The 57,671-nt window shown below is 56.1% G+C and carries 50 protein-coding genes and 2 pseudogenes (1 of these 52 running past the window's edge); 30 read left to right on the top strand and 22 right to left on the bottom strand.

Going from position 1 to position 57,671, the window contains the following annotated elements; all coding sequences use genetic code 11:
• Positions 1 to 14: 14 nt before the first annotated feature.
• Together ABLV30_RS27780 and ABLV30_RS27785 are read right to left on the bottom strand one after the other, a co-directional pair.
• Positions 15 to 485: a hypothetical protein gene (locus tag ABLV30_RS27780; protein WP_348865708.1), complete on the bottom strand. Its 471-nt coding sequence runs from the start codon at positions 483 to 485 to the stop codon at positions 15 to 17.
• Between the two features lie 598 nt (positions 486 to 1,083).
• The gene (locus ABLV30_RS27785) at positions 1,084 to 1,743 is read right to left on the bottom strand and encodes a TetR/AcrR family transcriptional regulator (protein WP_041165301.1); all 660 of its coding nucleotides are present in this window, start codon (positions 1,741 to 1,743) and stop codon (positions 1,084 to 1,086) included.
• A gap of 119 nt (positions 1,744 to 1,862) precedes the next feature.
• Here ABLV30_RS27785 and ABLV30_RS27790 point away from each other — a divergent pair, with 119 nt between their 5' ends.
• The 3 genes from ABLV30_RS27790 (at position 1,863) to ABLV30_RS27800 (ending at position 4,526) form a co-directional block, all read left to right on the top strand.
• Entirely contained in the window at positions 1,863 to 2,756 is an 894-nt protein-coding gene (locus ABLV30_RS27790) for an NAD(P)/FAD-dependent oxidoreductase (protein ID WP_265800721.1), read from the top strand.
• A 333-nt stretch (positions 2,757 to 3,089) separates the two neighbouring features.
• Entirely contained in the window at positions 3,090 to 3,290 is a 201-nt protein-coding gene (locus ABLV30_RS27795) for a hypothetical protein (RefSeq protein WP_014228073.1), read from the top strand.
• Between the two features lie 9 nt (positions 3,291 to 3,299).
• A complete protein-coding gene (locus ABLV30_RS27800; RefSeq protein ID WP_265800723.1) occupies positions 3,300 to 4,526 on the top strand; it encodes an MFS transporter in 1,227 nt (408 codons plus the stop codon).
• Between the two features lie 226 nt (positions 4,527 to 4,752).
• Here the strand turns inward: ABLV30_RS27800 and hutG are convergent, their stop codons facing one another.
• The 4 genes from hutG to hutU are packed head-to-tail and all read right to left on the bottom strand — an operon-like array spanning position 4,753 to position 9,898.
• Entirely contained in the window at positions 4,753 to 5,562 is an 810-nt protein-coding gene (hutG, locus tag ABLV30_RS27805) for an N-formylglutamate deformylase (RefSeq protein ID WP_148851641.1), read from the bottom strand.
• On the bottom strand, positions 5,555 to 6,763 hold the full coding sequence (hutI, locus tag ABLV30_RS27810; protein WP_103815315.1) for an imidazolonepropionase: 1,209 nt from the start codon (positions 6,761 to 6,763) through the stop codon (positions 5,555 to 5,557). Before hutI ends, hutG begins: the two co-directional genes overlap by 8 nt.
• Positions 6,764 to 6,774: 11 nt before the next feature.
• Positions 6,775 to 8,169, bottom strand: a complete 1,395-nt coding sequence (locus ABLV30_RS27815) for a cytosine permease (RefSeq protein WP_025107235.1) — start codon at positions 8,167 to 8,169, stop codon at positions 6,775 to 6,777.
• A 52-nt stretch (positions 8,170 to 8,221) separates the two neighbouring features.
• Positions 8,222 to 9,898, bottom strand: coding sequence for a urocanate hydratase (gene hutU / locus ABLV30_RS27820; RefSeq protein WP_064378319.1), 1,677 nt, complete (start codon positions 9,896 to 9,898; stop codon positions 8,222 to 8,224).
• A gap of 507 nt (positions 9,899 to 10,405) precedes the next feature.
• Here hutU and ABLV30_RS27825 point away from each other — a divergent pair.
• From ABLV30_RS27825 to ABLV30_RS27845, 5 genes are read left to right on the top strand one after another with little or no spacing between them, the layout of a single operon-like run.
• Positions 10,406 to 11,503 carry an ATP-binding cassette domain-containing protein gene (locus ABLV30_RS27825; RefSeq protein WP_047724362.1) on the top strand — a complete coding sequence of 366 codons (1,098 nt, stop codon included), beginning with the start codon at positions 10,406 to 10,408 and terminating at the stop codon, positions 11,501 to 11,503.
• Positions 11,500 to 12,144: an ABC transporter permease subunit gene (locus tag ABLV30_RS27830; RefSeq protein ID WP_032748114.1), complete on the top strand. Its 645-nt coding sequence runs from the start codon at positions 11,500 to 11,502 to the stop codon at positions 12,142 to 12,144. Before ABLV30_RS27825 ends, ABLV30_RS27830 begins: the two co-directional genes overlap by 4 nt.
• A 2-nt stretch (positions 12,145 to 12,146) precedes the next feature.
• Positions 12,147 to 12,827, top strand: a complete 681-nt coding sequence (locus tag ABLV30_RS27835; RefSeq protein ID WP_014228066.1) for an ABC transporter permease — start codon at positions 12,147 to 12,149, stop codon at positions 12,825 to 12,827.
• Positions 12,828 to 12,857: 30 nt separating this feature from the next.
• Positions 12,858 to 13,733 carry an ABC transporter substrate-binding protein gene (locus ABLV30_RS27840; RefSeq protein ID WP_004848020.1) on the top strand — a complete coding sequence of 292 codons (876 nt, stop codon included), beginning with the start codon at positions 12,858 to 12,860 and terminating at the stop codon, positions 13,731 to 13,733.
• A gap of 10 nt (positions 13,734 to 13,743) precedes the next feature.
• Positions 13,744 to 15,276 carry an aromatic amino acid ammonia-lyase gene (locus ABLV30_RS27845; protein WP_163586120.1) on the top strand — a complete coding sequence of 511 codons (1,533 nt, stop codon included), beginning with the start codon at positions 13,744 to 13,746 and terminating at the stop codon, positions 15,274 to 15,276.
• Between the two features lie 33 nt (positions 15,277 to 15,309).
• Here the strand turns inward: ABLV30_RS27845 and ABLV30_RS27850 are convergent, their stop codons facing one another.
• Entirely contained in the window at positions 15,310 to 15,867 is a 558-nt protein-coding gene (locus ABLV30_RS27850) for a HutD family protein (RefSeq protein WP_032748106.1), read from the bottom strand.
• The gene (hutC, locus tag ABLV30_RS27855; protein ID WP_004848014.1) at positions 15,864 to 16,625 is read right to left on the bottom strand and encodes a histidine utilization repressor; all 762 of its coding nucleotides are present in this window, start codon (positions 16,623 to 16,625) and stop codon (positions 15,864 to 15,866) included. Before hutC ends, ABLV30_RS27850 begins: the two co-directional genes overlap by 4 nt.
• 102 nt (positions 16,626 to 16,727) lie before the next feature.
• On the opposite strand from hutC, the gene ABLV30_RS27860 reads away from it, so the two are divergent.
• The gene (locus ABLV30_RS27860; RefSeq protein WP_014228062.1) at positions 16,728 to 18,095 is read left to right on the top strand and encodes a formimidoylglutamate deiminase; all 1,368 of its coding nucleotides are present in this window, start codon (positions 16,728 to 16,730) and stop codon (positions 18,093 to 18,095) included.
• 74 nt (positions 18,096 to 18,169) lie between these two features.
• Here ABLV30_RS27860 and ABLV30_RS27865 read toward each other — a convergent pair whose 3' ends face one another.
• The 4 genes from ABLV30_RS27865 to ABLV30_RS27880 form a co-directional block, all read right to left on the bottom strand.
• A complete protein-coding gene (locus tag ABLV30_RS27865; RefSeq protein ID WP_004848008.1) occupies positions 18,170 to 19,459 on the bottom strand; it encodes an anaerobic C4-dicarboxylate transporter family protein in 1,290 nt (429 codons plus the stop codon).
• Between the two features lie 116 nt (positions 19,460 to 19,575).
• On the bottom strand, positions 19,576 to 20,424 hold the full coding sequence (locus ABLV30_RS27870; protein ID WP_102803745.1) for a fumarylacetoacetate hydrolase family protein: 849 nt from the start codon (positions 20,422 to 20,424) through the stop codon (positions 19,576 to 19,578).
• Between the two features lie 142 nt (positions 20,425 to 20,566).
• Complete coding sequence (locus ABLV30_RS27875; RefSeq protein ID WP_004848004.1) at positions 20,567 to 21,496, bottom strand: dihydrodipicolinate synthase family protein; 930 nt, start codon at positions 21,494 to 21,496, stop codon at positions 20,567 to 20,569.
• 252 nt (positions 21,497 to 21,748) lie between these two features.
• Positions 21,749 to 22,780: a LacI family DNA-binding transcriptional regulator gene (locus tag ABLV30_RS27880; RefSeq protein WP_025107245.1), complete on the bottom strand. Its 1,032-nt coding sequence runs from the start codon at positions 22,778 to 22,780 to the stop codon at positions 21,749 to 21,751.
• 437 nt (positions 22,781 to 23,217) lie between these two features.
• Between ABLV30_RS27880 and ABLV30_RS27885 the strand changes: the two genes are divergently transcribed.
• Both ABLV30_RS27885 and ABLV30_RS27890 read left to right on the top strand, forming a co-directional pair.
• The gene (locus ABLV30_RS27885; RefSeq protein WP_014228060.1) at positions 23,218 to 24,615 is read left to right on the top strand and encodes an MFS transporter; all 1,398 of its coding nucleotides are present in this window, start codon (positions 23,218 to 23,220) and stop codon (positions 24,613 to 24,615) included.
• Positions 24,616 to 24,736: 121 nt separating this feature from the next.
• Positions 24,737 to 26,077, top strand: coding sequence for a carbohydrate porin (locus tag ABLV30_RS27890; protein ID WP_163586119.1), 1,341 nt, complete (start codon positions 24,737 to 24,739; stop codon positions 26,075 to 26,077).
• Positions 26,078 to 26,201: 124 nt separating this feature from the next.
• Here the strand turns inward: ABLV30_RS27890 and ABLV30_RS27895 are convergent, their stop codons facing one another.
• The 4 genes and pseudogenes from ABLV30_RS27895 to ABLV30_RS27910 form a co-directional block, all read right to left on the bottom strand.
• A complete protein-coding gene (locus ABLV30_RS27895) occupies positions 26,202 to 26,948 on the bottom strand; it encodes a class I SAM-dependent methyltransferase (RefSeq protein WP_224322392.1) in 747 nt (248 codons plus the stop codon).
• 351 nt (positions 26,949 to 27,299) lie between these two features.
• Positions 27,300 to 27,836: pseudogene (locus tag ABLV30_RS27900) on the bottom strand (class I SAM-dependent methyltransferase); the annotation flags it as partial.
• An 11-nt stretch (positions 27,837 to 27,847) separates the two neighbouring features.
• Positions 27,848 to 28,399, bottom strand: coding sequence for an N-acetyltransferase (locus ABLV30_RS27905; RefSeq protein WP_064378312.1), 552 nt, complete (start codon positions 28,397 to 28,399; stop codon positions 27,848 to 27,850).
• Between the two features lie 10 nt (positions 28,400 to 28,409).
• On the bottom strand, positions 28,410 to 28,667 hold the full coding sequence (locus tag ABLV30_RS27910; RefSeq protein ID WP_004110819.1) for a YjhX family toxin: 258 nt from the start codon (positions 28,665 to 28,667) through the stop codon (positions 28,410 to 28,412).
• Positions 28,668 to 29,342: 675 nt separating this feature from the next.
• Here ABLV30_RS27910 and uxuA point away from each other — a divergent pair.
• The 5 genes from uxuA (at position 29,343) to foxA (ending at position 36,366) form a co-directional block, all read left to right on the top strand.
• Positions 29,343 to 30,527: a mannonate dehydratase gene (uxuA, locus tag ABLV30_RS27915; RefSeq protein ID WP_014228054.1), complete on the top strand. Its 1,185-nt coding sequence runs from the start codon at positions 29,343 to 29,345 to the stop codon at positions 30,525 to 30,527.
• Between the two features lie 73 nt (positions 30,528 to 30,600).
• Positions 30,601 to 32,076, top strand: coding sequence for a fructuronate reductase (locus ABLV30_RS27920; RefSeq protein ID WP_128696736.1), 1,476 nt, complete (start codon positions 30,601 to 30,603; stop codon positions 32,074 to 32,076).
• Positions 32,077 to 32,214: 138 nt separating this feature from the next.
• Positions 32,215 to 32,991 (top strand): Uxu operon transcriptional regulator, encoded by a 777-nt coding sequence (gene uxuR, locus ABLV30_RS27925; RefSeq protein WP_004847986.1) that lies wholly within the window; start codon positions 32,215 to 32,217, stop codon positions 32,989 to 32,991.
• Positions 32,992 to 33,143: 152 nt separating this feature from the next.
• Positions 33,144 to 34,136: an AraC family transcriptional regulator gene (locus tag ABLV30_RS27930; RefSeq protein WP_014228052.1), complete on the top strand. Its 993-nt coding sequence runs from the start codon at positions 33,144 to 33,146 to the stop codon at positions 34,134 to 34,136.
• A gap of 121 nt (positions 34,137 to 34,257) precedes the next feature.
• On the top strand, positions 34,258 to 36,366 hold the full coding sequence (gene foxA / locus ABLV30_RS27935; protein ID WP_088168441.1) for a ferrioxamine B receptor FoxA: 2,109 nt from the start codon (positions 34,258 to 34,260) through the stop codon (positions 36,364 to 36,366).
• 42 nt (positions 36,367 to 36,408) lie between these two features.
• Here the strand turns inward: foxA and ABLV30_RS27940 are convergent, their stop codons facing one another.
• Entirely contained in the window at positions 36,409 to 36,660 is a 252-nt protein-coding gene (locus ABLV30_RS27940; RefSeq protein WP_025107253.1) for a zinc ribbon domain-containing protein, read from the bottom strand.
• Between the two features lie 225 nt (positions 36,661 to 36,885).
• Here ABLV30_RS27940 and gabD point away from each other — a divergent pair, with 225 nt between their 5' ends.
• The 13 genes and pseudogenes from gabD to ABLV30_RS28005 all read left to right on the top strand — a co-directional run bounded on the left by gabD (position 36,886) and on the right by ABLV30_RS28005 (position 52,251).
• The gene (gene gabD, locus ABLV30_RS27945) at positions 36,886 to 38,334 is read left to right on the top strand and encodes an NADP-dependent succinate-semialdehyde dehydrogenase (protein ID WP_014228049.1); all 1,449 of its coding nucleotides are present in this window, start codon (positions 36,886 to 36,888) and stop codon (positions 38,332 to 38,334) included.
• A 340-nt stretch (positions 38,335 to 38,674) separates the two neighbouring features.
• Positions 38,675 to 40,077, top strand: a pseudogene (locus ABLV30_RS27950) (undecaprenyl-phosphate glucose phosphotransferase).
• The gene (locus ABLV30_RS27955) at positions 40,067 to 41,353 is read left to right on the top strand and encodes an outer membrane beta-barrel protein (protein WP_049070941.1); all 1,287 of its coding nucleotides are present in this window, start codon (positions 40,067 to 40,069) and stop codon (positions 41,351 to 41,353) included. The pseudogene ABLV30_RS27950 and the gene ABLV30_RS27955 overlap by 11 nt, the downstream one beginning before the upstream one ends.
• Positions 41,350 to 41,904 carry a polysaccharide biosynthesis/export family protein gene (locus tag ABLV30_RS27960; RefSeq protein ID WP_004847971.1) on the top strand — a complete coding sequence of 185 codons (555 nt, stop codon included), beginning with the start codon at positions 41,350 to 41,352 and terminating at the stop codon, positions 41,902 to 41,904. Before ABLV30_RS27955 ends, ABLV30_RS27960 begins: the two co-directional genes overlap by 4 nt.
• 1 nt (position 41,905) lies before the next feature.
• Positions 41,906 to 43,993, top strand: coding sequence for a polysaccharide biosynthesis tyrosine autokinase (locus ABLV30_RS27965; protein ID WP_265800737.1), 2,088 nt, complete (start codon positions 41,906 to 41,908; stop codon positions 43,991 to 43,993).
• A gap of 5 nt (positions 43,994 to 43,998) precedes the next feature.
• Positions 43,999 to 45,216 carry a capsular biosynthesis protein gene (locus ABLV30_RS27970; protein WP_049084241.1) on the top strand — a complete coding sequence of 406 codons (1,218 nt, stop codon included), beginning with the start codon at positions 43,999 to 44,001 and terminating at the stop codon, positions 45,214 to 45,216.
• Positions 45,207 to 46,589, top strand: a complete 1,383-nt coding sequence (locus tag ABLV30_RS27975) for a hypothetical protein (RefSeq protein ID WP_014837479.1) — start codon at positions 45,207 to 45,209, stop codon at positions 46,587 to 46,589. Before ABLV30_RS27970 ends, ABLV30_RS27975 begins: the two co-directional genes overlap by 10 nt.
• The gene (locus ABLV30_RS27980) at positions 46,582 to 47,607 is read left to right on the top strand and encodes a glycosyltransferase (RefSeq protein ID WP_064378308.1); all 1,026 of its coding nucleotides are present in this window, start codon (positions 46,582 to 46,584) and stop codon (positions 47,605 to 47,607) included. The genes ABLV30_RS27975 and ABLV30_RS27980 overlap by 8 nt, the downstream gene beginning before the upstream one ends.
• A complete protein-coding gene (locus ABLV30_RS27985) occupies positions 47,588 to 48,802 on the top strand; it encodes a glycosyltransferase family 4 protein (protein WP_064378307.1) in 1,215 nt (404 codons plus the stop codon). The genes ABLV30_RS27980 and ABLV30_RS27985 overlap by 20 nt, the downstream gene beginning before the upstream one ends.
• Positions 48,799 to 49,914, top strand: a complete 1,116-nt coding sequence (locus tag ABLV30_RS27990) for a glycosyltransferase family 4 protein (protein ID WP_265800740.1) — start codon at positions 48,799 to 48,801, stop codon at positions 49,912 to 49,914. The genes ABLV30_RS27985 and ABLV30_RS27990 overlap by 4 nt, the downstream gene beginning before the upstream one ends.
• Complete coding sequence (locus ABLV30_RS27995; RefSeq protein WP_014228040.1) at positions 49,911 to 50,321, top strand: hypothetical protein; 411 nt, start codon at positions 49,911 to 49,913, stop codon at positions 50,319 to 50,321. The genes ABLV30_RS27990 and ABLV30_RS27995 overlap by 4 nt, the downstream gene beginning before the upstream one ends.
• 2 nt (positions 50,322 to 50,323) lie before the next feature.
• Entirely contained in the window at positions 50,324 to 51,742 is a 1,419-nt protein-coding gene (locus tag ABLV30_RS28000; RefSeq protein ID WP_265800742.1) for a DUF4832 domain-containing protein, read from the top strand.
• Positions 51,743 to 51,744: 2 nt separating this feature from the next.
• On the top strand, positions 51,745 to 52,251 hold the full coding sequence (locus tag ABLV30_RS28005) for a serine acetyltransferase (RefSeq protein WP_014228038.1): 507 nt from the start codon (positions 51,745 to 51,747) through the stop codon (positions 52,249 to 52,251).
• An 82-nt stretch (positions 52,252 to 52,333) separates the two neighbouring features.
• Here ABLV30_RS28005 and crl read toward each other — a convergent pair whose 3' ends face one another.
• The 3 genes from crl to gpt all read right to left on the bottom strand — a co-directional run bounded on the left by crl (position 52,334) and on the right by gpt (position 54,599).
• Complete coding sequence (crl, locus tag ABLV30_RS28010) at positions 52,334 to 52,732, bottom strand: sigma factor-binding protein Crl (RefSeq protein ID WP_004847949.1); 399 nt, start codon at positions 52,730 to 52,732, stop codon at positions 52,334 to 52,336.
• 57 nt (positions 52,733 to 52,789) lie between these two features.
• Positions 52,790 to 54,034 (bottom strand): esterase FrsA, encoded by a 1,245-nt coding sequence (frsA, locus tag ABLV30_RS28015; protein WP_004129202.1) that lies wholly within the window; start codon positions 54,032 to 54,034, stop codon positions 52,790 to 52,792.
• Positions 54,035 to 54,140: 106 nt separating this feature from the next.
• A complete protein-coding gene (gene gpt / locus ABLV30_RS28020; protein WP_004129200.1) occupies positions 54,141 to 54,599 on the bottom strand; it encodes a xanthine phosphoribosyltransferase in 459 nt (152 codons plus the stop codon).
• 258 nt (positions 54,600 to 54,857) lie between these two features.
• Here gpt and pepD point away from each other — a divergent pair, with 258 nt between their 5' ends.
• Positions 54,858 to 56,315, top strand: a complete 1,458-nt coding sequence (gene pepD, locus ABLV30_RS28025) for a cytosol nonspecific dipeptidase (protein WP_025107264.1) — start codon at positions 54,858 to 54,860, stop codon at positions 56,313 to 56,315.
• 102 nt (positions 56,316 to 56,417) lie between these two features.
• Here pepD and ABLV30_RS28030 read toward each other — a convergent pair whose 3' ends face one another.
• Positions 56,418 to 56,882: a GNAT family N-acetyltransferase gene (locus ABLV30_RS28030; protein WP_025107265.1), complete on the bottom strand. Its 465-nt coding sequence runs from the start codon at positions 56,880 to 56,882 to the stop codon at positions 56,418 to 56,420.
• A gap of 2 nt (positions 56,883 to 56,884) precedes the next feature.
• Positions 56,885 to 57,671: the 3' portion of a DNA polymerase IV gene (gene dinB, locus ABLV30_RS28035; protein WP_025107266.1), read on the bottom strand. It continues 269 nt past the right edge of the window; 787 of the gene's 1,056 nt are visible here — the last part of the coding sequence; its start codon lies beyond the right edge, outside the window — the gene reads right to left on this strand; its stop codon occupies positions 56,885 to 56,887.

The following is a 57,671-nucleotide window of genomic DNA, read 5'->3' on the forward strand; positions in this document are numbered from 1 at the left end:
CTCTTTAAGCCATCTTAAATGACTCTGAGGTGTCTGTTAAACCCGTGGCGATTCAAAGTGCCGCCATGTTCCCCTATCAGCCAATCAACAGTATCACCTGTAAGTCGATTGATAGTCACATTTGACACTAATCCCCAAGATTTTTGATCCCTGGAACCTTCAATCTTGTACTCTATCTTCTTATCAGTGATTGTTGGGCGAACCACTCGAAACCATGTATCGTCACGTCCTTGAGGAATTCCATCTATATCGACTATGACAGCCTCAGTGAGCCAACTGGTGCTTTGCTCATTACCAACGCACTCATCCCCTTCATCTACTCGAATATCAAAGCACAGTTTATCTTTAGATAGATAGGGAGAGGGCCGGAGGCCCATCGCTGATGGGTCATTAGGATCTTGTGGCTTACATACGATTAAAGACGGCTCTGAGCCTATCACAGGGAGACTTACTAATAGGGCCAAGGCAAAGATTTTGTTTTTCATAATGTCAACTTTCCATGTCACAGTGAAACTGCAGTTAAGGATCTACATTCCAAATTTGCTGTTGAGTATACCCCTAACTAAATGGCTGAAAAACGAACAAATGTCGACAGCAGAAAAATTAATGGGGGTATATTTGGGGGTATGTGGAAAATTTAATATTAAAAAAATCGCATTAAATCAGTAGCTTGAGTGTTTTCGTTTTGTTCCTATTATCGCACCAGTTAAATCAAATAGTTACATAAACCACTATCCTTAAATCCTCTCTGGGGTTACACCGGGGTTGCTTTTACCCTGAGGTCGACACAGTCAAACTCACTGTTCTTATCGCTGAGATAGAGCATCACAACTGCCATACACAGTTCAGGATAGAAACCCCCACGATGAGTTTTAAAAACACATTAGCTTCGATATGAAGTGTCTTTTGGCATGCATACGCTTTTTCCATCTTCAGCCTTAAAAAGTTTCGCATTTATATCAATAGCTTACTCAAAATTCTTTGGATCTCCCCTTCTCTCCCACGCCCCATCCGGCCATTGATGAGAAAGATGAAGTAGGCGTCACATTGCGACCAGAACGCAAGCTGGAATACCAGGCAAGATCACGGCCGCGATAGCGCCCCCGGAGTGCCACCGTGCGCGGCGATGAACATGGCGACGGCCGAGCGACAATAAGCTTCGATTTCGTCGTCGTCCTCTGCTCTGGCCTCATCAAAGCGCGCGATCATCAGAAGGTCGGAGCCTTTGAAAAGCGCGGCAAACAAACGAGCGGACTGGTGAGGATCGGGCACGTTCAGAAGCGCCTTTGCGTGCAGCTGGCGCAAAAAAGCCTCGACCTGGGTGATGACATGAGCAGGGCCGGCTTCGTAATGGAGCTTGCTTAACGACGCCTGATTCTTCTTATCGGCCGTAACCATGGCTTCGACGCCGCGAACGTCCGATCTCAACAGCGTGCGAAGCAGTAATGACCCCACCGCCATCAGCTGCTCTTCGACCGAACCCTCAACGCCTTCCAGAAGGACCTGCGGTGCAAACGACTGACTGCAGCCGGCCACGATGGCCGCACTGAACAGCGCCTCTTTATTCTCGAAGTGCCGATATATGCTGAGCTTGGATATCTTCGCTCGCTGGGCGACCTTATCCAGGGTCGTCGCCTGAAATCCCAATTCCAAAAAGAGTTCGGACGCGGCGTCAACGATGGTTTGGCCAAGCGCCTCGTTGACGGGCCGGCCCCGCCTGGTCTGGCTGTTTTTATGGGTCACGAAATATAGTCCTTGACAGTATCCTAATTCTATAATTAGGATACCAACAAGTATCACAAATATGCAAGGCGCGCCACACCCAACCATCTTCCCGCATCCAAAACACGGAGCCCATCACCATGAATGACGTTATCATCATCGGCGGCAGCTTTGCCGGCCTTGCCGCCGCCCTGCAGCTTGGACGCGCCCGTCGCAAAGTCACGGTCCTCGACACTGATCGGCCACGCAATCGCTTTGCCGGCTATTCGCATGGTGTGCTCGGCCACGACCACAAGCCGCCGCAGGACATCCTGGTCGAGGCACGTCAGCAGCTGGCGCGCTATCCAACGATCGAGCTGGTCAATGCGCGGGCCGAAAGCGTATCCGGCACCATCGACGATTTCTACGTCGTCACTGACGATAACGAAAGCCTGAGGGCGCGCCGCCTGATCCTGAGCTATGGCATCACTGACCAGATGCCTGATATTCCTGGCTTTGCTGAAGGCTGGGGGACGTCCATCATACCTTGCCCCTACTGCGACGGCTTTGAAGTCGCCGACCAGCATTGGGGCCTCATCTGGTCTGGCCCGCAGTCGCACAATCAGGTCAGGCTCTTCCATGACTGGACCGACAGGTTGACGGTCTTTACCGATGGTCACGACATCGCACCCGAAATCCGAACCGACCTCGTCCGCCGAAACAAAGCCGTCGTTGAAGGCAAGATCGTGGAAATTTTCGGTAATGAAGGCCATAAGTCCACCGTCCGACTCGATAACGGCCCCGCTGTCGCGGTCGATATCCTCTTCGCACATCCCCGTACCTGGCCATCCGCAAGTTTGCATAAGTCCCTAGGTCTCGCCACGGTTGATACGCCAACCGGCCTCGTACTCAAGACCAATGAGCGCCGCGAAACCAGCAAGCCAGGCATCTACGCCGCTGGCGACCTCGCCAACCCGGGAATGCCCTCGGTCACTACGGCAACATGGCAAGGCGCGATGGCGGGTATCTTCGCCCAGCAATCGATGCTCACTTGAGTGCAAACACATCGATCGCCCCAGTTCAATTTCATAACAGACAGGAGTCCCCCGTGGCCGCCATAAAACCATTCAAACCTTTAGACGAGAAGATCGGTAGCTGAATCAGCGAACTCCTGCGCCCCCTTCTTTTTTAAATGTCAAAAAAGCAGCGCAAGATAATTTATCTGGTTTAGTTTTAACAATATCTCTATGCAATTACATTTATTGCACCAGGGCTGATACATTTGCTCCCCGTCGGTGCAAGAACCCCGGAAAAAGCGGGCTAAATCCTTTTTTAAATGGCACCATTCTTGCTTTATCTCTTTTTCACACAATGGAGAGGTAATAAATATGGAATCGGTATTAAGTCATTTTACGGCCAGTCATGACGAATATTATACTGATGAAACGGTTTCAACCTTTGGCATATTGCAGACTCTCCCTGAACACATTCCGTCAAAAGAAAACCATATTGTCCCTGACGAAATAATTCAGAAATGGGTAAGCGCGAAATATGATGCTTTATTACCGGGCCTGGGGGAATTCCTGTAGGAGGAGACCATGCGATATATACCTGGCAGGATCCCTGTGATACTAGCGGTCAGTAATCTGTTTTTTACCTGTGCCGTGTCTGTTGATCTGACTATTGCCACCCTGGTGGGCTATCAGCTGGCGCCATCTGATCAACTGGCGACGGTTCCGTTTGCTCTTATCACGGTCGCCGGCGCGTTCTCGAGTCTGTTTGCGGCCGGCATGATTGGTCGGGGAAACGAAAAACTCGCGTTTATTCTGGGCTCTTTATGCGGTACCGCGGGCGGATTTTTGTCTTTTCTCGCTGTGCAGAACGGCAGTTTTTTACTTTTTTGTACCGGCTGCTTTCTCGTAGGTGTCTATCAGGCTTTCAGCCAGTACTATCGACTGGTTGCTGCCGATCACTCCCCACCGGAAGTGAAGGGGCAGTCAATCTCCCTGGTCATGATTGGCGGCGTTGTGGCCGCTATCCTGGGGCCGTTGCTGACGATTGTTGCACGGGATATCCCCGGTCTCCCTCGCTTTGCCGGTGTTTATCTCGTTGTGGCGGGACTGGGGATTCTGTCCGCGCTTAACCTGGCTCTGTTCCTCGATCGTTCAAAAAGAGACGTCCCCTCCCCGGACACCCGGGCGATCCCGGGAGTATCGCCAACCAGTCGGGAATTAATGAAACGTCCAGATTATCGTACGGCCTGGTTTCACCTGGTTATTGGCTCCTTCGTTATGCTTTTTCTGATGACGGCGGCCCCCCTCTCCGTTACGCACCACCACTCGATGAATGATGGTGCACTGGTCATTCAGCTGCATCTGCTGGGGATGTATGTCCCTTCACTGTTTACCGGCCTCCTGATACGAAAACTGGGGCTTACCGTTCTGCTGTACGCAGGAATTGCGCTCAACATATCCGCTGTCGCGATAAATCTGACCGGGGAAACGATGCTGGCATACAGCTTAAGTCTGCTTCTGGTCGGGGTCGGATGGAACTTTATGTTTGTTGGCGGCTCGACGCTGCTCAGTCTGTCCTACCGTGATAATGAGCGAAAAAAAGCGCAGGGCCTGGCCGAAACCAGCCGCTTTGTTTTCTCCGCGATAGCCACATCCGGAGCGGGCGTGATGCTGGCCTTGCTGGGCTGGAAGCTGCTGGGTCTGATGATGATACCGGTTTTACTGGTCTGTCTGGTTTCCACCTGGCAGTACAGCCAGGCGATGAGGAAAGCAAGTGTGACCGCCTCAGATCCTGCAGAAGACGGTTCATGAATCCCGCTCAGTCCTGGTATGTGTGAAAAGCCCCTTTCCGCAAGGAAGGGGGGCAGTTCAGAAAGACGGGGATATAAGGGGGTTCCGCTAACGGCCCGCATTCCCCCACTCTTCAGAAGAAGTCAGGCAGGCGGTAAGCCGTTGCTTTATTTTACCTTTTCTATCGCCTTCGGCTGTTTTACAGACTTTTTGGGTGCCTGTGTTTTCAGCTTTTCAATATACGAGTTCACATTCCGGGCTCGCCGTACTGCTCTCGTCCCCACTGCAACGCAGTATTAATCAACCTCTCCAGCAGTTGTTGCGCCTGCTGCCCTTTCTCCGGAAGATAAGCAAAGCTCTCCTCATCCATATAGCAGCACTGGGCCATTTCTAGCTGAACAGCATGAATATGGTTGGCGGGATCGCCATAGTGACGGGTGATATATCCGCCCTTAAAGCGGCCATTGAGTATCCGGCTATACTGCGGGAACGCATTGCAGCTTGCCAGCAGCGCCTGGCTAAGCTGCGTCGAACAGCTGGCGCCGTCCGCCGTACCAAAGTTCAGATCCGGCAGTCGCCCTTCAAACAAGCGCGGCACCACGGATTTGATCGAGTGCGCATCCCACAACAGCGCATAGCCAAATTTCTCACGCAGGCGTGTCAGTTCAGCGGCAAGCGCCTGGTGATAAGGCTGCCAGACCTGTTTTAGTATCGCGTCCTTCGCCGCCGCGTCAGGCGCACCGCCAGGCACGAACAGGGCTTCGCCGTCAAAAAAGATATCGGTAAACAGCCCGGTTGTCGCCGTGCTGTAAAGCGGTTTATCATCCGCCGGGCGATTGATATCCACCACATAGCGGGAATAGCGGGCGCATAACGTGCTGGCCCCCATGTCCGCGATGGTCTGATAGAGCAAGGGAATATGCCAGTCGGTATCTTCCAGACGCTTCGCCCTCGGCGTGAGCCCCTGGGCGACTTCGGGGGTTAATAACGTTCCCGGGTGGGGCATACTGACCAGCAGCGGCAGGTTCCCCTGCTGCAAATCAAACGCCTTAATCACAATAAACCTCCTTACCTTGATAAATCACCTGTTTCGAAAGGGAGCCTCCCAGCCAGTAGCTTAGCTCCGCCGGATAAGCGATATCCCACGCCACGAAGCTGGCCTCTTTTCCGGCTTCCAGAGAACCACAAACGGTATCCAGCCCCAGCGCCTTCGCGCCGTTAAGCGTCACGCCAGCCAACGCCTCTTCCGGCGTCATGCGGAATAGCGTACAGGCCATATTCATCATCAGACGCAGGGACAACACCGGCGAGGTGCCGGGATTTAAATCGCTGGCGAGGGCAATCGGCACCCGGTACTGACGCAGCAGATCCAGCGGCGGTAGCTGTTTCTCACGCAGGAAGTAATAGGCGCCCGGCAGCAGCACCGCCACCGTCCCATGGCGTGCCATTGCGGCGATATCTTCTTCGCACAAATATTCCAGATGATCCGCCGACAGCGCATGGTAGCGAGCGGCCAACGCCGCCCCATGCTGTAGCGTTAGCTGTTCAGCATGGAGCTTCACTGGCAGCCCCAGTTCCCGGGCCTTCTGAAAGACCCGCTCCACTTGCGAGGGCGAAAATGCCAGGTGTTCGCAGAACGCATCCACCGCATCCACCAGCCCTTCCTGATGCAGTTCCGGCAGCAGTCGTTCGCAAATATAGTCAATCCAGGCATCCGCCCGCTCCTGATACTCGACGGGCACCGCATGGGCCGCCAGGCAGGTACTGCGCACGGTCAGCGGCAATATGTCGCCTAAACGGCGGATCGCCCGCAGCATTTTACGTTCGTTAGCCAGATCCAGGCCGTAGCCGGATTTGATCTCCAGCGCCGTTACGCCGTCCCGGCATAGCTCCCGGATACGCTGCCGCGCGCTCTCCAGCAACTGGCTTTCGCTGGCCTGTCGCGTGGCGTTGACTGTACTGGCGATCCCGCCGCCGCCAGCCGCGATCTCCGCATAGCTCGCCCCGTTGAGACGCATTTCAAATTCCCGGGCCCGGTCGCCGCCAAACACCGCGTGGCTATGACAATCCACCAGTCCCGGCGTGACCACCCTGCCCTGCAAATCCACCCGCTGCGCAACGGGCAAGTCCGGCAATTCTGCCCGGTTCCCGACCCATAACAGCACTGCGCCGTCGGTCAGCATCGCGCCATCGTCAAGCAACTGATAATGCCCAGCGGCCATGGTGGCGATCCGGCAGTGATGCCAAAGGGTATACATGACGCTCTCCTTTAACGACTGATGGCGGCGCCAGCCGCCGCTGCGGACTGCGCTTTGCGCAGGACATAGTAGAGCCCCGCCGGTAGCGCCAGCCCAATGAGCCAGGAGATATCGATACCGCCCAGCATCTTCACAAATGGGCCGGAATAGAATCCACTATCAATAAACGGCGTCTGTACCGCCACTCCAACGAGATAAACCCCGAGCCCCGTCACATTCCACGCCCGATATTTCCCGTTCGGATCGTTCAGCGCCTCCATGTCTATAGCCTGATGGTTGAAGAAATAGTAATCCACCAGGTTAATCGCGCTCCACGGTGTAAAGAAAGTTAACAGAAACAACAGGAAGGATTTAAAAGCCGACAGGAAAGAGTGTTGCCCGATAATCGCGATAGCGGTCGCCAGGGTAATAATCATCGCCAGCACCAGCAGACGTACCGACTGGCTTACGCGCACTCGCTGCTTCCCGCAGCTGTACACCGTCGCCAGGCACATCAGGCTGCCGTAGGCATTCAGGGTATTGATCGTCAGTTTACCAAACGCGATGCTCAGATATAACAGCGTGGCAATCGCGCCGGTGCCGCCCAGGCCGACGATATAGTCCACCTCATGACCGACCAGTTTTCCCTGCGAGAGAGCGGCAGCCAGCACCCCGACGGTCATGGCGATTTGCGCGCCAATCACCGAACCGCTCCCGACGGCGAAAAAGACCTTCCCGGGAGAGGTGCTGCGCGGTAGATAGCGGGAATAATCGGCAACATAGGGGCCAAAGGTGATCTGCCAGGAAGCCGCAAGGCCGGTGGCGGTTAAAAACGTACTCCAGCTAAAGGGTCGGATACTCAGCAGGTCGCCAATAGCCGGAAAGGAACTGATTTTCCACAGCAGGTAGATAAACGCGATAATCCCCACCAGGCTCGCCAGCTTACCCAACAGGTGGATCAAACGATAGCCGACATAGGCGATAACCAGCGTGGCGGCAGCAAAAAGCAGAATGCCGCTGGTTTCCGTAGTATGGAAAACCGCTGAGATCGCCTGGCCGGACAGCACCGCCCCGGTGGCGATAAAGCCAAGGTACATCAGGCAGACCAGCAGAATCGGCAGGCAGGCGCCGTAGACGCCGAACTGTACCCGGCTGCTGATCATCTGTGGTATCCCCAGCTGCGGCCCTTGCGCGGCATGCAATGCCATCACAATCCCACCGGCAATCTGCCCCAGCATAAGACCGGCCAGCGACCAGAAAACATCCCCGCCGAATACAATAGTTAATGCGCCAGTGACCATGGCGGTGATTTGCAGGTTAGCCCCCAGCCACAGGGTGAACTGGCTAAAAATGCTACCGTGGCGTTCACCGTCAGGGATGGGTTCAATAGAACGTGTTTCGATGTATGTTGTGTTGTTATTATTCATGGCAGCACTCCGGTGAGGCGAAGGGGATACATTGCCCCCTTCGCCGGAGAAATTAGTCCGCAATCATTGGCAAGTTGAGTCCTTGCTCTCTGGCGCATTCAATCGCGATGTCATAACCCGCATCCGCATGGCGCATCACACCGGTGGCCGGGTCGTTGCTCAGCACCCGGGCGATGCGCTCCGCCGCTTCATCGCTGCCGTCGCATACAATGACGACGCCGGAGTGCTGGGAGAAGCCCATCCCTACGCCGCCGCCATGGTGCAGGGAAACCCAGGTCGCTCCACTGGCGGTATTCAGCAGCGCGTTCAGCAACGGCCAGTCGGAGACCGCGTCGGAGCCGTCCTGCATCGCTTCCGTTTCGCGGTTAGGGCTGGCAACGGAGCCGGAGTCAAGATGATCGCGGCCGATCACGATCGGTGCCGACAGCTCGCCGCTGCGGACCATTTCGTTAAACGCCAGGCCCAGCCGGGCGCGCTGTCCCAGGCCGACCCAGCAGATCCGGGCCGGCAGCCCCTGGAAGCTGATGCGCTCTCTGGCCATATCCAGCCAGTGGTGGAGGTGTTCATCATCGGGTATGAGCGCTTTAACTTTCGCGTCGGTGCGGTAGATATCCTGCGGATCGCCGGAAAGCGCCGCCCAGCGGAATGGGCCAATCCCCCGGCAGAACAGCGGACGAATATAGGCGGGAACAAAGCCTGGGAAGTCAAAAGCGTTTTCCACCCCCATCTCTTTCGCCATCTGGCGGATGTTGTTGCCGTAATCGAAGGTGGGAATGCCCTGCTGCCTGAAGGCGAGCATGGCTTTAACGTGTTCGGCCATTGAAGATTTCGCCGCGTTGATCGTCTCCACCGGGTGGGACTGCGCGCGAGCGCGGTAGTCTTCCCAGCTCATGCCCAGCGGCAGATAACCGTTGAGGGGATCGTGTGCGCTGGTCTGGTCGGTCACCATATCCGGGCGCACGCCGCGTCTTACCAGCTCCGGTAAAATTTCCGCCGCGTTGCCATGCAGCGCGATGGATACCGCTTCTCCTTTTGCGGTATAGCGGGCGATGCGGGTCAGGGCGTCATCCAGGTCGCTCGCCTGCTCATCGACGTAGCCGGTACGCAGACGGAAGTCGATACGCGACTGCTGGCATTCAATATTCAGCGAACAGGCTCCCGCCAGGGTTGCGGCCAGCGGCTGGGCGCCGCCCATGCCCCCCAGACCCGCTGTCAGCACCCAGCGTCCGCGCAGGCTACCGTTATAGTGCTGGCGCCCGGCTTCCACAAACGTTTCGTAAGTGCCCTGAACAATGCCCTGGCTGCCGATGTAGATCCATGAGCCGGCCGTCATTTGCCCGTACATCGCCAGACCTTGTGCATCAAGCTCGTTGAAGTGCTCCCAGTTTGCCCAGTGCGGTACGAGGTTGGAGTTGGCGATCAGCACCCGCGGGGCGTTGTCGTGGGTTTTGAAAACCCCCACCGGTTTACCGGACTGGATCAACAGCGTTTCATCATCATTGAGCTGCTTCAGGGTCTCAACGATCTTGTCGTAGCATTCCCAGTTGCGGGCCGCCCGGCCAATACCGCCGTACACCACCAGCTCTTTTGGATTTTCGGCGACATCAGGATCCAGGTTGTTCATCAGCATGCGCAGCGGCGCCTCTGTGAACCAACTTTTTGCGTTCAGCTTAGTGCCTCGCGGGGCTCTTATTTCAACATCGCGAAAACGGGTTGCTTGTTTACTCATGCGCTTTACCTTCTTATCCGTTACCTGTCATATGTTAATTAATTGTTAGTTTTGTTATTTGCGTTTTAATTGTATATACATGATAAGCATATTGGATGCCAGGTTAGAAATTAATTTATAAAACCAATAAAATTCAACAAATTAACATAAAAACAGAAGGACATGCTGCGCTATACACTCGTGAACACACCGTGATGATGGGCCATTTTGGTGCAAAAATACAGCTCTTCGCCTTATTTTTGTGCACTAAAACATCACAAAAAGATAACACTAGTGCATTTTCTATCTCGTCATGACTTCTTATCTCGCCATAGACGGCAGTACCAGATAACGCAAATACACTATAAGTAATTGTTTTAAAATAACAAAATAACCATTTCATTGCATATCCCTCTGGCAGTGGCACAAGTTTTGCTAGTTGTACATACAAGATTATACATAGCAGCATTTTGTCGCGTGACTCCCCTGTATTCGGGAACACCACACACAACAATCAGAGGCGTGAAGATGATTACCTTCCAGAATGTGACTAAGCACTACGACAACGGTTCGGTCGTAGTAGATGGCCTTAGCCTGGTAGCGCCGGGGGGCAAAATTACGGTATTTGTCGGCCCTTCGGGCTGTGGAAAAACCACCTCATTGCGGATGATTAACCGGTTAGTGGAACCGTCATCGGGCCGGATCCTGCTTAACGGCGAAGCCACCGAGCAAATGGATATCGTGCAACTGCGCCGCCGTATTGGCTATGTCATTCAAAATGCAGGTTTATTCCCCCATAAAAACATTATCGACAACATTGCCACCACCGCGATTCTCAACGGCGCCGCCAAAAGTAAAGCCAGAGCCAGAGCCGGGGAATTACTGGAAGTCGTCGGTCTGGATCCGCAAATCGCCAAACGCTTCCCCTGGCAGCTTTCTGGAGGCCAGCAGCAGCGCGTGGGCGTTGCCCGCGCCCTGGCGGCAGACCCGGAGTTTATGTTGATGGACGAACCGTTCAGCGCGGTCGACCCGGTGGTCCGCGAACAGCTGCAGGAAGAGTTTTTGCGTATTCAGAAAGAGGTGAGCAAAACCATCATTATGGTCACTCACGATATTGATGAAGCCATGAAGCTCGGCGACCTGGTCGCGGTACTTAAACCTGGCGGCAAGCTGGCGCAGATGGCCTCCCCAGGCGAACTGCTCAATACGCCGCAAAACGCCTTTGTGGCGGACTTTATCGGCAAAGACAGAGGCTATCGCAAACTGAGTTTCCACGCCGCCGACACAGAAACCGGGTTACGCAACGAGCCCTATGCCGAGCTGGATTGTTCCTTCGAGCGGGCCAAAGAGATGGCCATCGACCGCTGGCTGCTGGTTACCCAAAACGGCAAAGCGTTTGGCTGGTTCGACACCCATCAGCCGGCAACAGCGATTACCCACGACAACATCAATCTGGGGGCGACGTTCCACCAGCAGGGGAGCCCGTTGCGCCATTTGCTGGACGCTGCGCTGAGCTCGCCCAACCATCGGGCCGTGATCGTCGATGAACGGCAAATCCCGCTGGGGACCATCCACCTCGATCAAGTACTCGACATGTGTAAATCCACGCGCCAGGAGGGAGCATGAGATTCGATTGGCTATGGGCGCAGAGCGATAAAATCTTCAACCTGTTTCTCTGGCACAGTTATCTCTCAATTGTGCCGGTAGTGATAGGGTTAATTCTGGCGATCCCTGTCGGCTGGGGCATTCACCACCTGCCATCGGTCAAGTCGGCGATCGTTAACCTGTTTGGCCTACTCTATACCATTCCGTCACTGGCGCTGTTTGTGCTGCTGCCCCCGCTGCTCCACACGCAGATTCTGGACCCCATTAATGTTGTGGTCGCACTGACCATCTACAGCTTTGCGCTACTGGTTCGCACCGTCTGCGACGGGCTGGACTCCGTATCGGCCGATACCCGTCAGTCCGCGGCAGCGCTCGGGTATAAACCCGCTCAGCAGTTTTTCCAGATCGACCTGCCGCTGGCCGTGCCGGTGATTGGTTCCGGCCTGCGCGTTGCCGTGGTGTCTAACGTCAGTATCGTTTCCGTCGCGGCATTAATTGGCGCACCGCAGCTCGGCTCGCTGTTTACCCTGGGCTTCCAGCTGCAATTTCTGACGCCCATCATCGCCGGGATCGCGCTCAGCATCATTCTGGCGCTGCTGCTGGATATGCTGGTGGTTTACGCCACTCGTCAACTCAGCCGCTGGCAACCTCAGAGAGGATAATTATGCTTACCTGGTTTATGGATCCCATCCACTGGTTTGGTGAGGGCGGCATTTTCCCCCTTCTGGCGCAGCACATCAGCTATAGCGCTGTCGCTCTGGCGATCGCCTTTATCATCGCGTTTCCCGTCGGCTGCTACACCGGCCATACCGGCAAAGGGGAAGGCCTGCTCATCGGTACCACCAACGCCCTGCGCTCCCTGCCCTCATTTGGGCTGATTATTCTGCTGGTGATTTTACTTTCCGGCGAGTTTGAGTCCGATATGGCCTTTATTCTGCCCTGTATTCTGGTGCTGGTGGCGCTGGCGCTCCCGCCGATTGCGCTGGGTGTGCATGCGGGTATTCGCGCGCTCGATCCCTATGTCCTTGATGCCGCTCGCGGCATGGGGATGACGCGGCTGCAGATCCTGCTACAGGTGGAGTTGCCCTGCGCGCTTCCGCTGATCCTCTCCGGCGTGCGCAGCGCCACGTTGCAGATTATTTCCACCGCCACCATCGCAGCCTATGTCTCGCTGGGGGGATTCGGACGTCTGATTATTGACGGACGCGCGGCGAACGATTTCAGCCAGATGATCGCCGGCGCCATGCTGGTGGCGCTACTGGCTTTACTAATCGACTGCTTGTTCTCTTTCTCGCAAAAAATAGTCGTTTCACCCGGTATTACCCGGCGTATTAAAAACCCATAACCTCATTCCACTGCTCAAAAGGATACCTCAATGAATATGAAAAAACGTATTTTGACGCTGTGTTCAGCGCTGCTGCTGTCGGCGACCTCATCGGCCTGGGCCGCGCCGAAAGTCATTGTCGGTTCTGCAGACTTCCCGGAAAGCCAACTGCTGGGCACCATTTATGCGGGTGCGTTAGAAGCGCAAAATATCCCGGTGGAGAAAAAGCTGAACATCGGCAGCCGCGAAGTGTATATCCCGGCGCTGCTGGACGGTTCCATCACGCTGATCCCGGAATACAGCGGCGCGCTGTTGAGCTATCTGGATGCGAAAAATGCGGCACACGGTAGTGAGGATGTCGCCAGAGAGCTGGCCGCTAAGCTGCCGGAGAAAGTTAAAATGCTGCAGATCTCCCAGGCTCAGGATATCGACGTTCTGGCCGTGACGCAGAAAACCGCCGATAAATATAAACTGAAAACCATCGCCGATTTACAGCCTGTTGCCAGCCAACTGGTGCTGGGCGGCCCGGCGGAATGGAAAACCCGCCATGAGGGGCTCTCCGGCCTGCGCGACGTGTACGGGCTGAACTTTAAGAGTTTTAAAGTGCTGGATGTCGGCGGGCCGCTGACGCTCAGCGCCATGAAAAATAACCAGGTCCAGGTCGCCGATCTGCTTTCAACCTCGCCAGCAATCAAAAAAGATCGCCTTGTCGTGCTGGAAGACACAAAACATCTGTTCGCGGCGCAAAATATTGTGCCAATCGTCGCCAGTGAAGCGCTGAATGACGCCGTGACCACCACGCTGAACAAAGTCTCTGCTCAGCTAACGACTGAAGATCTGATCGACATGAACGAGCAAATTGCCGAATTTGTCAGCATCGACGATATCGCGCATCAGTGGCTGGTAAAACACGGATTTAGCCAATAAGGTCGCAGACATGACAACTCCTCTGAACTGCAGCATTACCCTCGGGCAGGCACCGGGTACTGTGGATGAGATAGTGCGGATTGCCGACGGCGCGCCGATCGCGCTGGAGAAGGCCGCGCTGGATAATATGGCGCGGGTCAGCAGCCGTATTCAGCGCGCCATTGAACAAGGTCAGGTAATCTACGGGCTGACGACCGGCGTCGGCGATCTGGTCACCACCCGGCTTTCCCCGGACAGGATGACGGATACTCAGCTGAATATGCTGCGCAGCCACGCCTGCGGAGTCGGTCCAGACCTGACGGTGCGTGAAGTGCGGGCCATGATGGCGGTGACGTTAAAATCCCTGCTGCAGGGATACAGCGGCGTTACCCCGGCGCTGGCGCAGCGTATCGCCGATATGTTGAACCGTCAGGTCACGCCGTGGTCACCCGCCGGCGGCTCCGTCGGTTACCTGATTGCCACCGCCCATATCGGCCTTGCGGTCTTCGGCGAGGGCAAATGCTGGTATCAGGGAGAACTGCTGCCGGCGCAACAGGCGCTGACGCGGGCGGGTATCCCGCCCTATGTTCCCGGTCCCAGAGAGGGTCACGCGTTGGTCGGCGGTACCTATGAGATCACCGCGCTGGGCTGCCTGGCCGTGGCGGATTTCCAGCGTCTGCTCCCCGTCGCCGATATGGCGGGCGGGATGTGCCTCGAGGCCATGCGGGGCAATACGCGCGGCTACGATGCCCGCCTGCACGCCCTGCGCCCTCATCCCGGACAGCAGGAAACCGCGCAAAACCTGCGCCGCCTGCTAAAAGGCAGCGAGATCCTGGCGCGTTATCGCGACCACCGGGTTCAGGACGCGCTTAGTTTACGCTGTATCCCCCAGATCCACGGCGCGGTGCGCGACCAGCTGACCCACTGTCGACAGATTATGACCATCGAACTCAATTCGGTGACCGATAATCCGCTGTTTCTGGTAGAAGAAGACAGGCTTATCGTGATGCCAGGGGGCAACGGTCACGGTGCGCCAACGGCGCTGGCGCTGGATGCGCTGGCCGTTGCGATTGCCCAGTTGAGCACCGCTTCCCAGGCCCGTTGCGACCGAATAACCAATACGCATCTCAGCGGGCTGCCGGCCTTTCTTATCTCGCCGGATTCGGGGTACTCCGGGATGATGATCCCACCCTACGTCGCCGCTGCGCTGGCGGGCGATAACCGCAGTCTGGCCGGCCCGGCCAGTATCCACACGGTATCCACCTGCGCCGGTCAGGAAGATCATGTCAGCATGGGAGTTGCCGCCGCACGTAAAGCGCTTAAGGCGGTAGAAAACGCCGTGGACATCGTCGCCATCGAACTGCTGTGCGCCTGTCAGGCGCTGGAGTTCCATCGCCCGCTGCGTGCCGCCGTGGGCAGCGAGGCGACGCTGGAGAGAGTGCGTCAGGCGGTGCCGTTCCGGGATAAAGATACGCTGCTCTACCCCGATATACATGCGCTACGCGCCCTGATTAATCAGGGCGAACTCAGCGCGATGCTGCAGGCATTGTGCGAAGAGGAGTGACAACAGGCGCCGCAGAAGGAGCCTGCGGCGTGATTAAAGGGGAACCAGCGTGATGCGGGCCAGACGCGCGCCCGGAGAGTCCTGGATAACCAGCGCCACCGCTTCATCCACCAGCAGGCTGTCGTAATGTTCCAGTAAATAGCGTTGGTCGCCGATGCTCACCCGCAACGCGGGCCCGGCATTAAACAATATCCGCAGTCCGCCCTGATGCGACCACGTCCCCGCCCCGCACCAGCTCACCGTCGCCCGCAGAGCGGCTTCCCGGTAAATCACATTAAAATCCAGCAGCGGGCCGCCGACAATCTCACAGGATACGCCGCTCGCGCCGTTAAACCCCAGCGCCTGGAAAGGCGCAATCAATGCGCTGCGCTGCCCATCGATTGTCAGGTACATCCCGCCGCCTTCCAGCACGCTGATATTGCGCAGGTAGCCGGGAAATGCGGAGAACGGACCAGGCTGGCGAATGGTCGCCAGGGAAATACGCCAGTCATATTCCCCCGCTTCCGGATAGCGGGCCACTTCGCGCGTCACGCCCTGGCCGTTTTTCCAGGGCATTTCCGTATACAACCCGGCAGGGAGCAGACGGATCATTTGCGCATGCTCCCTTCCAGGCGGTAACGCGGACCGGGATAGACCAGGCGCACGCTGGTGACGATTTTCTTCTCCTGACGGCCGGTCCACGTCCGACGATTGACCAGCAGACAAGGCGTATGTTCATCAATTTCCAGGTAAACACACTCGGCCCGCGTGACGTTGACCGCTTCAATAACGTGTTCGCCTTCAACAATCGGCGCAATTGAGGAGAGATAGGCGTTCGGCGTGATACGTGTAAAATCCTGCTGCAGGTAGTCCGGCACAACCTGCATATTCACCAGTCGGTCTTCCAGCATAACCGGTACGCCATTTTCATAATGGCAAATCAGCGAATGGTACAGACCGCAACCCTGCTGCATGCCAAAGCTGAACGCCTGCTGGGCATCGGCTTCGATTTCCGTCAGTCTGAAGACTCTGGCGTGGTGGCGATGGCCACGGCTGGCGATTTCGTCAGCGATATTGTTAATGTCCAGCAGCGCCGACTGGCCGCGAATTTCGGCGACAAAAGTACCGACCCCCTGCATCCGCACCAGCAAGCCCTCCGCGGTCAGCTCTCGCAACGCGCGGTTAATCGTCATTCTGCTATAGCCAAACAGCGTGACCAGTTCGCTTTCAGAAGGAACACGGTAATTCGCGGGCCATGCCCCGCTGTGGATCTTGGTTTTGATCATGGCCTTTACCCTTTCATAAAAGGGGGCGGGATGTTCAAGTAACTCATCCATGGAATCCGAATTTGACAGGTCGTTACGCGCCATTAACCATTCCTCATATGCTGACGTTGTCAGTTTACTCTATGACCTGTTAGATGTATATATATGTACATGTATATACATTAGCACTGATAATAAGGTGGTAAAATGGCAGTCTGGTTGGCAGAAAAAGCGCTGTTGCCTGATGGCTGGGCAAATAATGTCGGCATAACCGTGTCCGAAGAAGGCATCATAACCGCGCTGGAAAAGAACGCAGCGCCGAATCCGCAGGCGACGCGCATCAAAGGGGTCGTCGTGCCGGGTATGCCGAACCTGCACTCCCATGCCTTCCAGCGGGCGATGGCCGGGTTAACGGAGGTGGCGGGAAATCCGTCGGATAGCTTCTGGACCTGGCGGGATCTGATGTACAGGCTGGTAGATAAAATTACGCCAGAACAGCTGGAAACCATCGCCAGCTATCTGTACATCGAAATGCTCAAAGCCGGGTACACCTCGGTCGCCGAATTCCACTATCTGCATCACAGCAGCAGCGGCGCGCCTTATGAAGAGCGGACGGAATTAGCGCTGCGTATCGCCAGCGCGGCGAAACATACCGGCATCGGCCTGACGCTGCTGCCCGTCCTGTACAGTTACGCCGGGTTTGGCGCGCAGCCGCCCTCCGTTGGACAGCGCCGCTTTATCAACGATAGCGACAGCTATCTGACAATGTACGAGTCGCTCACATCGCGGCTGGCCGGCGAGCCAATGCAGCGTACCGGTCTGTGCTTCCACTCATTACGGGCCGTTACGCCGGAGCAGATTGGCGCCATTCTGGCCTGCCATCCTGGCCAGCAGCCGATTCATATTCATATTGCTGAACAGCAAAAAGAGGTGGATGACTGCCTGGCCTGGTCCGGCGAGCGCCCGGTGGAGTGGCTGTACAACCATCTCCCCGTGGATTCGCGCTGGTGCCTGATCCACGCCACTCATCTGACGCCTCAGGAAACGATGAAGATCGCCACATCCGGTGCGGTGGCCGGCCTGTGCCTGACCACCGAAGCCAATCTCGGCGATGGCATATTCCCTGGCCCACAATATCTGGAGCATAACGGCGTCTGGGGAATTGGTTCCGACAGCCACATTAGCGTCAGCGTCAGCGAGGATTTACGCTGGTTCGAATACGGGCAGCGCCTGATAGCCCAGCGCCGCAACCGGCTCATCGTCCCAGGCGAGCCTCACGTCGGCAACGTTCTGTATCAAGGGGCGCTACGAGGCGGCGCCAGAGCGCTGGGCCAAAACATTGGCCAGCTAAGCGTAGGATATCGGGCCGATCTGGTCGTATTGGATAGCCAGAATCCCTTTATCGCCAGCGCAGAAGACCAGATGCTGCTCAACCGCTGGATCTTCGCCTGCTCATCTAATCCCATTACCGCGGTGATGACTGGCGGACGCTGGGTGATTGAGGATGGGCATCACCATAAAGAAGAATCTGTCTCTCAGGCATTTATTCAGGTAATGAAAGATCTTGCAGCCTGATATCGAAAAAAGCGGTTCACCGACGGTGAACCGCTTTGTTTTCGGAGGTATTCAAAGTAAAAGCCTCGGGCGATTCACTGAATCCAATAAGCCAGCCCCGCGGCGAAGAGCATTGAAAGCAGGACCGATGCCAGGCCAGGCAGCAGAAAAGGGTGATCGATAATATGTCGGCCCAGTCTGGTGGAGCCGGTATCATCCAGCTCTACCGCCGCCAGCAGCGTCGGATAGTTTGGCAAAATAAAAAGAGAAGCCGTTGCCGGGAAGCAGGCAACCAAAATAGCAGGGGCAACGCCCATACTCAGCGCGGCGGGGAATAAAATTTTTGTGGAGGCCGCCTGAGAATACAAGAAGCATGAGGCCGCCATAATAATAATGGCCAGCATCATGGGCGAATCCAGCAAGTGTGACGAGACCGCGCTTTGCAACCACTGTTGATTACTGTCCATAAAGGTTGAACCCAGCCAGGCGACGCCGAGAATACAGATGCAGGAGGTCATCCCGGTTTTAAATACCGAGCCGGACGGGACCTTGTGTACGTTAACCCGGCAGCACACCACAATCAGCAGCGCAACGCCCATCATCACCCCTACCCGCGCCTGTCCGCTGCTCATGACCGGATGGGCAATCAGCCCGAGTTTCGGACTGGTGACAATCGCATAAACCAGCACCACAACCAACCCGACGATAAAAATCAGCACCGAACGACCGGCGCAGGGCGGGATCGCCCGCGCAGTCCTTGCCTGCACCTGAACCGGATTGTCATTGAGCCGATCCTGCTGGCGGATCCTGTCCCAGCACAGGTAAAAAACGGAGGTGACCAGCAGCGCCAGAAAGGTGGACGGGATTGATACCGCAATAAGCTCAATATAGCCCCAGCCAGAATGGCCTTTTTCCAGAATCCCCGAGAAGAAAATCACCGCCGCAGAAATGGGCGACGCCACAATGCCCAGCAAAGAGGCGCCGACCGAAAGAGCAAGCGCCCGGGTGGGTTTTATATTGTTCTCTTTCGCCACGCCGACAATAACCGGCATACAGGCAAAAGAGACCTGCCCGGTGCTGGCCATCATGGTTAATAGCCAGGTGGAAAGCGGCGCGGTGATGACTAACAATCGCGGATAGCGGCGCAGCAGTCGCTCGGTGAGGTCAACAAGGTATTCAATACCGCCGGCCTCCTGCATGGCGGCAATCGCCACGATCACCACCATGATAAATACGATAACCAGCATCGGCATATCACCCGGCGTGGCGCCGAGCGCGCTGAGAACAATCACGCCGGCGCCGCCGGCAAACCCCACGCCGATCCCCCCGACCCGCATGCCGATGTACAGAAACAGCAGCACCACCAGAAACTGAACCAATATCATACATTACCTCCACGGCTCCCTGTCCGGCATTAACCCTTTACATGATTAAATGGCCTGCAAGTCCTGGCCGCCGGGCAAACGCGCTCTCACCCTGTTTTTGGATACAAAACGATAACTTATCGCGCTACCGCGGCATCGCTGCGCACGCTATTTATCAGGCATCCGATCTGCTCAATCTCGACTTCCACCCTGTCCCCGGGCTGCATAAAGAGCGGCGGGGTACGTTTTTTTCCGATGCCTCCGGGCGTGCCGGTCAGAATGACATCCCCCGGAGAGAGCGCGCTGAAGGTGCTGATATACGCAATAAGTTCGGCAATTGAATACAACATGCTGCCCGTATTATCCTGCTGCACCGTCTGGCCATTCAGTCGGGTGGTAATATTCAGATTTTGCGGGTCGGGGATAGCGTCCGCGGTCACCAGCCAGGGGCCGAAGCCGCCCGTCGCTGGCCAGTTTTTGCCGCCGGTAAAGCAGGCATGCTGCCAGTCGCGCACGGAGCCATCCATATAGCAGCTGTAGCCGGCAACATAATGCAGCGCCTCCTGCTCTGGTATATTGCGTCCTCCACGGCCCATCACCAGCGCCATTTCGCCTTCATAGTCAAACTCATTGCTGCGTTCCGGCTTTAGGAGCGGTGCCAGATGCCCGGTCTGTGAATCCGCAAAGCGGATGAATAGCACTGGGTTAGAGGGCTTCTCGTCACCGGCAGCGTTTTTATCGCGATAATTCACGCCAGCGCAGATAATTTTTTTCGGTTCAGTAATGACCGGCAGGAAAGCGATCTCGTCGAAAGAATAGTTCGCCTGTTTCGCAGACGGCGGCAGAGTATCAACAAGATGAAGATGCGGTATAAATTCCAGCAGGCTGCCATATTGAGGAAACCGCGCCTGCAGATCGATGACGCCGTCAGCGGTCGCCAGGCCATATTTGTTTTTATCATTAACGCGAAAGCTTAATAGTTTCATAAATCACCCAGCAATATACAGAGGTGAAAGCCCCGACGTTATGATGAAGAGCAGCAAAAAATACCGGGGCGAAGTAACCGATGATCCGCAATACAGTAAGCGATATCTCTGCATTGCGGATTAACAACAGACGCAGAATAAATTAACCGACGCGGCCCAGCTCAGCGGCGCGCATGGCGTCGTGGATCTCTTTTTCAGCGCCATTTTCGAGCGGCAGCAGCGGAGAGCGAACGGTGGCATGTTCAAGGATCCCGCGCGCAACCAGAGCATGTTTAAGGGCCACGGTACCTTCCATGTGCGAACCGCGGTGGTAGACGCTTTTGGTCACCGGCAGCAGTCGGTCGTGCAGCTCACGCGCTTTAACGTAATCGCCCGCTTTACCCGCCTTAATCATTTCAATTAACGGCTCAGGCGCGATATTGCCGTAGCCGACCAGGAAGCCATCCACATCAAAGGCGGTATGCAGCAGATATTCATCGTGGCAGCTTAAGATTTGCAGATCCGGACGCTCGCGGCGAATAACCGGAATTTCGGTATCCCAGCGGCGCATATTACGTACGCCATTCTTCATGGCAAATACGCCCGGCTGCGCGGAGATATCCAGCAGCGTTTTCAGGTTGTAGGTGGCTTTAGTGACATCCGGATACTGGAAAAGAATCAGCGGCAGGCCGCTTTCTTCGTACACCACGCGGTAGCGATCCTGAGGCGCGCCATCCTGATAGCCAAAGCGCAGCCAGCCGTGGGAAGGATAGAGCAAACCGGCGGATGCGCCGGCGGCAACGGCGCGCTTCGCCTCCAGCGCAGCCACTTCCGTCCCTTCCCCGGTGATGCCGGCAATAATCGGAAGCTTATCATCCACGGACTTCACAAACGCGCGGATCACATTCGCCTGCTCTTCCTGGGTCAGAAAAGTCCCCTCCCCTGCGTGTCCCAGCACCACCAGACCTTTCACCCCGTCGATGCTGCCCAGCCAGCTGCCGAGGCGCTGAATGGCATCATAGTCTACGCGTCCATCGCGAGTGAAGGGTGTAACCGGAGCCGGAGTCAAACCTCTCAGATCGATGTTAATCATAAATATCCCCTTGATGAGTAAGCATTTGTTTACGGTTAAGCGATTCTTTGAAACGGAAGTGAAATCGTTTCTGCAATCGTTTTCACGACGTTGACATTGAACCTCAAAAATAAAACCGTCAACGCCATGTTGGTTAAAAATGCAATGCAGATCACAAACTAAACCGCGATCTGCATCCGGGATGAGATCCGTTATACAAAATTCAACCCTCCCCGCTTTCTCCTGGAAAGTCGGGGGAGGATCGCAGGGGGATTATTTACGTGGAGACGCGGTAGACTTACGGGGAATAAGGGAAGGCGTGGTAATCCGAATATTATTATTTATCTCTGGATTCAATAACATATCAACCGCATTGCTGGCGATATGCTCCAGCGGCGTTCTGACCGAGGTCAGCGCCACGGGCAGTCTGCTCACCAGGGGAATATCATTGTAACCGACCAGGGAGAGATCTTCGCCAATCACCAGCCCCTGCTGGTGCGCGGCCGCGAGGACGCCGATCGCCAGTTCGTCATTGACGGCAAATAGTGCGCTCGGGCGATGAGGCTGGCTGAGAATTTTCATTCCCTGCTGCTCCCCCGAGGCGATATTAAAATCTGAATGACAGCACCATTCCGCTTCGATCCTGAGCCCGGCTTCCTGCATTGCCCGCTCAAAGCCCTTACGCCGGTTGCGCGCGTTGGAGGCAAAATCAGGGCCGCCAATCAGGCCAATATCGCGGTGGCCTAAATCAATCAGGTGTCGGGTAGCCAGATAGCCGCCAAGCTCATCGTCCCCGACCGATGAGGGGCTAAAACCGTCGGTACGCAGCGCCAGAACGTGGGGCACATCCCGTTCACGCAGGGTTTGCGGCAAAGGATCGTCCAGCCGGCAGGTGGACATGATCAACCCATCCACGCGACGATCCAGCAGCGATTCCACGGCGTTTTTCTCCTGATCCTTGCTATCACCGCAGGTCGCAACGATCGCGAAATAGCCTCGCCTGGCCGCCGCCCTGGCTATCTCTTCGAAAAGCATCGCCGTAACGGCATCGGTCAGCCTCGGCACCAGGACGCCAAGCGTTCCGGTATCGCCCCGGCGCAGGCTGGAAGCAACATAGTCCCGACGGTAGCCCAGCTCACGGGCCACCTGGCGAATTTTCTCTGCCGAGGCGCTGCGTGAAGTGGGTAACCGTTCATCGAGTACGCGCGAAACGGTCGAGACGCTCACGCCCGCAGCGCGAGCAACATCCCGCATTGTCGCCAGCTTTTTTTCCGGCAAATCGTTCAGTTCACTTTCTTGATCCATCTGCTGCTCCAACTCATCAATGCGGGTAAAAATCCGTGTTGCCCGTTCAACGGATACCATCGTGCAAACCTTGGGGTTAAAGGATCTTACGTCAAACCTCGCCCGGACAAAAGGAATGGTGCTTCACTTTGCCGGGTTCATTCGGCTGGTCGTTAATTCACATTTCTTATCCATTTTGCTTTGCATTCGCCGCTTCGCCTTTTTGCGCGTGAGTTTTTTCAGATTGTGAACTGCTCGACATTTATACAACAGGCGTAATTGACTTAGCGGCGAATCCAGCAAAGGATTAGCTGCAAGTGAAATCGATTGCAGTAACGTTATCATAAACACATCAGGACAGCATTATATGCAGCACGTCGATGAATAAGGGTTCGTTGCCCTGTGGTTATTCAGAACCTTACGTGTATGCCCCAGACAACGTTTAACAGGGTAATACTATGTCAACTCAGGCCATTGCTTCAGATTACGCCGTTGCCAGCGGAACGGCGTCCACGCCAGACGCGCTGCTGGCAAGGCTGGAACGCCTCCCCATCACCCGACGGCTGAAAGCGATCCGCGTTATCGTCGGCTTATCGACGTTTTTCGATGCCTATACCATTATTGCAATCGCATTTGCGCTCCCCCAGCTTACCCAGGAGTGGGGTCTCACGCCGACGTTTGTCGGTCTTATTATTGCGGCCAGCTACGTGGGCCAGCTGTGCGGCGCCCTGTTTTTCGGCTCGCTGGCGGAAAAAATAGGCCGTATCGGCGTATTGCGTATCACCATCATCATGTTCGTACTCATGGATGCGGCCTGCCTTTTTGCCTGGAACGGCTGGTCAATTCTTGTTATTCGCTTTTTACAGGGGGTGGGTATCGGTGCGGAAGTCCCCGTTGCCAGCGCCTATATCAATGAATTTGTCGGTGCCAAAAAGCGCGGGCGTTTCTTTTTGTTGTATGAAGTGATTTTCCCTATCGGCATGATGTTTGCCGGATTGGTGGGGTATTTTCTGGTGCCCATCTATGGCTGGAAGGTCATGTTTTTAATTGGCTTAGTCCCCTCCGCGCTGACCGTTCCCCTGCGCTGGCTGATGCCGGAATCACCGCGCTGGTTGACAGCAAAAGGGAGGCTGAAGGAAGCGGACAGCATCGTATCGACGCTGGAATCAGAGGTCATCAGGCGCGGGATGACGTTGCCCGAACCGGAAATAAAAGCCCCCGCGGTGCAAAAAGCGGCTCCGGAAGGGGTTAAAGCCCTCTTTGGCGGTATCTATAAATCCCGCACCTTTATGCTCTGGGGACTGTGGCTGACGGTTTATAGCGTCAACAACGGAATGATCACCTGGTTTCCAACCCTCTACAAAACCTGGTTTAACCTCTCCCTCGATACCAGTCTGGCCTACGGCTGGATCACCTCTTCCTGCGGCGTCGTGGCTTCGGTGATCTGCGCCTTGATGATCGACCGCGTCGGGCGCAAACGCTGGTACACATGGGCCTTTTTACTGGCCATCGTTCCGCTGATTACGCTCTCCGTTCTGGGCGCGAAATCCGCCGTTGAAATTCTGATTCTGGGCAGCCTGACCTACGCCATTCTGCAGACCATCGCTTTCTCGCTTTATCTGTACGCGGCAGAGCTTTACCCCACCCGACTGCGCGCTATCGGCACCGCGTATTCCAGCGCATGGCTCCGGGCGGGGTCATCAATCGGCCCACTGATGGTCGGTTTTATCGTCAGCGGCTTCGGGATCCGCTTTGTGTTTATCACTTTCGCGGTCATTGCGCTGATTGGTGGCTTAATTACCTGGCTTTTTGCCATTGAAACCAAAGGAAAATCGTTAGAAGAGCTGTCGCCATAGACGGCTGTGGCTCCAGGAAGCGCGGAGCCACCTCTGACGGGAGGTCGGCGCAGTCGGCTGATTCAGCTGCGCCTGACCGGGAATTATTCATAGACCTGGATCATTAACAGGCGGTAAAAACATGAACAAACTCATCCACAGCGGCACGATGCTGCTGGCTTTACTACACCCTTTACAGACGCTGGCCAGCGAGACGCTTTTTTCTCCCACCGCAAAAAACATGACCGGAGAATGGGGAGGCGTGCGTACGGATCTGCGCCGTCATGGTTATGATTTTACGCTGGAATATAGCGCAATGACGGCCACGAATATCTCCGGCGGTTACGATCGCGATAAAACCCTGCGCTACAGCGACCAGTATATTCTCGGCGTAAATATGGATCTGGAAAAGATTTTAGGTATTCACGACGGTGAATTTAAAGCGTCGGTGAATAATCGTAACGGGCGAGATCTGACTCAGGATCGCCTTCAGGATCCGCGCGCGCCGGTAATAGGCTCCGGTGTTCAGAGCAACTACGGTCGGGGGCAAACATGGCACGCGACGCAGTTTTGGTTCAAAAAAACCGGGTGGGATAAGAAGCTGGATCTCAAGGTGGGCCTGATGCCGCCGGGAGAGGATTTTGATAACAACGGCTGCTTTTTTCAAAACCTGTCGCTGTGCGGCTCTTTAGCCGGCCACGGCAGCGGCGTCTGGTATAACACCCCCATAGGCCAGTGGGGCGGCCGTATTAAATACAGCCCTGCCCCGGCGCTTTACGTCCAGGCCGGCGCGTTTCAGTACAATCCTGCCTACGCCACCCGCCACGGAAGCTTCCAGCTGGATGGTACCGGGCATCTGGGGTACATGTACCTTTTTGAACTGGGATATCGACCTACTCTCGGCGCGGCAAAACTCCCCGGCATCTGGAAACTCGGGGGATGGTATAACACGGCGGACGCCAATGATGTGCTGGATGATGACAATGGCGATCCCTATGTGCTCACGCACCAGGCCGCCCGGCGACACGACGGCCGCTACGGAGGTTATCTCTATGTCGTCCAGCAGCTGACCTACTCGAGCAGCCAGCGCCAGCGTGGCCTTAGCCTTTTCGGGCATCTGGCAATGAATGATAAAGATACGGCGACAATGGACTATCAGATTCAGGCCGGCGCCATTTATCAAGGCCCTTTCGCCAGCCGTCCGCAGGACTTTATCAGCTTCGGCGTCAGTAAAATGCACGCCAACGACAGAGTCGCCCGTCGGGCGCAGCTCCTGAACCAGATGCGGGGGATCGATGATTATGATAACCCTCTGTATGTTCCGGTTCGCAGAGCCGAGTATGCCGCAGAGCTGCATTATAGCTTTCGCGCGACGCCATGGCTGACCGTGCGCCCTAACCTGCAGCTGCTCGTTCATCCGGGAGGAAGCGAAGAGATTAAAAACGCCTGGGTGCTCGGCAATCAGGTGACCGTCAAATTCTGATAAAACGGGCTGCCGCCGTCAGGCCTGACCCAGTGCGTGTGATCATTACCCATGGGCGCCCTTTCCTGCGGTTCTGAACCCCCCTGATCCCGGCATAGCCTTCCTGCTATGCCGGGTATTTCAACTACCGTTTGATTAACGCAAACACGCCCCAGCCAAAGTATTCGCGCGTATAAGTCGTATGGCGTTTTGGCGCCATCGTCAGCTCCGCCCGGACTTCTGGCACAAACTCATCATCGGGGTTTTCCTCCAACCAACGTCGCATGGTGAGCCATTTCGCCGCTTCGTAGCGGTCCCAACCTTCCTGGTCCGCCAGCACCATTTCGACGAGGTCATAGCCAAGCGCATCGTAAGAGGAGACCAGATCGGCAAGCGTCAGAAAGTCGGCGAGCGAAGAGGCGCCACAGGCCTGTGCTATCTCTTCCGTTGCCGGTACCTGGCGCCAGTACGGTTCGCCGATCAGCAGCATACCGCCGGGCTTGAGGCTTTTGCTCAGCAGCTCGATAGTCCCGGCGACGCCGCCGGCGATCCAGGTCGCGCCCACGCAGGCGGCGATGTCGCATTTTTCCTCGGCCACATAACCGGCGGCGTCCTGGTGAATAAACGTCACGCGGTCGGCAACGCCGAGCTCTTCTGCCCGCAGCTTAGCCTGCTCGCTGAACAGCGCGCTCATGTCGACGCCGATGCCGCGAATGCCGCGATCGCGCGCCCAGGTACAGAGCATCTCCCCCGACCCGCTGCCAAGATCGAGTATCCGGGTTCCGGCCTTCATTCGCAGCGCGCGGCCAAGGGCGGCGTATTTTTCCGGCGTAAACGGGTTATGGATGCGGTGAGCGCTTTCACTAATGGTGAAAATACGTGGAATATCCAATGGTTGAATTCCTTTTATGGGTTTTGCGGAAAGAGAATCGGGAACGTTTTTTTCGGCCAGCAGCGCGTACAGCTTGCCGGTAAAGGTTTCGCTGACCGGCCATTCCGCCTCATCCGGGCGAGTAATGGTGGTCAAACCCGCCGTGCGCAGCAGGTCGAGATAAGCATCATCATGCCAGGCGGTCATCCGGCTGCCGAAGCGCGTCACCTTGCCGCTCTCTTCAATCGCCATAAACCGCGTGGAGCTGGTTTGCGCCGCCGGATCCCAGGCGTGCTCCGTCAGCAGCAGGTGCGGAACATCAAGAAACAGCCCCTGCGGACAGCGCTGCCAGCCGGGATCGGCCATTCCCTGACGTTTAACCTCTGCATAGGTATGAACCTCGATGAGCAGCTTTCCCCACGGAACCAGCCACTGCGCGCAGCGATGAACCAGCGAGCGGGCCTCAGCCGCGCTGAACACGTTCAGTTCACCGAAGGTCATCATAATGAAATCAAACTGGGTTTCCGGCGCGTACTCGCGAACGTCCTGCTGGTGATAGGTAATATCCAGCCCGGCCGCCTGCGCCTGCTGCCGGGCCCAGGCGATCGACGCCGGCGAAAAATCCACGCCCGTACAGTAAAAGCCGCGCTCCGCCAGCAGGCGGGTGTAAAAGCCCGGCCCGCAGCCGAGGTCCAGAATGCGCGCGCCGGCGGGTAGCTGTCCGGCAATCCACGCGACCTGTTGTTCGATAACCGCCCGCCTGCGGCTGGCCCAGTCGTGCTCCTGCGACAGATGGTTCTCCAGCATACGCTGGCTAAAAGCCGGTTCATCCCAGGGGATTTTGCGCTCCCGGGATGACAACGCGATATGCCTGGAACCTGTAATAATCGTGCCAATAGTCATCATCATCTCCTTATTGATTACTCGCGCCAGTGCTCGGGTTTCATTAACGCCCGGGCGCACTGTATCTGGCCCGCTCGCCCCAGCGGCTGAGACGAAATCGGCTGCAGCATCCAGCAGGCTTTATGCGCCGCGGGAATCGGATAAGGCGCCGGATAGCCTTTATCTCCCGCGCATGGCTCAAACCCGTGCCTGGGGTAGTAAGCGGCGTGGCCCAGAACAAATACCGTCTGGCTTCCCATTGCTTTCAACTGCTCAATGCCGTGCCGGATAAGCTCTCCGCCAACGCCTACGCCCTGGTATTCCGGCACCACCGCCAGGGGAGCAAGGATGTGCATCATCGGCGAGTCCGGCTCCCCTTTGAACGTCGCCCGGGTGAATAAAATATGCCCAACCGCCTCTCCGTTATGCCTGGCCAGCAGCGATAGCGTCGGGCAGGCGCTCTCATCGTTAAGCAAATCGGCCACCAGCCTGGCCTCTTTGCTGTAGCCGAAAGCCCGGGTTTCGACGTCGAGAATGTCATCGGTATCGCCTTCAGAGGCGACATGAAAAGTGAAGCTGTGGTTTGTCATCAGAGGCTCCTTAGCGATTGTCCAGCTGTGCGCGGACGTTATTCAGCCCGGTGGTATTGATGCGGTAGGGCTGTCCGTTGACGGACTTAATCAGCTTTTTGGTTTTGAGTTTTTTGAAAACGGCGAGCGTGCAGTCGCTGAGCAGGAGCCCTTCGCGGCTGTAGCATTCAACAGAGGTGACGCGGCCTGATGCATCGCGGATGTGCGCGATCCGGCCACCTTTAGCGAGAACGTGTAAGGTACGTTGTTCCTGACGGGATAGATTCATACTGAAGAAACCTGTTAATCATCATGCGTAAAAACGAGCCAACACCCGCAGGTGTTCGCGTAAGGTTTAAGCGCAGCGATAACCAGTCCGGCCTGAAAAGGTCGGGAAGCTGATTATCTGATGATGACATTCTCCAGCATCAAAGCCTCGGTGAGAGTTGAAAAGGTATTTACCAGCGGAATGATAACACGTAGTTTTTATATGGAAATCGTAATAATCAAAAAGTGTGATCTGCTGCGAGTCCGTACGCGCTCCGGCCGGCATCAATGACCGCCTCCGTTCTTCTGGTCGATAGGTTTGGTACATTGGTTAACCATTTCGCAACACGACGCTACCCGCCGCGCACTGACCCTATGCCCATGAAGAATTCCACTTCCCCGGTTCTGAGTAATCTCTTGAAGTACATGAAAAATGCTTAACACTAACGCCAGCAGAATCAGCCCGCGCCCCGTGGCGGTTTAACAATGCCGCCCTGTTTAACGTTCCCTCCCCTTCACGCATCTCCGTCACACTTTGGTTTACCAATTTGCCATTCATGGTTGACATGTTCGACCAATTGGAGGAATTTATACGCCATATCGTCTGGTTTCCCCTCCGTTACGATGGTTGACCGGAACCGACGCTACCATCAAAGCAGCGGCCTGAAGCAGGTCAATAACGTGAAAGAGGTTAAGCATGGAACAGACATGGCGCTGGTATGGCCCTAACGATCCGGTCACTTTAGCTGACGTCCGTCAGGCGGGCGCAACCGGAGTGGTTACCGCCCTGCACCATATCCCGAACGGTGAAGTGTGGACGGTTGACGAAATCCTCAAGCGTAAAGCCATCGTGGAAGCCGCCGGGCTGGTATGGTCGGTGGTCGAAAGCGTACCGATTCACGAAGAGATCAAAACCCATACCGGCAACTACGCGAAGTGGATCGCTAACTACCAGCAGAGCCTGCGCAATCTGGCCCAGTGCGGCATCCGTACCGTGTGCTACAACTTTATGCCGGTCCTTGACTGGACCCGTACCGACCTGGAATACGTCCTGCCGGATGGCTCCAAAGCCCTGCGTTTCGATCAAATTGAATTCGCCGCCTTTGAACTGCATATCCTCAAGCGTCCGGGCGCGGAAGCGGACTACACCGCCGAAGAGGTCGCTCAGGCGAATCAGCGTTTCGCCGCCATGAGCGATGAAGATAAAGCGCGCCTGACCCGCAACATTATCGCCGGTCTGCCGGGCGCGGAAGAGGGATATACCCTCGACCAGTTCCGCCAGCACCTTGCCACCTATAAAGATATTGATAAAGCCGCGCTGCGCGAGAATTTCGCCGTCTTCCTGAAAGCGATTATCCCCGTCGCCGAAGAGGTTGGCGTACGTATGGCGGTACACCCGGACGATCCGCCGCGCCCGATTCTCGGCCTGCCGCGCATCGTCTCGACCATTGAAGATATGCAGTGGATGGTCGACACGGTGAACAGCATGGCTAACGGCTTTACCATGTGCACCGGCTCCTACGGGGTCCGCGCCGACAACGATCTGGTGGATATGATTAAGCAGTTCGGCCCGCGCATTTACTTCACCCATCTGCGCTCTACGCTGCGCGAAGAGAACCCGAAAACGTTCCACGAAGCCGCTCACCTGCACGGCGACGTGGACATGTACGAAGTGGTGAAAGCGATTGTTGAAGAAGAGCACCGCCGTAAAGCGGAAGGCAAAGAGGATCTTATCCCTATGCGTCCTGACCACGGCCACCAGATGCTCGACGATCTGAAAAAGAAAACCAACCCCGGCTATTCCGCGATTGGTCGCCTGAAAGGGCTGGCTGAAGTTCGCGGCGTCGAGCTGGCGATTCAGCGCGCTTTTTTTAGCCGCTAATTCCTGACTGGCGGGGCCGACGTCCCGCCTTTACCTCTTCGGCCGCCTTTTGCGGCCCACTCTGGAGTTTGCTATGACTGCAACCATTGCCGACAGCAACCTGCCGGTGACGCGCCCCGCGTGGGATCGTTCTCGCCTGGAATCCCGCATCGTTCACCTGGGCTGCGGCGCATTTCACCGCGCGCATCAGGCGCTTTATACCCATCATCTGCTGGAAACCAGCGACAGCGACTGGGGCATCTGCGAAGTCAACCTGATGCCGGGCAACGATCGCGTTCTGATTGAACAGCTGAAAAATCAGCAGCTGCTCTACACGGTGGCGGAAAAAGGCGCTGACAGCACCGCGCTGAAAATTATCGGTTCGATGAAAGAGGCGCTGCATCCGGAAATCGACGGCTGTGACGGCATTCTGCGCGCCATGACGCGTCCGCACACGGCAATCGTCTCCCTGACGGTCACTGAAAAAGGCTACTGCACCGATGCGGCCAGCGGCCAGCTCGATCTCAACAACCCGCTGATTCAACACGACCTCGCCAACCCGACGACGCCGAAATCCGCCATAGGCTATATCGTCGAAGCGCTGCGCCTGCGCCGTGAGCAGGGTCTTGAGGCCTTTACGGTGATGTCCTGCGATAACGTCCGCGAGAATGGCCACGTGGCGAAAGTGGCGGTGCTTGGCCTGGCCCGGGCGCGCGACCCGCTGCTGGCGGCGTGGATTGAAGCCCATGCCACCTTCCCGTGTACCATGGTTGACCGCATCGTACCCGCGGCGACGCCGGAAACGCTGCAGGAGATTGCCGACCAGCTTGGGGTCTACGATCCGTGCGCCATCGCCTGCGAACCGTTCCGCCAGTGGGTGATTGAAGATAGCTTCGTCAGCGGCCGCCCGGCGTGGGATAAAGTCGGCGCGCAGTTTGTTGAAGACGTCGTGCCGTTTGAAATGATGAAGCTGCGGATGCTCAACGGCAGCCACTCCTTCCTGGCGTATCTTGGCTATCTCGGCGGCTATGAAACCATCGCCGATACCATGACCAACCCGGCCTATCGTGAAGCGGCTTTCGCCCTGATGATGCAGGAGCAGGCGCCGACGCTCTCCATGCCGGAAGGCACCGATCTCCAGGCCTACGCCACGCTGCTGATTGCCCGTTTCAGCAACCCGTCGCTGCGCCATCGTACCTGGCAGATCGCCATGGACGGTAGCCAGAAGCTGCCGCAGCGCCTGCTGGATCCCATCCGTCTGCATCTGCAAAACGGCAGCAGCTGGCGCCATCTGGCGCTCGGCGTGGCGGGCTGGATGCGCTATACCCAGGGCATCGACGAGCGGGGGCAGCCTATTGATGTTGTCGACCCGCTGCTGGCGGAGATCCAACAGATCAACCAGCGTTTTCAGGGTGCAGAACGCGTCGCCGCGCTGCTGGCGTTAAGCGGAATTTTTGCCCACGATCTGCCGGACAATAGCGATTTTATTGCGGCGGTGACGCAGGCTTACCACGCGCTGTGCGAACGCGGCGCCCGCGAGTGCGTTGCGGCGCTCGGCGGCGGCCTGTAACGCTCTGTCCTGCCATGGGTCAACTGCACACCAATGTGGTTGACCCGTTTTCCCACTCTCCGCGCACGGGGAGGTGCCAACCCCCTGGCCAGATGCTATAGTCAGCCACCGGGCTATCGCATCTCACAACATAACATCATGAAATCACAAACTTCTCAGCACAGACCCTATCAGGAAGTCGGCGCGTTGATCCGCAATCTGATCGTCCAGACGCCCTATAACCCCGGCGATCGCTTACCGCCGGAACGTGAAATCGCCGAGATGCTGGACGTGACCCGCACCGTGGTCCGCGAGGCGCTGATCATGCTGGAGATTAAAGGGCTGGTCGAAGTGCGCCGCGGCGCCGGGATCTACGTGCTCGATAACGCCGTCGGAGAAGGCGCGGCGGAGAGCGCGGACATCAATCATTGCAATGATGCCGGTCCGTTTGAACTGCTGCAGGCCCGCCAGCTGCTGGAGAGCAATATCGCCGAATTTGCCGCCCTGCAGGCAACCCGGGAAGATATCATCAAAATGCGCCAGGCTTTGCAGCTGGAAGAGCGCGAGCTGGCCAGCAGCGCGCCGGGCGGCTCCGAAAGCGGCGATATGCAGTTTCATCTGGCCATTGCCGAAGCGACCCACAACAGTATGCTGGTCGAGCTGTTCAGGCAGTCATGGCAGTGGCGGGAAAATAACCCCATGTGGATCCAGCTGCACCGCCATCTCGGCGATACCCACTACCGCCAGGAGTGGCTGGTGGATCACAAACGGATCCTCGCCGCCTTAATCAAAAAAGACGCCCGGGCGGCCAAGCTTGCCATGTGGCAGCATCTGGAAAACGTCAAACGCCGCCTGCTGGAGTTCTCCAACGTCGATGATATCTACTTCGACGGCTACCTGTTCGACTCCTGGCCGCTGGACAACGCTGACGCCTGATCCCTGCCGCTGGCGCACGGATAGCGGCCGTCCGCGCGCCTTCTGTGCCGCAGCGCAAAAGTTGATAATGATTCTCATCTTTATTGTCGCCCTGACCGCGCAGTGATAAGGTGACGTCATCCGATGACGCCCTCTCCGGTGCCGAAAACCGCATGAACAAGACAACTACGCAGAACGAACCCGCCCGCCAGGCGCTGAGGAAAACCTTCTCCGTCAGCGAGTTTATGGCGTTTGGTGAACGATACGGTATCGACTACCGCTTCCCGCAACTGCTGCAAAAGCCGGAGCCTCCGCACGCCAGCCCGGTGCTGCGGGGAGAAGTGGAAGAGATGACCCTGCCCTGCGGCATGTGCGTCACCCATTCTGATGTTCACGTATTGCAGCCTTATGAGACCACCTCCCGCCACAGTAGCCCGCTCTATATGCTGGTGGTGCTGGAAGGCTGCGTCGCGCTGACCCTCAACGGGGAGCAGCACCTGGTGCGTTCCGGGATGGCCTTCACCTCGCGCCTTAGCGAACATCAGGCCATGCGCGCCCGCCACGATGCCGACAGCCGGCTCCGTACGCTCTCCCTCGGACTCTACCCGGACGGCACCTGGCGCGATGGCCTGCTCGATTCATTGATGCGCGAGTGGGAAAGGTGCCAGACGCCAACGCTTATCTGGCAGATACCGGGTTTTCTGCTGAGCGGACTGCAGTACGCGCAGCAGAGCGCGCTGAGTCGCGTGTCCCGACAGCTGATGCTGGAAGGGCTTATCCTGCAGCTGTTCGGCCATGGGCTGAGCGTCTGTCAGGATGAAAGCGCGAAGCACGTCGCCCCGGCGGGCGGCGAACAGCAGCGGCTGGAGAGAGTTCGCCGCCTGCTGGAGCAGGCGCCGGAAAACGACTATACCCTCAATGAGCTGGCCCAGCGGGCGGCGATGAGCTCCAGCAGCTTGCGCAGTAAGTTTCGCCAGGCCTACGGCTGTTCGGTTTTTGACTACCTGCGCGATTGCCGGCTGGCGCGGGCAAGAAGCTATCTGCTGGAGGGCTATAGCGTGCAGCAGGCGGCCTGGATGTCGGGCTACCAGCACGCCACCAACTTCTCTACCGCTTTTCGTCGGCGCTACGGCATCTCGCCCTGCGATGTGCAAAAGCCGGGCTAATCCATTTTTCCCCTTTTTGCGAAAAATAGTCAGCGGCTTTGGCAGCGCGCATACGTATCCTGGCATTGCGCATAGCTATAGACAGCATCAAAAAGGTAATAATTCTTATTAACAATTAGAAATGCCTTTGGAGATGTTCATGTTTGCGAAAACTCGCCTGGCGCTACTGGTAGGATGGGTGACCGGCGGCGTCGCCTTCCCGCTGCTGGCCCAGGAAACAACAAAAAACGAAACCATCGTGGTCACTTCGCAGATGCAGAGCGGCGCGACCAAAATTGCCACCCCGGATATAGAGACCCCGCAATCGGTGTCTATTATCACGCGCGAGCAGTTTGAAGAACAGGGCGCGATCAGCGTCCGCCAGGCCGTGAGCTATACCCCCGGGGTATACAGCAACCAGATTGGCGCCTCCAACCGCTTTGACTATATCGTCCTGCGCGGCTTCTCCGACGGCAGCCTGGATAACGTCTATCTCGACGGCCTGAAAATGATGGGCGATACCAACTCGCACAGCTCGCTGGTGGTCGATCCGTGGTTCCTGGAAAATATCGAAGTGGTGCGCGGCCCGGCCTCAGTGCTGTACGGCCGCTCTTCGCCCGGCGGCATCGTCGCCCTCACCTCGCGTAAACCCTCATTCGATCCCGGCGGGGAAATCAAGCTGTTTGCCGGGAATAACAACCAGCGCGGGGCAGCGTTTGACGTTACCGGGGCGCTGGACGATAACGATCGCGTGGCGGCGCGCTTAAGCGGCATGACCCGCTATGCAGACTCGCAGTTTGATACCTTAAAAGAGCAGCGCTACGCGATTATGCCCAGCCTGACCTGGCGCATCACCGACCAGACGCGCCTTGATTTGATGGCCTATCTGCATCGCGACCCGGAGGGCGGCAGCCACTCGGGCCTCCCCTATGAAGGTACCGTGGTGCCGCACTACGGCAAGAAAATCGCTAACACCTTCTTCGAGGGAGAAGATGACTACGACAAGTACGATCGCCGCGAAAATATGGTCGGCTACAACTTCGAGCATCTGTTTGATAACGGCTGGTCGGTGCGGCAGAAGCTGCGCTACCTGCATACCAAAGTCGAGCTGAATCAGGTTTATGCCGCGGGCTGGCTGAACGAAACCGAGCTGAACCGCGGCTATTCCGGCTCGGACGAAAAGATGAACGCCATCACCCTCGATAACCAGCTCGACGGCAGCGTCGATACCTGGGCCGTTAACCATCGCCTGCTGATAGGGATCGACTATCAGGACCGCAGCAACGACACCACCGGCTACTATGGCGCATTCCCGGCCATTGACGCCTTTAATCCGGTCTACGGCGCGAAGCCGGATTACATCACCATGTACAGCCGCGAGAAGCACAAGCTGCGCCAGACCGGCTACTATTTACAGGATCAAATGTCCTGGGAGCGCTGGCGTTTGACCCTCGGCGGGCGCTACGACCAGGTCAGCGTCTCCAACATCGATAAGCTTAATCAAACGCGCAGCGATCTGGATAAGAACAACTTCAGCACCCGCGCCGCGCTGCTGTATCTGTTCGATAACGGGTTTGCCCCGTACATCAGCTACTCCACCGCCTTTACACCCACCAGCTTCGCCGACGAAAACGGCAACGTGCTGGATCCGATGAAAGGCAAGCAGTGGGAAGCCGGGCTGAAGTATGAGCCGGAAGGAATGAACAGCCAGTTCAGCGCCTCGGTATTCCGCATCAATCAGACCAATATCGCCACCAAAGAAGAGCCGACCGATCCGTATCGTTCGATTGGTGAAATTGAGTCGAAAGGGGTGGAGCTGGAGGCGATAAGCCAGCTAACGGATAGCTTCCGCCTGCAGGCCGCCTATACCTACACCGACATTCGCTATAAGAAAAGCAGCCCGGAAGAGCAAGGCAAGCGTGCCGTTTACGCACCGCGCAATCAGGCCAGCGCCTGGCTGAGCTATGATGTGAAAAGCGGCCCGCTGGATGGCCTGACGCTGGGTTCCGGCGTGCGCTACGTCAACGGCATTACCAGCGACCGCCTGAATACGCACACTCTGCCGTCCTGGACGCTGGTGGATATGGCGATCGGCTATGACCTGTCGAAGGTGGGAATTAAAGGCCTCAGCGCCCAGCTGAACGTGAATAACCTGACCGACAAGAGCTACGTTGCCGCCTGTAACTCGCTCTCTTACTGCTACTTTGGCGCAGAGCGCAGTATCGTCGGCAGCGTCTCCTGGAAGTTCTGATCGCGCTAAAAAAGCCCGGAGTGTTGCGCTCCGGGCTGCGGGTTACTCTTCCGCTTTATGGGCCCACGCGGGCATGGCCGTTAAGTAGCGCATCGCCCGCTTGCGCGCTTCCGCGGGGCCGACCTTCTGCCAGGAATCGAGGAACTCGGCCAGGCCGGAGACGGCGTCCTCCCAGGATTTAAGCTTCCCCTCGCTATCGCAGCACCAGGCGCAGTACTCTTCGCTTGCGCTTTTCGCCTCCCCGGCGGACATCGGCATTCCACAGGCCTGACAAAACCGTTCTTGCTGTGACATAGAGCGCTCCTTTCTTGCGGGTTGAGCATAAAAAATACAGCATTGTTTGCACAATAACGTTCTGCCAGTTCAAATATCCGTAAATTATTTGTGGTTATTGTTGTATCACCCAGCATTGCTCCCGGTTCTCTGAACGCGTTCGTCTACACTAAACAGGGACAGGTGTTTGACGCAGCTGATTCAGGCGCATCCACGGTTTAAAACAGATTAAGACAGGACGCAACCATGCAACTTAACGACCCTACCCTTTTTCGCCAGCAGGCGTTGATTAACGGACGCTGGCGCGACGCCAGCAGCAAAGAGACCCTCGCGGTCACGAACCCCGCCAACGGCCAGCAGCTGGGCAGCGTGCCCAAAATGGGCGCCGCAGAAACCCGCGAGGCTATCGATGCCGCCGCCGGCGCGCTGCCCGCATGGCGCGCCCTTACCGCCAAAGAACGCTCCGCTATCCTGCGCCGCTGGTTTGAGCTGATGATGGAGCATCAGGACGATTTGGCGCGCCTGATGACGCTGGAACAGGGTAAACCGCTGGCAGAAGCAAAAGGTGAAATCAGCTACGCCGCCTCCTTTATCGAGTGGTTTGCCGAAGAGGGCAAGCGCATCTACGGCGATACCATTCCCGGCCATCAGGCCGACAAGCGGCTGCTGGTGATTAAACAACCGATTGGCGTAACCGCCGCTATCACCCCGTGGAATTTTCCCTCGGCGATGATCACCCGTAAAGCGGGTCCGGCGCTGGCCGCAGGCTGCACGATGGTGCTCAAGCCCGCCAGCCAGACCCCGTTCTCCGCGCTGGCGCTGGCGGAGCTCGCCAACCGCGCCGGGATCCCCGAGGGGGTGTTTAACGTGGTCACCGGATCGGCCAGCGAAGTCGGCAATGAGCTCACCGGTAACCCGCTGGTACGCAAACTCTCGTTTACCGGCTCGACGGAAATTGGCCGCCAGCTGATGGAACAGTGCGCGAAAGATATCAAGAAGGTCTCGCTGGAGCTCGGCGGCAACGCGCCGTTTATCGTTTTTGACGACGCCGATCTGGATAAAGCCGTCGAAGGCGCGCTGGCCTCCAAGTTTCGCAACGCCGGGCAGACCTGCGTCTGCGCCAACCGCCTGTATGTCCAGGATGGCGTCTACGATCGTTTCGCCGAAAAGCTTCAGCAGGCGGTGAGTAAGCTGCAAATCGGCGATGGCCTGCAGCCGAACGTCACCATCGGGCCGCTGATTGACGAGAAAGCGATCGCCAAAGTACAGGAGCATATCGCCGATGCGCTGGGCAAAGGCGCGCGGATAGTAACCGGCGGGAAAGTTCATGAGCTCGGCGGAAACTTCTTTCAGCCAACGATTCTGGTGGACGTCCCCGGTGATGCCAAAGTGGCGAAAGAAGAGACCTTTGGCCCCCTCGCCCCGCTATTCCGCTTTAAAGATGAAGCGGATGTTATTGCTCAGGCCAACGACACCGAATTCGGCCTGGCGGCCTATTTCTACGCTCGCGATCTGAGCCGCGTCTTTCGCGTCGGCGAAGCGCTGGAGTACGGCATTATCGGGATTAACACCGGCCTGATCTCCACCGAGGTCGCCCCGTTCGGCGGCGTGAAATCTTCCGGTCTCGGCCGCGAAGGGTCGAAGTATGGCATCGAGGATTACTTAGAAATCAAATACATGTGCATTGGGATTTAGCCAATAAACGCGCCAGCCCCGCTGGCGCGAATTTTTTAACGCTCAAGTGCGGATCGGCCAGGAAATGTAGTCACGACGGCCGTTCGTTTGCCGCCCGGGTCTCTCCGCCCCTATTTAATCGTAACCGCCATTTTTATGCTTCAGGCAATGATAAAAATATTATTGCCCGTCAGGAAAAGTTATCTCCTCTCAGTCCGGGGCAGGTTCGACATAAGATTAATCGTAGGCTACAATAATCAACGCCGAGCTAAAGCTTAATTTTTGAATAGATTCATAGACATAAATTCAGCTTTAAAGAAGGACAGGACATCATTTTATTGACTATAAAACGAGCAAAAAGATGACGGATAGCACCATTAAAATTTACAACGCCCGCTATAGTAAGCTGATGAAGCTACTGGATTTTATTGCCGTCAACTTGTTCATTTTCGCTTATTTAAAATACTTTTTCGTCGAACCCTCAACGGCCTCTCTGTTCCTGGGCATAATATATTCACTGATTTTTATCAGAGCCAATGAACACTTTCAGCTATATTCTGGTCAGTTTAAAGGCCAGTATTTAAAAAAATTAACTAAATTGTTTTTCAGCGTCAGTATAAGCGGCTTGTTATCATTTTTATTGTTTGTAAGCGCCGAATTATTACTGAACAATCACGCCAGCACAAACGCGGTGCGATTAGCTGAAATTATTGTGCTGTGCTCGATTGCCATATTTATTAGTATGTTTCTGATTCGCGTTATCTCCAGCCGCTATTTTTTCAAATCCAGACTCAAGGTGGCTATTTTAGGCATAACGCCAGCCGGGCTGGCCATCGAGCAGGCGCTGTTTAAGGAGTATACCCACGACGGGATTGACATCACCTTCTTTGAGGACCGCGCCGTGCAGCGCGACAGTCGCCTGCTCAGCATTGATAAAAAAGGCAACTCGCGCGACCTGCTGGCGCTGGCGAAAGCCGGAGAAATCGATGAAGTCTATATTGCCCTGCCGATGGTCGCCCAGCAGCGTATTCGCCAGTTCTTGAATGAATTTTCCGACACCACCGTAGATGTGTTTCTGGTACCGGACCTCTTTTCCTACAGCTCACATATTTCTCAGCTGCGGATGTTTGGCAATATTCAGACGATCAGCATTTTTACCTCGCCGTTTGAAGGCGAAGGCGCGGTACTCAAGCGTATCGAAGATATCGTGCTTGGCGCTTTTTTTACCCTGGTCAGCCTGCCGGTCATGCTGGCGGTGGCGATCGGAATTAAGCTGACTTCGCCGGGCCCGGTGCTGTTTAAACAAAACCGTTACGGCCTGAACGGTAAACAGATCCCCGTCTGGAAGTTCAGAACCATGCGCGTGATGGAAAACAGCGCGGTAGTGACCCAGGCAACGCGTAACGATCCGCGCATTACCCGCTTCGGCGCCTTTTTACGTAAACCTCACTTGATGAACTGCCGCAGTTTTTTAACGTGCTGCAGGGAACCATGTCGATAGTGGGCCCACGCCCTCACGCGGTCGCGCATAATGAGCAGTATCGCGTGCTGGTGGAAAATTACATGATCCGCCATAAAGTGAAGCCCGGCATTACCGGGCTGGCGCAAATACACGGTTTTCGCGGCGAAACCGACACGATTGATAAAATGGAAAAACGCATTCAGTACGATCTGGAATATATTCAGTCGTGGTCGCTGCTGCTGGACATTAAAATTGTGTTTTTAACGTTTTTCCGCGGATTTGTGGGGAAGAATGCGTTCTGAACTCACTTTCCTCGCAGGTTTGCTGGCGATGCCTTACGCATGGGCTGACCTGCAGGCAAAACCACATACCGGTGTGGCTGGCATCGATTTCGAGAGCCAGGTGGGTTATGACGTCGGTTACAATGACAACGTGACCTGGCAACGCTACGGCGGGAATGAAATCGGCTCCGCTTATCAAGGCGTTAAGCCGATTTTCAAAGCCATCGGCGAGCGCTACGAGGACCGCTATTTATTGATGTACTCCGGCGATTACCGCCGCTACGCCAGCGATAGCGCAGATAACCGCGACAACCATTTTTTTATGTTTAACGGCAAGTGGCGCTTCGGCAGCATGCACGGGCTGTCGTTGGATCTCGATGAAACGTTCGGCCATGAAGAGCGCGGCCGCGATACCACCGAGGGGTTTCTCCCCGAGCAGTTTAAAGAGTTTGGCATTAATAAGCCCATCGCCACGCGCTTCTTTAACAGTGAACTGCGCTATAGCTACGGGGCGCCGGAAGGCCGCGGTAAAGCAGAAGTTGCGCTAATGCATAAGCAGCTGCGCTTTCGCAATCTCGACAGCATTGAGGACGCCAGCGCCGACTTTCATTATTACATGCACGATCAGGAGTGGCATGAAAACAGCGTGGTCGCCGAGCTTTTTGATCAAAAAGCCAAAACGCTGCGCTATCGCTACAGTTTTATTACCAACCAGCGTCGCTATGAGCTCAACCCGTTAAAAGACAGTAATGAATATTACCTGCTGGTCGGCATGAAAAATCGTCTTTCCGGCAAGACCGAGATCCACGGCAACGTCGCCTGGCTGTATAAAGATTTTATCCATAATCCCGACTCGCAGGGGTTCAACGGCCTGAACTGGGATATTAACGCCGACTGGAAACCACTTGAACAGATAAAGCTCAACTTACATAGTTCACAACGAATAAAAGATCCCACCGACTCCGGCGGCTATATTCTGGTATCAAATTTCGGTCTGGGCTATGAGCACCACTGGCTGGTCGACAGGTTCTCCACTCTGGTTGATTACTCTTATATTACAGAGGATTACAAACACCAGACCAACGGACGCAAAGATCGATCAAACCTCGTTTCGCTCACCTTCAACTACGACTACCGTCCATCCGTTAATTTTCAGCTGAAGCTGCAATGGAACACGATGCATTCTAATAAAGAAAAAGATGCCTTTTATATTGGCCCGGACTATGACCATGAGGTCGAGCGCACGCTGGGCTACAACGACTCGGCCATTATTTTTATGACGCAGGTACAAATATGATCCTTAGCTATGGAAAACGGGCGGTGATTTCTCTTCTGGCGCTATGGCTGGCGGGCTGTTCGGCGCCGCCGCAGACAATCCGAACGCCGCCGGATGCCGTTTATCATCTGGACCAGGGAGATGAGATCAATATCGCGGTTTCCGGCGAACAGGATCTCACTATGCGCGTAAAAATCGATAATAGCGGCAGCGTTGATTATCCTTATATAGGCTCCCTGATGCTGAAAGGGAAAACGCCTGAACAGGTCGGCAACGAAATTGCCGATAAGCTGCGCGGTAACTATCTGCAGGCGCCAATGGTGACCGTAAGCATTGCCGAATACCGTAAAATTTATCTGTTAGGCGAAGTCAAAAAACCGGACGGTTACGCCTGGGAACCGGGCTTAACCGCTGAAAAAGCCATTGCGCTGGCCGGCGGGTTTACCGATCGCGCCGATCGCCATGACATCCGCATTCGTCAGTTTCGCAGCGGTAAACTGCTGGAAAACGTCGCCGCCGACTCCGCCGTACAGGCCGGAGATACCATCATCATTGGCATGAGTTTCTTCTGATATGGCTATTTCATTAGTTGAAAATGGAAAGAAGAAAGAAGGCTTTATCGACTTCACGCCTTATTTCAACAAAATTAAGCACAAGCTGATCTGGTGCCTGGTGGTGGTGGTGGTGGCTGCCGCGGCGTCGTGGATCCTGACGCGCTTTATGTCATCCAGCTATACCGCAACCGCGACGGTGCTGTTTAAAGCGCAGTCGCAGGATGTTACCCCCCTGCCGCGGCTGGAAAACTATGATTCCACCCGCAGCGATTACTATGAAACCAAATACGCGCTGATGGGCTCCCGCGTCGTGCTGGAAGCCGCGGTAAAAGCGCTAAAGCTGGATCGGGACCCGGAATTTAACGGCGGGGACAATCTTGATGAGGCCGCACGGGTCAATAATGCGCTGCGCGCCCTGCAAAAAAAACTGACCATCTCCGGCGTGCGCACCACGCAGCTAGTATCCGTTTCGATGGAGGCGAAATCGCCGCAAAAAGCCGCCGATATCGCCAACGGCGTGGCGCAGGCGTTTATCGATTACAGCCTGGCGCAGAAGCAGAAAATCTTACTTCAGGCCCAGGGCTGGAACGAGAAAATGATGGACGATCTGCGCGATAAGCTCGATCGCCAGAAAGCCGACATCGATGATTTTCTCAAACAAAACGGCCTGCTGACCTTTCGCAGCATGGATGGCTACGAGACCGAGCGCCTGGGGATCGTGATTAACCATCTGGCCGACGCCACCCAGCGCCGTCTGAAAGCGCAAACGGTGTGGGACAAAGTGCGCCGTCAGCAGGGAAAAGCGCCGGAAGCCATCATCTCGCTGCCGGAAATTTCCGGTCATCCGCAGATTCAGGATCTGCGTATCGCGCTGATCCAGACGCGGCGTAACTTATCGGAAGCGGCAAAACACTATGGCCCTAAGCATCCGAAATATCTTCAGGCTCAGGCCCAGCTGCAGGTCGTCAACGGGCAGATAGGCCAGGTGTTGGGGGAACTACTTAACGGCTTACGCCAGCAGTATCAGATTGCGCTGGACGATGAGCAGCACTATCAGAAGATGCTCGACGATCAGAAAGCCAACTTCCAGGCGCTGGGCGCCAAGCGCGATAAATACAACACCATGATGACCGCGCTGAACAAAACCGAAGAGCTGTATAAGTCGCTGTATCAGCGGGCGAATGAGCAGAAGCTCTCCAAGAGCTTTTCGGTTCCCGATGAAGTGATCTACGATGCCGCCGTGCCGCCAAATCTTCCTTCTAAACCGCAGCGCGGTCTGCTTATCGTGATGGCGACCCTGATGGCGCTGGCGCTGTACATCATGTACCTGATAGTCAGCACCGCGCTCGACAAAACGGTGAACAGCATCAGCGAACTTAAAGCCAAAACGGGCCTTGATGCCAGCGGTGAGTTTCCGCTGTTGCCTCAGGCGAACAGCGCGAAGCTGACGTTCCAGAACCTGCTGTATGCCGATATGCTCCACAGCCTGCGCCTGGCGCTGCTCGGCCAGAATACTCATAGCGGGACGATACTGGTGACCTCGGCGCAGGCAGATGCCGGCAGCAGCCTGATTGCCGAAATGCTGGCGTGGTCCGCCGCTAAGTCAGGCAAAACCTTGCTCATCGATATAGATTATCTGGCAAGCGCGGGGCTCTCCGCGCGCTATCCTCAGCATAAAACAGGGTTCAGCGAGCGTCTTGATGGCCGCAGCGCCGCGTCCCAGGCGGTGGTCCCCCTTTCCGAGACGCTGGATTTTATGCCGCGAGGCGAACTCAGCGACTCAGCCCTGCTGCTGCTCACTTCTGAGCGGCTCCCGGCGCTGCTGACGACGCTGCGGCAGACCTACGATTATCTGATTATTGATGCGCCATCGCTCGGACTGGCCCAGGACGCCCTGCTGCTGGCACCGCACGTCGATATCAGCCTGCTGGTGGTCAACGCAGGCGAGCAGGCGTCGCGCATCCGCGACGCGCAACATCGTCTGCAAGCCGCCGCGCCAACGCCTGTCGCCACCATGCTTAACCGGGTACAAGAAGAGAACCTGGAGACGCAGGAGGGCAAACGCCTGCCCGAGCGCGGCATGGGCGAACTGATTTCACCGAAGTAGCGATTATGAACTTAATTAAGAGTATTTCTTCAATCGCCAGCTCCTCGGTCCTCTCGCAGGCGATCGGCGCTTTTTCCGTGTGGCTGATTTCCCATCGCTACGGCATGGCGGAAGTCGGGCACTATGCGATGATCTACAGCAACGTGCTGATTGGCGCGCAGGTTTGCACCTTTGCGTCGCAGCTGCTGATCCCGCGCCAGGAAGAGCATGAGCTGGGGCAGAATGTGGTGTTTTGCCTGCTGCAAAGCCTGCTTCTGGCGCTGCCGTGGGCGGTCATCACCGGACTGATATTCCATCTCAATATCGCGTTTCTCTACCTGCTCACCTTCGGCTATGCGCTGGTTTTGATCGCCGAGAACCTCTCGCTGCGCGGCGGTAACTATCAGTTCCTCACCTTCCAGCGTATCGCCGTGTCGCTGGTGGTGGCGATAGCTCTGCTGGCGATGCCGAATACCACGCTGTTCTATATTGCCTGGATGGCGGGCATTTTGCTGCTGCTCGGCCTCTGCCTGCTGCGTTTGTTTCGCTTCAGTACCCTGACGCCGGCGCACTTTTCACCACGGGCGAACGGCCTTTTTGCGCGCCAGCACTGGCAGCACCTCAGCCGCGTCGGCAGCGCGGAAGTGCTGGCGATGGCCAGCAATAACCTGCCTACGATGTTGATAAATATCTGGTTTTCACCGCTGGTCGCCGGCTATTTCTCGGTGGTGAGCCGCTTCTGTTTATCACCGGTGATGATTGTCGGTAACGCGGTGCGCAACTCCATCTTTTCAAAATGGTCGATGGATTTTCGCAACGGCACCTTTAACTATCCGGAGTACAAAAAGATTCGCCTGATGCTGATGGCCGCGGCGCTGATCTGTATCCTTGGGATCTGGATTTTCTATCCGCTGGTCATGCGCCTGGGCTTCAGTCAGGAGTGGCTCAATTCCATTCCGACCTCACGCTATATGCTGCCCTATCTGTTCGCCGCGCTGGCCGTCAGTCCGCTGACCGTTATTGAGCTTATCTTTGGTTCTAAACGCTATTTTTTACGCATTCAGATCGAGCAGCTGCTGATTATTATCGTCGCTTTTATCGCGCTGCCTGAATTGGGCCAGCGCTATGAGATAGCCCTCCTGACGTTCTCCGTGCTGACCAGCATTCGCTATCTGTTCATCCTGCTGAAAATGAACAAACGGGCGCTACAGCTCTCCCGGCAGGAGCAGAAAATATGCAGCTAAACACCGGTCGCTATCTGGAGGTATTCGCGCTGACGACCATCGTCTTCTGCGGCACGATTCAGTATTTCACCGGCGTGGCAGCCGTGCTGTGGCTCCCCTTTTTCATGGTGCTGGTGATGGTGGTCCTGCTGATGATGCAAAGCCGGCCGCAGCCGCTGGCGCTTAGCGCGCGCGAGAAGGTGGTGCTGGCGCTGTATCTGACGTTTATCATCCTCAGCCTCTGCGCCACGGTTTTACAATCCGGCATCGTTACCGCCATCGTCGGCTTCAAAAATGAACTGGCCCTGTCGCTGGTGATGTTTTGCATGCTGCTCGGCATGTTTCGCGAGTCGCAGCTGCACCGCCTGACCCGGCTATTTTACTGGCTGTTCTACGTCCAGTTCCCGCTGGCTATCTATCAGGTGCTGGTGGTGGTGCCAAAACGCGTGGCTTTGCGCGGCGAGGATGAAAAGTGGGATTCGGTGGTCGGCACGTTTGGCGGCGACCCGATGGGCGGCGGCAATACCGCGGCCATGGGGATGTTCTGCCTGCTGATTATGCTGCTGAAGGTGTCCGAATTTAAGCACGGTATCTGCTCGTTCAAGTCGATGGCGGCGCATATCGTGCTGGCCTTTTTCCTCTGCGTGGTGGGCGAGGTAAAATTCGTGATTCTGCTGTCGCCTTTCTTACTGGCGCTGCTGTGGATCATGCCCGCTTACGTCAGCGGCATCAGCAAAGTCACCCTGCGCTCGTTGATGATTATCGCCGCCGGAATGGTGGTGCTAATTTTTGCCGCTATCACCATTCTGGCGTCCAATTACTCGTCGGCCTTCGGCGGGGACCCGACCAAAAGCGCGCTCTCGGTATTTATCGATTCCCTCGGCTATATCTTTGATACCAATTACATTATGGAAAGCGGCGAGCTCGGCCGGTTTACCACTATTTTCTTCTGGCTCCAGCATAACGAGCTTTTTGGCCCCGGCGGGATGCTGTTTGGCTACGGTCTGAACGCCACCAACAGCGGCAGTACCGTCTCCCCCGGCTATATTGGCGCCTGGTATCATCTGATACTCGACTCCACCGCGCTGAGCATGATGCTGTGGGAAGTCGGTATTATCGGCGTGATCTTATTTATCGCCATGATTGCCGCTATTCTCATCGGCATGCGGCCCAAAGAGACCTTTTCCCGCTACGATCTCAAACGGGAAGATTTACAGCTGCTCAGCTCCGCGCCTGCGTTTTACGTCTTTGCCATTGGCTGTTTGCTCAGCCTTCCCTACAGCCAGATCCTGATGATCATTCCCATGCTACAGTTTTTATTATGGCTGGCCCTCGGGGCGCTTATTGTCATTCATCGTTCCGTCCGTCTGAACTCCGGTACCCAATATGAATAAAACGCCATCAATTACCGTCAGCATTAAGACCCTCAACGAAGCGCAGGGTATTGAAAAAACGATCGACAGCGTCCGCAAGCAATTGCAGCCTTACCCGCATCAGATTATCGTCGCCGATAGCCTGTCCACCGATAATACCCGCGAGCTGGCCGTCGCCAAAGACGCGATGGTGGTTTGCCTCGATAACGCGAAAGATCGCTGCTGCGGCGTGGGCCACCAGCTGGGCTGGTTATTCAGCGAAGGGGACTATCTGCTGCTGCTGGACGGCGATATGGAGCTGGAGCCGGGTTTTCTCGACACCGCCGTGGCGTTTCTTGAAACGCATCCCGAATATGCGGGCGTGGCGGGCAGCGTCGAGATGGATGACGCCGCTAACTATGAGTTTAAATCGCGCAAGCAGCGCCTGCATCTTATCTATCCGCAGGGCGATACCGATCATCTTGGCGGCGGCGGCCTTTACCGCCGTTCGGCAATCGAGAAAATTGGCTATCTGACCAATCTTAACCTTCACGGTTATGAAGAAGCCGAATTGGGGATCCGTTTACAGGCCGCGGGCTATAAACTCCACCGCCTCGCCGCGCCCTATTTTAGCCATGCGTCCTATACCATGCCGACGTTCAAAATGCTGACCTATCGCTGGAAGAACGGTTTTTTATGGGCGCCGGGTGAGCTATTACGCAACTGCTGGGGGAAAAAGCATTTCCCCGCCGCGCTTAAGATTGTTCGCAACGAACTGATATTCACGCTGTATATCCTGGTATTGATTATTTGCCTCCTGTCGTTCAATCCCGGGGTGATTTTTATCGCCCTGCTTCCGCTGCTGGCATTTATCGCGCTGAAGGCGATTAAAAATAAGTCGCTGCGGGACGGCGTCCAGAGCGTGGTCAACTTATCGTTATTTTCCGCAGGTATGGTGCGAGGCCTGCTTAACTCCGTTCGCGATCCGCTGAAACAACCCGCCGTGACCGTCTCCAACCCAAAACATATCCAGACAGAACATGAAAATATTATTCGTTAATAAATTCTTTTTTATTAAGGGCGGAGCGGAAACCGTTTTTTTCCAGGAGCGAGACGCCATGCTGCAAGCGGGCTATCAGGTTGTCGACTTCAGCATGCAGCATGCGGAAAATAAGCCTTCGCCCTGGGAAAGCTTCTTCGTACATAACGTGGATTATCATCAAAGCCACGGGCTGACGGGCAAGCTCAAAGCGGGCATCGACTTTATCTACAACGCTGAGGCCTGCAATAAACTCAACACCCTGCTGCTGGAGCAGCGCCCGGATATTGTGCACTTTCATAATATCTACCACCAGCTGACGCCCGCATTGATTGGCGTCGCTAAGCGCTTTGGCTGCAAAACCGTACTGACGGCGCACGATTATAAAATCGTCTGCCCATCGTACACCATGCTACGCGATGGCCACGTCTGCGATGACTGTCTTACCGGTTCGGTGAGCAATGCCTTTCGCCATCGTTGCCAGCAGGGCGATACCTTTAAAAGCCTGCTGCTCTCGCTTGAGGCCTACTGGCAAAAGTTCGCGCAAAATTACGCCATGCTCGATTGCATTATCGCTCCCAGCGAATTTATGCGTCAGACGCTGCTGCGTAAATTACCCAGGTCGCGGATCGATGTGATCGTCAACGGTATTGATGCCAGCACCACGATCCCGGGCGATACGGCGGGGGATTATTTCCTCTATATCGGCCGCTTGAGCCGTGAGAAAGGCGTGGCCACCCTGGCGCTGGCGCAGCAAAAAATGCAGCAGTCCATGCCGCTGAAAATCGTCGGCGATGGCCCTCTCGGCAGCGACCTGCGCGCCCGCTTTAGCGGTCCGGAATTTCTCGGCTATATGCGCCACGGAGACGCGCTCAACGCGTTGATTCGCGGCGCGCGGGCGGTGATCGTCCCATCCGAATATTATGAAAACTGCTCGATGTCGGTGCTGGAGGCCATGGCGTTCGGTCGCCCCGTCGTCGGCGGCAATATCGGCGGCATTCCGGAGCAAATTCGCGATGGCATTGATGGCTATCTGGTGGAACCCGGGGATGCCGACGCGCTGGCGCGCATCATGGATAGCCTGGCCGCCAATCCGCAGCAGGCGCGTGAAATGGGCATCAACGCACGCCAGCGTTTAGAGGAGAAATACGATCTCGCCCGGCATATGCAGGTTCTGCAGGAACTCTATCAGCAGCTCGTGGGGGAAGCGAAATGAAGCTCAAAGTGACGGTGCTTGGCACCCGCGGTATTCCGAACGTCCAGGGCGGCGTTGAGACCCATTGCCAGAATCTTTATCCAGAAATCTATCACCAGAATCACGCCGATATCTGCGTCATTGCCCGCTCACCGTACGTGGACTATCGCCGTAGCGAATATAAAGGCGTGCGGTTGAAAAGCCTGTGGGCGCCCAAAAGCCGTAAATTCGAAGCCATTATTCACTCTACGCTGGCCGCATTCAGCACCCTGTTTGACGGCTCAAATGTGGTTCACGTTCACGCGGTCGGCCCTGGCCTGGTGGTCCCGCTGCTGCGCCTGCTCGGCAAGCGCGTCGTTTTTACCCACCACGGCCCGGACTACGATCGCCAGAAGTGGGGCAAAATGGCGAAAGAGATGCTGCGCCTCGGTGAGAAATGGGCGGTGAAATATGCTAACGAGGTTATTGTTATCTCGGAAGTGATTAATACGCTCATTAAGACCAAACACGGCCGTACCAACGCTAACGTGATCTATAACGGCGTGCGCCAACCGCAGCTTCCCGCCGAAGAGACGCGACGGGCCACGCTGAATCAGTATTCGCTGGAAGCCGGACAATACGTTGTCGCCGTCGCCCGTTTTGTGGAAGAAAAGGGGCTGCACGATCTGCTTGCCGCCTACAAAGCCTCGAACTGTTCGCTGCCGCTGGTGCTGATTGGCGATGCCGACCATCCCGATGAGTACAGCGAGCGGCTGAAGAAGCAGGCGGCCGAAACCCCGGGAGCGATCATGACCGGTTTTATTAGCGGCGATCCGCTGCACACTTTGTTCTCACAGGCCGGGCTTTTTGTTCTACCGTCTTATCACGAAGGGCTGCCCATTGCCCTGCTGGAAGCCATGTCCTGGTCACTGCCGGTTATCGTCAGCGATATCCCGGCCAACCTCGAGATTGGCCTGCCTGCCGAGGTCTATTTTCCGACGGGCAATGTCGCCGCGCTGGCGCAAAAGCTCCAGTCCTGGCGCGGCGAGGAGACCGCGGATTACAGCCAACTGATGCCTAAATACCGCTGGCCGGACATTGCGGCAAAAACCGCTCAGGTCTATCAGCGTTTAATGAATAAGAGTCAACCGTGACTAAATCAACATCCGACCTGGTCGTCGAGCGCTTTTATTCCGCGCTTGACCCGGAAACAGAAACCTCACTCACGCCGGAACAAAAGCGCGGTATTGAACAGGCGCTGGTGAGATCGAGCCTGGCCTCGCGCCATCGCATCGATTTTCGCCATAGCTTTCCTTTTCTGCATCGCCGCTATTTCGTGGTCTTTTTATGCGGCCGCGATCTGCGCAAAATTCCGCGAGAGAGTACGCTGCTCGGGCGTATATTCTCCACCCTGGCGATTACCATCGCCGTGCTGTTCGCCATTCTTGCGGTGCTGCTGGCGCTCTATATGCTGAAATCCGCGCTGGGTATCGATGTGTTTAAAAACTTCCACGTCGGTATCTGGACGTGGTTTGTGAACCTCCACGATAAAGTGAATTAACGATGAGCTCTTTTTCGCTGCGCCGCGCCGCGCGCCTTGTGGCGCTACTGCTGGCCGGAGTCATACCCTCAGAGGCAGTGCTGGCTGAACGCACGGTTATCACCCCGCCGGCCTTTACCGGTCTGTTGACGAACCCAGGGATCGGCGTGGCCAGTTTCCACGATGGTTATGGCCAGAAACCCTCTCTGAAAGAGTATCCGGACACCGGGTTTGAATACGATCGCTTTTACTGGAGCGATCTGGAGCCCGAGGAAGGCGTCTATGATTTTGCGCCGATCGATCGTGCTTTCAGCGTCGCCGCCCAGCATCAGCCGGCGATGAACGTCGGATTGCGTTTCATGGCGCTCGATGAACCGCAATCGGGCTCGAAAATCCCCGCCTGGCTTATCAAAAAAGGCATTCAGGGACAATGGGTCGAAAATGGCAAAACCTTTGTGCCGGACCTCAGCGATCCGACCTTTATCGCCTATGCGCAAAAGCTGCTTAACGCCCTCGGCGCGCGTTATGACGGCAACCCGAACCTCGGGTTTGTCGATATCGGCATGGTGGGTTCGTGGGGGGAATGGCACAACTCCAATTTCCCTGACGTTGCGCCGTTGCTGGAAAAGTACGCTCCGGAGCAGCTCAATCGCTACATTGATATGCACTTCAGCAGCTTCCCGAAAACGCCCAAAATCATGTTAATCAGCGGCGGTAATTCGCTGGTCTGGGCCAGCCAAAAAGGCGCGGGGTGGCGTGCGGATTGCTGGGGAGACTGGCATAACTTTTCCGCAGAGTGGAGCCATATGCGCGATGATTATCCTCAACGCCTGGCCGCGGCGCAGACGGCGTGGTCCGGGTTTAATGATAGCTGGCAGCACGCCCCCGTTAGCCTGGAAATTTGCGGTTATATGGCGGAGTGGGAAAGCGTGCAGCACTATACCCGCGAAGAGGTCCAGGCAAGCTTCGACTGGGCATTAGCGCAGCACGCCAGTACCCTGAATCTGAAATCGCGTCCGGTGCCGGCAGCGTATCGCGATATCGTTGATAGCGCGTTATTGCGAATCGGCTACCGCTACCGGGTGGGTCAGCTGGAATGGGATACGCCCGTACGCAGCGGCATGCCGCTTACGCTAAACGTCACCTGGCGTAACGACGGCGTCGCGCCAGCCTATCTCCCGTACCTTGTGCAATGGCGGATAGTCAATGACGCCGGAACGACCGTTACGCAAATCAAAACGGCGGATGACGTTCGCCAGTGGCTGCCCGGCGAACATCACAGCAGCGCTACGCTGCCGCTGCCTGCCGGACTCCCGGGCGGCCAATATCGTCTGGAAGCGGCCCTGACCAATTATCAGGGCCAGCCGCGTATTCAACTCGCTAACGAAGGTAAAACCGGTGATGGATGGTATTCACTGGCTTCGTTTAACCTTAAGGAATAACCATGTTTGAGGCTATCAGGCTGGTCGCCCGGGAAATCAAATCCTGCGGCGGCATAAAAGCGAAAATCGCGGTTCTGCTTTATCGTCTGGCGACGCTCTATCGCAGCCGTAATCCTCTGTGGAAGATCTGCGGGATCCCCTTCGTTATTCTCAATATCGTGATTAACGAGTGTTTATTTTGCATTGAGCTGCCGTGGCGAGCGCGCATTGGCTATGGGCTGAAGCTGTATCATCCGCACTGCATCGTGATTAATCGGGGAACGGTCATCGGCCAGAACTGCACCCTGCGCCAGGGCGTCACGATTGGCAGCGTGACCGACAGTCAGGGCCGTGAGGGCGACAGCCCGCGCATCGGCGATAACGTCGAATTTGGCGCCCACGCCGTGGTGATTGGCGCGGTCACGCTGGGCGACAACGTCAAGGTTGGAGCAGGCACGGTGGTGACCAAAGATCTGGCCGCAGGAATGATTGCCGTCGGTCAACCCTGTCGGGTATTAAACGGTATTTAGCGCGGGTTTGCCTGGGAAGGAAACCCGCGCTGGTCGAAACGCGGGTTTTATTGCGAGCAGGATGACAGCCGCTGACCGGAACTCAGGCTCTCAGCTTAACCGGTTCGCTAAAATCATCGGCGGGCTCCAGCTTAAGACTGAACGTCGCCAGTAACGCTTCGGCTCGTTCGTGAAAACCACGTAGCGTCTTTTCAAGCTTTTCAGTGACTTCAGGATCGTCAATCGCGACCGGACGCCAGACGCCCTCTTTGTCGAACAATCCAAACTGATAGCTATAGGTGAAGCGCGATTCCTGCGCTTCCATCTCCATCCACCATCCCCAGAACTCGCGTTTTTCAGGCGCTGGTTTTACGTTGACGCAAACAGCCAGGCAATCGAAAAAGAAGCGGTTGTCTTCACATTGCTCCTCACGGATGTAAGGGCCAAGCGCCGTGAATTTCTTAATCAGCTTACTCTTCAGGTGTCCACTCGGTAACGTCATTGCGATCTCCTTTAGTGATGCCATGACGTTACCAAATCGATAGAATTTAGCAATATATTAACTAAATCTATGGCTAATCCAGCGGGCGATCTGCCGCAGCGCGTGATCGAAATTGCGATAGACCGGATTGAACGGGATCTCCAACAGCTTGCCGTCGGATGATGATGAAGTAATCAGCCGCGACTCCTCCTCCGGGCTGAACGGATCGTCTTTCCAGAAGCCTGAGAGCATCGGCGTGGGGCAGCGGCGTCCCAGCAGCCCCTGAACCTTCAGGGAATAGCGGTTAAGCTCAACGCGCAGCGCGTCGTCGGAAGCGTCATGCATCCCCAACCGCGAAGCCAGAACGTCAAGATACATCTCCGGCACCCGCCCCTGATGCAGCGGGTCCACCAGCAGGCCGTGTACCACCGGCCCCAGGCAGGCCACCGCCTTCAGGCGCTGGGACTCAAGATAGCCCAACCGCACGGCGATATTCGCGCCGAAACGGAAACCAAAGGCGGCCACGCGGGTATGATCGACCCAGGGCACATTAGCCAGATGCTGCAGCACATACTGGTGCAGCAGACTGGTATCCTGGGTCAGCTTGCATTTTGAGGAGAAACCGATGGAAGGCATATCCACGGTCAGCATAGCGATACCCAACGGCGCAAAATAGTTTTCATACAGGTTGTAATAGTCGGTCTGTAGCGCGTCAAGCCCGCCGCACATCAGTACCGTCGGGAACGGCCCATCGCCTGGCGGCATATGCAGGAAACCGGTGATCGGCGCGGCGCCGGGGATAGAGAACTCCAGCTCTCGCAGCTTGCCGGGCAAGCGCTGAGCGGCTTCTTCATAAGCCCGGTATGCCAGCACCTGCGCCTGTTCCGCCAGCTCATCGCCCTTGATGTGCGGATAGGCGGCAATGCTGTAAAGGTTTGCCGCATGGAGCCAGTGACGACCGCTCACGAGCAGATTCTCTTCCTGACCGGCCTTCTGCTGCCAGTCCATCGCCTGTTTGGCCCATTCAAAGATCCAGTTGCCGCCGCGATAGCCAACGACCGTATCGTAAAGCTCCGGGTCGGTTCGCTCGGCATCGCTCATGACGATGCGCGCCTGCACGTCGAGGATTTCCTGCGGCGTCACGCCACGCCAGATCCACATCAGGCGGTTAATCAATCGATACCAGTGATCAACGTGATTACCGCTGAGCGCAGACTGGATCGGTTGCTGCGCTCCGGTATTAAACCGACGCACCAGCGTGGAGGTTTCCGGATGTTTGAATCGGGGTTTAAACAGCGTTTCGCTAAGGTTAGCCTGGGACATGTGCAGCCTCCATCATGTTGCCACTGAAGCTATTGTAACCTGCGCAAGGGTAAAAAAAACCACGCCCGGCAAAACCGGGCGTGGTAATTAGCATTTATGCTGGAAATTAACGACCTGCGATAGGCGGTACGAACACCACGCCCATATCCCACGGCTGTTCAATCCAGGTATCCTGGGGAATATCAACAACATAATCATCAACCAGCGGGCGACCGGCCGGTTTTGCGAAGATAGTGACAAAATGTGCTTTCGGATACATTTCGCGGATGGCTACGGCGGTACCGCCGGTGTCGACGAGGTCATCGATCACGATAAAGCCTTCGCCATCGCCTTCAGCACGTTTCAGCACGGTCAGTTCACGCTGATTATCGTGGTCATAGCTTGAGATGCAAACGGTATCAACATGACGAATACCCAGTTCACGCGCCAGTAGTGCTCCCGGTACCAGACCGCCGCGGCTAACGGCAATAATGCCTTTCCACTGTTCAACCGGCAGCAGGCGAGTTGCCAGCTTGCGGGCGTGAATCTGCAACATGTCCCAGGTGACGACGTATTTTTCGCTCATGTGAAGTGTCCCAGCCTGTGTAATACGGCTTAAATAATGTTCGAGGGGGAAAATGGTTGCGCGAGATTATAGAGATCTGACGCGCTAAAAACCAGCGTTAAGCGGCCACGACGACTCTTTTTACGTGGTTTACACTACCAGAGTACACGGAAAGTGGTATTCTCAACCCCATCGCGCAAGCCCGGGCTTGTAGTGTATTTGATTGCTAACCCCTCGATCTGCAAATGACTTTTGCAGGTGATTGTAAGGAGACTTATCGTGTCTGAACTGTCTCAATTATCCCCGCAGCCGCTGTGGGATATTTTTGCCAAAATCTGCTCTATTCCTCACCCCTCCTATCACGAAGAACAGCTCGCTGAGCACATCATGGGCTGGGCAAAAGAAAAAGGCTTACACGCGGAACGCGACCAGGTTGGCAACATTCTGATTCGTAAAGGCGCGACTGCCGGTATGGAAAACCGCAAACCGGTTGTGCTGCAGGCGCACCTCGATATGGTGCCGCAGAAAAACAACGATACCGTTCATGACTTCGCTAAGGACCCGATTCAGCCGTACATCGACGGCGAGTGGGTCAAAGCGCGCGGCACCACCCTGGGCGCCGACAACGGTATTGGCATGGCTTCCGCGCTGGCGGTACTGGCTGACGACAACGTGGTTCACGGCCCGCTGGAAGTGCTGCTGACCATGACGGAAGAAGCCGGTATGGACGGCGCGTTTGGCCTGCAGGCCAACTGGCTGCAGGCGGATATCCTGATCAACACCGACTCCGAAGAAGAAGGTGAGATTTACATGGGCTGTGCGGGGGGTATCGACTTCACCTCTGACCTGGCGCTGACCCGTGAAGCCGTTCCGGCCGGTTTCCAGAGCTTTAAGCTGACCCTTAAAGGACTCAAAGGCGGCCACTCCGGCGGCGAGATCCACGTTGGTTTAGGTAATGCCAACAAGCTGCTGGCACGCTTCCTCGCAGGCCATGCTGAAGAGCTGGATCTGCGCCTGGTCGATTTCAACGGCGGCACCCTGCGCAACGCGATCCCGCGTGAAGCGTTCGCGACAGTCGCCGTGGCCGCGGATAAAGCGGACGCGCTGAAAGCGCTGGCTAATGAGTACCAGGCGATCCTGAAAAACGAGCTGGCGGCCAAAGAGAAAAACCTGACTGTGCTGCTGGAGTCGGTTGCTAACGAGCAGCCTGCGCTGACGGCCCAATCTCGTGATACCTTTGTGCGTCTGCTGAACGCCACGCCAAACGGCGTCATCCGCAACTCTGATGTGGCAAAAGGCGTGGTGGAAACCTCGCTGAACGTCGGCGTGGTGACCATGACCGGCGACAACGTGCAGATTCACTGCCTGATTCGCTCGCTGATCGACAGCGGCAAAGATTATGTCGTGAGCATGCTGGATTCGCTGGGCAAGCTGGCCGGTGCGAAAACCGAAGCGAAAGGCGCCTACCCGGGCTGGCAGCCGGACGCCAACTCGCCGGTGATGCATCTGGTGCGTGAAACCTATCAGCGTCTGTTCAACAAGACGCCGAACATCCAGATTATCCACGCGGGCCTGGAGTGCGGGCTGTTCAAAAAACCGTATCCGGATATGGACATGGTTTCTATCGGGCCAACCATCACCGGTCCTCACTCCCCGGATGAGCAGGTTCATATCGAAAGCGTGGGCCAGTACTGGACGCTGTTGACTGAACTGCTGAAATCCATTCCGGCGAAGTAAGACAACACAGGCCCACTCCGCAGAGAGTGGGCCTTTTCTTTATAAAATGACCGAGCGAAAGCACGCCGTGCCGATTGTGGTAACCGCATCCGGGCATACCTGTCACGCGCTGTATGTGGGGTCGATTTGCCGCCGCATCAAATAATTAAGAAATTGTTCACCCCGCGCCGTCACTTCCTGTGGCTGCATAACGGTGAAGCCGTGACGCGCAAAAAAGGGCTTTGCCGTAATACTGGCCTCTACCGTATAAACGCGCTCAGGAAGCTGCCTCAATAGCGTATTGAGCAGCGCGCTGGCGACGCCCTGGCGGCTATAGTCGGGAGAGACAAATAGTAAATCGATATAGTCATCCACGGCGGTAATAAACCCGACCGGCGAGGCATCATTTATTGCCACCAGTACGCGTGACGCCGCGAGTTTTTGCCGCCAGCGGGCTTCATCAACCTGCGCCCAGGCGGCAATTTGCCGGGGGGAATAGTCGGCGCTGGCGGTCTCTTTAACGGCGCGTAAAAATAGTGCGCATAGCGCCGGAAAATCCCGCTCTTCGTACATTCTTATCGTTAACATCGTTACAATCCCAAAACGAGTTGCCGCTCCAGCTGCGGATCAAGCAGCGTCACGTGCAGCCCCACCAGCCTTACTCCCCGACCTCCGCGCCGCTCGTGCCAGGCTTTATGCGCGGTAGAAATCAAATCATCTTTATTCAGCCGGGGCCAGACATGTTCCTGGGTGGTGAGCTGAAAATCATTAAACTTCAGCTTGACCCCCTGACGGGCAATCAGCAAATCCGGTTTAACCTTCGCCAGTCGCCGTTCCAGCTCCGGGTAGAGGTTCTCAATAATCGATTCACACTCCGCCCATTCGTGGATATCTTCTATCAGGGTTCGTTCAACGCCCACCGATTTGCGCTGGCGCTCGCTGCTGATTTCTCGTTCATCAATCCCCTGGCTGCGCTCCCACAGTATCCGCCCAAATTTACCAAAGCGCTTGAGCAGCATCGCCAGATCGCTGTTCTGCACATCTTCACAGGTCCTCAGCCCCATGCTCTCGAGCTTCGCGGCGGAAACCTTGCCGACCCCCGGGATCTTCGATAGCGGCAACGTTTTGACAAACTCCGCGACCTGATGCGGCGCAATAACAAACTGACCGTTGGGTTTATTCAGATCCGAGGCGATTTTTGCGAGAAATTTTACCGGCGCAATTCCTGCGGAGGCGGTCAAATTTAGCTCACGATGGATGGTCTCGCGGATCTCCTGCGCCATCAGCGTCGCTGACCCCTGACAATGAACGCTGTCGCTAACGTCGAGATAGGCTTCGTCCAGCGATAATGGTTCGATTAACGAGGTATAGCGGGAA

The sequence above is a fragment of the Klebsiella sp. CN_Kp113 genome (assembly GCF_040064585.1).
In the GTDB taxonomy this organism is placed as follows: domain Bacteria; phylum Pseudomonadota; class Gammaproteobacteria; order Enterobacterales; family Enterobacteriaceae; genus Klebsiella; species Klebsiella michiganensis.

Bases quoted from the DNA above. Each gene is read 5' to 3' on its own strand.
- ABLV30_RS27985 (WP_064378307.1), top strand. From the start codon at position 47,588: ATGAAAATATTATTCGTTAATAAATTCTTTTTTATTAAGGGCGGAGCG.
- hutI (WP_103815315.1), bottom strand. From the start codon at position 6,763: ATGTATACCCTTTGGCATCACTGCCGGATCGCCACCATGGCCGCTGGG.
- ABLV30_RS27840 (WP_004848020.1), top strand. From the start codon at position 12,858: ATGAATATGAAAAAACGTATTTTGACGCTGTGTTCAGCGCTGCTGCTG.
- ABLV30_RS27980 (WP_064378308.1), top strand. From the start codon at position 46,582: ATGAATAAAACGCCATCAATTACCGTCAGCATTAAGACCCTCAACGAA.
- ABLV30_RS27955 (WP_049070941.1), top strand. From the start codon at position 40,067: ATGCGTTCTGAACTCACTTTCCTCGCAGGTTTGCTGGCGATGCCTTAC.
- ABLV30_RS27780 (WP_348865708.1), bottom strand. From the start codon at position 485: ATGAAAAACAAAATCTTTGCCTTGGCCCTATTAGTAAGTCTCCCTGTG.
- ABLV30_RS28005 (WP_014228038.1), top strand. From the start codon at position 51,745: ATGTTTGAGGCTATCAGGCTGGTCGCCCGGGAAATCAAATCCTGCGGC.
- ABLV30_RS27815 (WP_025107235.1), bottom strand. From the start codon at position 8,169: ATGAATAATAACAACACAACATACATCGAAACACGTTCTATTGAACCC.
- ABLV30_RS27800 (WP_265800723.1), top strand. From the start codon at position 3,300: ATGCGATATATACCTGGCAGGATCCCTGTGATACTAGCGGTCAGTAAT.
- ABLV30_RS27910 (WP_004110819.1), bottom strand. From the start codon at position 28,667: ATGAATCTATCCCGTCAGGAACAACGTACCTTACACGTTCTCGCTAAA.
- ABLV30_RS28030 (WP_025107265.1), bottom strand. From the start codon at position 56,882: ATGTTAACGATAAGAATGTACGAAGAGCGGGATTTTCCGGCGCTATGC.
- ABLV30_RS27965 (WP_265800737.1), top strand. From the start codon at position 41,906: ATGGCTATTTCATTAGTTGAAAATGGAAAGAAGAAAGAAGGCTTTATC.
- ABLV30_RS27990 (WP_265800740.1), top strand. From the start codon at position 48,799: ATGAAGCTCAAAGTGACGGTGCTTGGCACCCGCGGTATTCCGAACGTC.
- ABLV30_RS27865 (WP_004848008.1), bottom strand. From the start codon at position 19,459: ATGATATTGGTTCAGTTTCTGGTGGTGCTGCTGTTTCTGTACATCGGC.
- ABLV30_RS27890 (WP_163586119.1), top strand. From the start codon at position 24,737: ATGAACAAACTCATCCACAGCGGCACGATGCTGCTGGCTTTACTACAC.
- ABLV30_RS27790 (WP_265800721.1), top strand. From the start codon at position 1,863: ATGAATGACGTTATCATCATCGGCGGCAGCTTTGCCGGCCTTGCCGCC.
- ABLV30_RS27825 (WP_047724362.1), top strand. From the start codon at position 10,406: ATGATTACCTTCCAGAATGTGACTAAGCACTACGACAACGGTTCGGTC.
- ABLV30_RS27845 (WP_163586120.1), top strand. From the start codon at position 13,744: ATGACAACTCCTCTGAACTGCAGCATTACCCTCGGGCAGGCACCGGGT.
- ABLV30_RS28000 (WP_265800742.1), top strand. From the start codon at position 50,324: ATGAGCTCTTTTTCGCTGCGCCGCGCCGCGCGCCTTGTGGCGCTACTG.
- ABLV30_RS27875 (WP_004848004.1), bottom strand. From the start codon at position 21,496: ATGATTAACATCGATCTGAGAGGTTTGACTCCGGCTCCGGTTACACCC.
- ABLV30_RS27905 (WP_064378312.1), bottom strand. From the start codon at position 28,399: ATGACAAACCACAGCTTCACTTTTCATGTCGCCTCTGAAGGCGATACC.
- ABLV30_RS27850 (WP_032748106.1), bottom strand. From the start codon at position 15,867: ATGATCCGTCTGCTCCCTGCCGGGTTGTATACGGAAATGCCCTGGAAA.
- ABLV30_RS27940 (WP_025107253.1), bottom strand. From the start codon at position 36,660: ATGTCACAGCAAGAACGGTTTTGTCAGGCCTGTGGAATGCCGATGTCC.
- crl (WP_004847949.1), bottom strand. From the start codon at position 52,732: ATGACGTTACCGAGTGGACACCTGAAGAGTAAGCTGATTAAGAAATTC.
- hutC (WP_004848014.1), bottom strand. From the start codon at position 16,625: ATGGCGCGTAACGACCTGTCAAATTCGGATTCCATGGATGAGTTACTT.
- ABLV30_RS27975 (WP_014837479.1), top strand. From the start codon at position 45,207: ATGCAGCTAAACACCGGTCGCTATCTGGAGGTATTCGCGCTGACGACC.
- frsA (WP_004129202.1), bottom strand. From the start codon at position 54,034: ATGTCCCAGGCTAACCTTAGCGAAACGCTGTTTAAACCCCGATTCAAA.
- ABLV30_RS27885 (WP_014228060.1), top strand. From the start codon at position 23,218: ATGTCAACTCAGGCCATTGCTTCAGATTACGCCGTTGCCAGCGGAACG.
- ABLV30_RS27835 (WP_014228066.1), top strand. From the start codon at position 12,147: ATGCTTACCTGGTTTATGGATCCCATCCACTGGTTTGGTGAGGGCGGC.
- ABLV30_RS27870 (WP_102803745.1), bottom strand. From the start codon at position 20,424: ATGAAACTATTAAGCTTTCGCGTTAATGATAAAAACAAATATGGCCTG.
- ABLV30_RS27795 (WP_014228073.1), top strand. From the start codon at position 3,090: ATGGAATCGGTATTAAGTCATTTTACGGCCAGTCATGACGAATATTAT.
- ABLV30_RS27970 (WP_049084241.1), top strand. From the start codon at position 43,999: ATGAACTTAATTAAGAGTATTTCTTCAATCGCCAGCTCCTCGGTCCTC.
- foxA (WP_088168441.1), top strand. From the start codon at position 34,258: ATGCCTTTGGAGATGTTCATGTTTGCGAAAACTCGCCTGGCGCTACTG.
- ABLV30_RS27830 (WP_032748114.1), top strand. From the start codon at position 11,500: ATGAGATTCGATTGGCTATGGGCGCAGAGCGATAAAATCTTCAACCTG.
- hutU (WP_064378319.1), bottom strand. From the start codon at position 9,898: ATGAGTAAACAAGCAACCCGTTTTCGCGATGTTGAAATAAGAGCCCCG.
- ABLV30_RS27930 (WP_014228052.1), top strand. From the start codon at position 33,144: ATGAACAAGACAACTACGCAGAACGAACCCGCCCGCCAGGCGCTGAGG.
- ABLV30_RS27960 (WP_004847971.1), top strand. From the start codon at position 41,350: ATGATCCTTAGCTATGGAAAACGGGCGGTGATTTCTCTTCTGGCGCTA.
- uxuA (WP_014228054.1), top strand. From the start codon at position 29,343: ATGGAACAGACATGGCGCTGGTATGGCCCTAACGATCCGGTCACTTTA.
- gpt (WP_004129200.1), bottom strand. From the start codon at position 54,599: ATGAGCGAAAAATACGTCGTCACCTGGGACATGTTGCAGATTCACGCC.
- ABLV30_RS27860 (WP_014228062.1), top strand. From the start codon at position 16,728: ATGGCAGTCTGGTTGGCAGAAAAAGCGCTGTTGCCTGATGGCTGGGCA.
- ABLV30_RS27880 (WP_025107245.1), bottom strand. From the start codon at position 22,780: ATGGATCAAGAAAGTGAACTGAACGATTTGCCGGAAAAAAAGCTGGCG.
- gabD (WP_014228049.1), top strand. From the start codon at position 36,886: ATGCAACTTAACGACCCTACCCTTTTTCGCCAGCAGGCGTTGATTAAC.
- ABLV30_RS27920 (WP_128696736.1), top strand. From the start codon at position 30,601: ATGACTGCAACCATTGCCGACAGCAACCTGCCGGTGACGCGCCCCGCG.
- uxuR (WP_004847986.1), top strand. From the start codon at position 32,215: ATGAAATCACAAACTTCTCAGCACAGACCCTATCAGGAAGTCGGCGCG.